General features: G+C 51.4%; 49 protein-coding genes and 1 other RNA gene (1 of these 50 running past the window's edge). 21 read left to right on the top strand and 29 right to left on the bottom strand.

Annotation, left to right across the window (positions count from 1 at the left end):
* Window positions 1-1,247, bottom strand: the 5' portion of a protein-coding gene (locus H6F91_RS27880; RefSeq protein ID WP_190775018.1) for an ATP-binding protein. It extends 952 nt beyond the left edge of the window; only the first 1,247 of its 2,199 coding nucleotides appear in the window; the start codon lies at window positions 1,245-1,247; the stop codon falls past the left edge of the window.
* Window positions 1,248-1,524: 277 nt separating this feature from the next.
* On the opposite strand from H6F91_RS27880, the gene H6F91_RS27875 reads away from it, so the two are divergent.
* Window positions 1,525-4,470 (top strand): glycoside hydrolase family protein, encoded by a 2,946-nt coding sequence (locus H6F91_RS27875; protein ID WP_242035701.1) that lies wholly within the window; start codon window positions 1,525-1,527, stop codon window positions 4,468-4,470.
* 143 nt (window positions 4,471-4,613) lie between these two features.
* Here the strand turns inward: H6F91_RS27875 and H6F91_RS09150 are convergent, their stop codons facing one another.
* The gene (locus H6F91_RS09150) at window positions 4,614-5,387 is read right to left on the bottom strand and encodes a hypothetical protein (RefSeq protein WP_190771176.1); all 774 of its coding nucleotides are present in this window, start codon (window positions 5,385-5,387) and stop codon (window positions 4,614-4,616) included.
* A 209-nt stretch (window positions 5,388-5,596) separates the two neighbouring features.
* On the opposite strand from H6F91_RS09150, the gene H6F91_RS09145 reads away from it, so the two are divergent.
* The gene (locus H6F91_RS09145) at window positions 5,597-6,307 is read left to right on the top strand and encodes an aspartate/glutamate racemase family protein (protein ID WP_190771175.1); all 711 of its coding nucleotides are present in this window, start codon (window positions 5,597-5,599) and stop codon (window positions 6,305-6,307) included.
* Here the strand turns inward: H6F91_RS09145 and H6F91_RS09140 are convergent.
* From H6F91_RS09140 to H6F91_RS09130, 3 genes are all read right to left on the bottom strand, one after another.
* Window positions 6,290-8,185: a M48 family metallopeptidase gene (locus H6F91_RS09140; RefSeq protein ID WP_190789298.1), complete on the bottom strand. Its 1,896-nt coding sequence runs from the start codon at window positions 8,183-8,185 to the stop codon at window positions 6,290-6,292. The two genes, H6F91_RS09145 and H6F91_RS09140, sit on opposite strands and share 18 nt — an antisense overlap.
* A gap of 336 nt (window positions 8,186-8,521) precedes the next feature.
* Window positions 8,522-9,901 carry a hypothetical protein gene (locus H6F91_RS09135; RefSeq protein ID WP_190771173.1) on the bottom strand — a complete coding sequence of 460 codons (1,380 nt, stop codon included), beginning with the start codon at window positions 9,899-9,901 and terminating at the stop codon, window positions 8,522-8,524.
* Window positions 9,902-10,179: 278 nt separating this feature from the next.
* Window positions 10,180-10,518 (bottom strand): cupin domain-containing protein, encoded by a 339-nt coding sequence (locus tag H6F91_RS09130; protein WP_190771172.1) that lies wholly within the window; start codon window positions 10,516-10,518, stop codon window positions 10,180-10,182.
* Between H6F91_RS09130 and H6F91_RS09125 the strand changes: the two genes are divergently transcribed.
* Window positions 10,517-10,693: a hypothetical protein gene (locus tag H6F91_RS09125; protein ID WP_190771171.1), complete on the top strand. Its 177-nt coding sequence runs from the start codon at window positions 10,517-10,519 to the stop codon at window positions 10,691-10,693. The two genes, H6F91_RS09130 and H6F91_RS09125, sit on opposite strands and share 2 nt — an antisense overlap.
* Window positions 10,694-10,818: 125 nt before the next feature.
* Entirely contained in the window at window positions 10,819-11,280 is a 462-nt protein-coding gene (locus H6F91_RS09120; protein WP_190771170.1) for a hypothetical protein, read from the top strand.
* Window positions 11,281-11,484: 204 nt separating this feature from the next.
* Here H6F91_RS09120 and H6F91_RS09115 read toward each other — a convergent pair whose 3' ends face one another.
* From H6F91_RS09115 to H6F91_RS09085, 7 genes are all read right to left on the bottom strand, one after another.
* The gene (locus H6F91_RS09115; RefSeq protein ID WP_190771169.1) at window positions 11,485-12,261 is read right to left on the bottom strand and encodes a hypothetical protein; all 777 of its coding nucleotides are present in this window, start codon (window positions 12,259-12,261) and stop codon (window positions 11,485-11,487) included.
* A 264-nt stretch (window positions 12,262-12,525) separates the two neighbouring features.
* Complete coding sequence (locus H6F91_RS09110) at window positions 12,526-13,290, bottom strand: hypothetical protein (protein ID WP_190771168.1); 765 nt, start codon at window positions 13,288-13,290, stop codon at window positions 12,526-12,528.
* Between the two features lie 514 nt (window positions 13,291-13,804).
* A complete protein-coding gene (locus H6F91_RS09105; RefSeq protein ID WP_190771167.1) occupies window positions 13,805-15,508 on the bottom strand; it encodes an aconitase/3-isopropylmalate dehydratase large subunit family protein in 1,704 nt (567 codons plus the stop codon).
* Window positions 15,509-15,855: 347 nt separating this feature from the next.
* The gene (locus H6F91_RS09100) at window positions 15,856-18,564 is read right to left on the bottom strand and encodes an amino acid adenylation domain-containing protein (RefSeq protein WP_190771166.1); all 2,709 of its coding nucleotides are present in this window, start codon (window positions 18,562-18,564) and stop codon (window positions 15,856-15,858) included.
* Window positions 18,565-19,519: 955 nt separating this feature from the next.
* Window positions 19,520-20,062, bottom strand: a complete 543-nt coding sequence (locus tag H6F91_RS09095; RefSeq protein ID WP_190789297.1) for a cupredoxin domain-containing protein — start codon at window positions 20,060-20,062, stop codon at window positions 19,520-19,522.
* A gap of 80 nt (window positions 20,063-20,142) precedes the next feature.
* A complete protein-coding gene (locus H6F91_RS09090; RefSeq protein WP_190771164.1) occupies window positions 20,143-22,395 on the bottom strand; it encodes a heavy metal translocating P-type ATPase in 2,253 nt (750 codons plus the stop codon).
* Between the two features lie 89 nt (window positions 22,396-22,484).
* Window positions 22,485-22,679, bottom strand: coding sequence for a heavy-metal-associated domain-containing protein (locus H6F91_RS09085; RefSeq protein ID WP_190771163.1), 195 nt, complete (start codon window positions 22,677-22,679; stop codon window positions 22,485-22,487).
* A 160-nt stretch (window positions 22,680-22,839) separates the two neighbouring features.
* On the opposite strand from H6F91_RS09085, the gene H6F91_RS09080 reads away from it, so the two are divergent.
* Both H6F91_RS09080 and H6F91_RS27865 read left to right on the top strand, forming a co-directional pair.
* Window positions 22,840-23,208, top strand: coding sequence for a four-helix bundle copper-binding protein (locus H6F91_RS09080; protein ID WP_190771162.1), 369 nt, complete (start codon window positions 22,840-22,842; stop codon window positions 23,206-23,208).
* 365 nt (window positions 23,209-23,573) lie between these two features.
* A complete protein-coding gene (locus tag H6F91_RS27865; RefSeq protein WP_190771161.1) occupies window positions 23,574-24,425 on the top strand; it encodes a sterol desaturase family protein in 852 nt (283 codons plus the stop codon).
* A gap of 221 nt (window positions 24,426-24,646) precedes the next feature.
* Here the strand turns inward: H6F91_RS27865 and H6F91_RS09070 are convergent, their stop codons facing one another.
* The 4 genes from H6F91_RS09070 to H6F91_RS09055 all read right to left on the bottom strand — a co-directional run bounded on the left by H6F91_RS09070 (window position 24,647) and on the right by H6F91_RS09055 (window position 28,044).
* On the bottom strand, window positions 24,647-25,462 hold the full coding sequence (locus H6F91_RS09070; protein ID WP_190771160.1) for a pentapeptide repeat-containing protein: 816 nt from the start codon (window positions 25,460-25,462) through the stop codon (window positions 24,647-24,649).
* A 7-nt stretch (window positions 25,463-25,469) separates the two neighbouring features.
* On the bottom strand, window positions 25,470-26,261 hold the full coding sequence (locus tag H6F91_RS09065; RefSeq protein ID WP_190771159.1) for a Crp/Fnr family transcriptional regulator: 792 nt from the start codon (window positions 26,259-26,261) through the stop codon (window positions 25,470-25,472).
* 399 nt (window positions 26,262-26,660) lie between these two features.
* On the bottom strand, window positions 26,661-27,758 hold the full coding sequence (locus tag H6F91_RS09060) for an ArsA family ATPase (protein WP_190771158.1): 1,098 nt from the start codon (window positions 27,756-27,758) through the stop codon (window positions 26,661-26,663).
* Between the two features lie 91 nt (window positions 27,759-27,849).
* A complete protein-coding gene (locus H6F91_RS09055; protein ID WP_190771182.1) occupies window positions 27,850-28,044 on the bottom strand; it encodes a DUF2862 domain-containing protein in 195 nt (64 codons plus the stop codon).
* Between the two features lie 158 nt (window positions 28,045-28,202).
* On the opposite strand from H6F91_RS09055, the gene hisF reads away from it, so the two are divergent.
* Together hisF and H6F91_RS27535 are read left to right on the top strand one after the other, a co-directional pair.
* Entirely contained in the window at window positions 28,203-28,970 is a 768-nt protein-coding gene (gene hisF, locus H6F91_RS09050) for an imidazole glycerol phosphate synthase subunit HisF (RefSeq protein WP_190771157.1), read from the top strand.
* A gap of 262 nt (window positions 28,971-29,232) precedes the next feature.
* Entirely contained in the window at window positions 29,233-29,556 is a 324-nt protein-coding gene (locus tag H6F91_RS27535) for a hypothetical protein (protein WP_199307719.1), read from the top strand.
* A gap of 119 nt (window positions 29,557-29,675) precedes the next feature.
* On the opposite strand, the gene H6F91_RS28540 is transcribed toward H6F91_RS27535, so the two are convergent.
* The gene (locus H6F91_RS28540) at window positions 29,676-31,247 is read right to left on the bottom strand and encodes a HAMP domain-containing sensor histidine kinase (RefSeq protein ID WP_347280019.1); all 1,572 of its coding nucleotides are present in this window, start codon (window positions 31,245-31,247) and stop codon (window positions 29,676-29,678) included.
* Between the two features lie 938 nt (window positions 31,248-32,185).
* Here H6F91_RS28540 and H6F91_RS09035 point away from each other — a divergent pair.
* Complete coding sequence (locus H6F91_RS09035) at window positions 32,186-33,169, top strand: RNA polymerase sigma factor, RpoD/SigA family (protein WP_190771156.1); 984 nt, start codon at window positions 32,186-32,188, stop codon at window positions 33,167-33,169.
* Between the two features lie 1,009 nt (window positions 33,170-34,178).
* The gene (locus tag H6F91_RS09030; RefSeq protein ID WP_190771155.1) at window positions 34,179-34,724 is read left to right on the top strand and encodes a hypothetical protein; all 546 of its coding nucleotides are present in this window, start codon (window positions 34,179-34,181) and stop codon (window positions 34,722-34,724) included.
* Window positions 34,725-35,156: 432 nt separating this feature from the next.
* On the opposite strand, the gene carA is transcribed toward H6F91_RS09030, so the two are convergent.
* Complete coding sequence (gene carA, locus H6F91_RS09025) at window positions 35,157-36,320, bottom strand: glutamine-hydrolyzing carbamoyl-phosphate synthase small subunit (protein WP_190771154.1); 1,164 nt, start codon at window positions 36,318-36,320, stop codon at window positions 35,157-35,159.
* Window positions 36,321-36,362: 42 nt separating this feature from the next.
* On the opposite strand from carA, the gene H6F91_RS09020 reads away from it, so the two are divergent.
* Window positions 36,363-37,493 (top strand): retropepsin-like aspartic protease, encoded by a 1,131-nt coding sequence (locus tag H6F91_RS09020; protein ID WP_190771153.1) that lies wholly within the window; start codon window positions 36,363-36,365, stop codon window positions 37,491-37,493.
* A 168-nt stretch (window positions 37,494-37,661) separates the two neighbouring features.
* Here the strand turns inward: H6F91_RS09020 and trpD are convergent, their stop codons facing one another.
* Complete coding sequence (gene trpD, locus H6F91_RS09015; protein ID WP_190771152.1) at window positions 37,662-38,765, bottom strand: anthranilate phosphoribosyltransferase; 1,104 nt, start codon at window positions 38,763-38,765, stop codon at window positions 37,662-37,664.
* A 313-nt stretch (window positions 38,766-39,078) separates the two neighbouring features.
* Here trpD and phoU point away from each other — a divergent pair, with 313 nt between their 5' ends.
* Complete coding sequence (phoU, locus tag H6F91_RS09010) at window positions 39,079-39,741, top strand: phosphate signaling complex protein PhoU (protein ID WP_190771180.1); 663 nt, start codon at window positions 39,079-39,081, stop codon at window positions 39,739-39,741.
* Between the two features lie 203 nt (window positions 39,742-39,944).
* Here phoU and map read toward each other — a convergent pair whose 3' ends face one another.
* Both map and H6F91_RS09000 read right to left on the bottom strand, forming a co-directional pair.
* Window positions 39,945-40,724, bottom strand: a complete 780-nt coding sequence (gene map / locus H6F91_RS09005) for a type I methionyl aminopeptidase (RefSeq protein ID WP_190771151.1) — start codon at window positions 40,722-40,724, stop codon at window positions 39,945-39,947.
* A 419-nt stretch (window positions 40,725-41,143) separates the two neighbouring features.
* On the bottom strand, window positions 41,144-42,604 hold the full coding sequence (locus H6F91_RS09000; RefSeq protein WP_190771150.1) for a glycosyltransferase family 2 protein: 1,461 nt from the start codon (window positions 42,602-42,604) through the stop codon (window positions 41,144-41,146).
* Window positions 42,605-43,025: 421 nt separating this feature from the next.
* On the opposite strand from H6F91_RS09000, the gene rph reads away from it, so the two are divergent.
* A complete protein-coding gene (gene rph, locus H6F91_RS08990) occupies window positions 43,026-43,748 on the top strand; it encodes a ribonuclease PH (RefSeq protein ID WP_190771178.1) in 723 nt (240 codons plus the stop codon).
* A 141-nt stretch (window positions 43,749-43,889) separates the two neighbouring features.
* Entirely contained in the window at window positions 43,890-45,254 is a 1,365-nt protein-coding gene (locus tag H6F91_RS08985; RefSeq protein ID WP_190771149.1) for a cytochrome P450, read from the top strand.
* 115 nt (window positions 45,255-45,369) lie between these two features.
* Here H6F91_RS08985 and trxB read toward each other — a convergent pair whose 3' ends face one another.
* Together trxB and ssrS are read right to left on the bottom strand one after the other, a co-directional pair.
* Window positions 45,370-46,752 (bottom strand): thioredoxin-disulfide reductase, encoded by a 1,383-nt coding sequence (trxB, locus tag H6F91_RS08980; protein WP_190771148.1) that lies wholly within the window; start codon window positions 46,750-46,752, stop codon window positions 45,370-45,372.
* A gap of 143 nt (window positions 46,753-46,895) precedes the next feature.
* Window positions 46,896-47,081, bottom strand: a non-coding RNA gene (gene ssrS / locus H6F91_RS08975) — 6S RNA.
* 448 nt (window positions 47,082-47,529) lie between these two features.
* Between ssrS and H6F91_RS08970 the strand changes: the two genes are divergently transcribed.
* From H6F91_RS08970 to H6F91_RS08940, 7 genes are all read left to right on the top strand, one after another.
* Window positions 47,530-48,081, top strand: a complete 552-nt coding sequence (locus tag H6F91_RS08970) for an SH3 domain-containing protein (protein ID WP_190789296.1) — start codon at window positions 47,530-47,532, stop codon at window positions 48,079-48,081.
* Between the two features lie 431 nt (window positions 48,082-48,512).
* Complete coding sequence (locus tag H6F91_RS08965; RefSeq protein WP_190771146.1) at window positions 48,513-48,734, top strand: DUF3285 domain-containing protein; 222 nt, start codon at window positions 48,513-48,515, stop codon at window positions 48,732-48,734.
* The gene (ybeY, locus tag H6F91_RS08960) at window positions 48,731-49,291 is read left to right on the top strand and encodes an rRNA maturation RNase YbeY (RefSeq protein ID WP_190771145.1); all 561 of its coding nucleotides are present in this window, start codon (window positions 48,731-48,733) and stop codon (window positions 49,289-49,291) included. The genes H6F91_RS08965 and ybeY overlap by 4 nt, the downstream gene beginning before the upstream one ends.
* Before the next feature lie 139 nt (window positions 49,292-49,430).
* Complete coding sequence (locus H6F91_RS08955) at window positions 49,431-49,880, top strand: diacylglycerol kinase family protein (RefSeq protein ID WP_190789300.1); 450 nt, start codon at window positions 49,431-49,433, stop codon at window positions 49,878-49,880.
* 56 nt (window positions 49,881-49,936) lie between these two features.
* Complete coding sequence (locus H6F91_RS08950; RefSeq protein WP_190771144.1) at window positions 49,937-50,566, top strand: aminodeoxychorismate/anthranilate synthase component II; 630 nt, start codon at window positions 49,937-49,939, stop codon at window positions 50,564-50,566.
* Between the two features lie 200 nt (window positions 50,567-50,766).
* A complete protein-coding gene (locus H6F91_RS08945) occupies window positions 50,767-51,531 on the top strand; it encodes an MBL fold metallo-hydrolase (RefSeq protein ID WP_190771143.1) in 765 nt (254 codons plus the stop codon).
* Window positions 51,532-51,744: 213 nt separating this feature from the next.
* Complete coding sequence (locus tag H6F91_RS08940) at window positions 51,745-53,055, top strand: aminopeptidase P N-terminal domain-containing protein (protein WP_190771142.1); 1,311 nt, start codon at window positions 51,745-51,747, stop codon at window positions 53,053-53,055.
* 160 nt (window positions 53,056-53,215) lie between these two features.
* Here the strand turns inward: H6F91_RS08940 and H6F91_RS08935 are convergent, their stop codons facing one another.
* The 6 genes from H6F91_RS08935 to H6F91_RS08910 form a co-directional block, all read right to left on the bottom strand.
* The gene (locus H6F91_RS08935; RefSeq protein ID WP_190771141.1) at window positions 53,216-53,944 is read right to left on the bottom strand and encodes a proteasome-type protease; all 729 of its coding nucleotides are present in this window, start codon (window positions 53,942-53,944) and stop codon (window positions 53,216-53,218) included.
* Between the two features lie 182 nt (window positions 53,945-54,126).
* On the bottom strand, window positions 54,127-55,200 hold the full coding sequence (gene hrcA, locus H6F91_RS08930; RefSeq protein WP_190771140.1) for a heat-inducible transcriptional repressor HrcA: 1,074 nt from the start codon (window positions 55,198-55,200) through the stop codon (window positions 54,127-54,129).
* Window positions 55,201-55,356: 156 nt separating this feature from the next.
* Window positions 55,357-55,704: a rhodanese-like domain-containing protein gene (locus H6F91_RS08925; protein ID WP_190771139.1), complete on the bottom strand. Its 348-nt coding sequence runs from the start codon at window positions 55,702-55,704 to the stop codon at window positions 55,357-55,359.
* Between the two features lie 24 nt (window positions 55,705-55,728).
* Window positions 55,729-55,896, bottom strand: a complete 168-nt coding sequence (locus H6F91_RS08920) for a PCP reductase family protein (protein WP_190771138.1) — start codon at window positions 55,894-55,896, stop codon at window positions 55,729-55,731.
* A 205-nt stretch (window positions 55,897-56,101) separates the two neighbouring features.
* Window positions 56,102-57,487: a photosystem II reaction center protein CP43 gene (gene psbC, locus H6F91_RS08915; RefSeq protein ID WP_190771137.1), complete on the bottom strand. Its 1,386-nt coding sequence runs from the start codon at window positions 57,485-57,487 to the stop codon at window positions 56,102-56,104.
* Window positions 57,471-57,671, bottom strand: a 201-nt coding sequence (locus H6F91_RS08910; protein WP_190771136.1) for a photosystem II protein D2, incomplete at its 5' end; no start/stop codon positions are given. The genes H6F91_RS08910 and psbC, both read right to left, overlap by 17 nt.

Genomic DNA, 57,671 nt, shown 5'->3' with positions numbered 1-57,671 from the left:
AAAGATTCGCGGAGTTGGCGAGCCATATTGTTGAAGGAGTGCGCCAGGCTGTTGAGTTCCTGAATGTTTCCCGTCCTGACCGTCTGTTCCAGATTACCCGATGCCATCGCCTCGCTTGCTCGGTTAAGCCGCAATAACGATTGCACAATCCAACGGGAGGTTAAAAGGCCGAGGATAGTCGCGATCGCCAATGCCCCAACACAGAGCACCACCGTTGTCCGAGTGTTCGCGTTGATCTGGGACATAAAAGTACTTTCGGGTACACCCATGACCAGTACCCAGTCCAAACCATTGGGTTCCTTCCAGGGCATGATCTGGACGTAGTAAGACTCTCCCTGCACATTGATACGGAGCTCTTCTTCCCCAGTAATGCCCTGAAGATTAGAGAAGTGTTGCTGAATTTGTTGAGTGGTCTCCCGGACTACAGGGTCAGAACTGGCAATACCCTTTAACCGCTGAACCTGATCATTCACCACCGTGTAAGGTGGGGCTTCTCCAGAACTCGCAATGAGCGTTCCATCCCGTTCCAAAATAAACACTTGGCCGGAGCGGCTAACCTCTAGATCCCGTAGAAACTCACTCAGCCTTGCCAGGGATACATCAATGCTAACCATCCCCAACAATTCGTTGTCGCTATTGTAAATCGGGCGGCCGGCAGACGTCGCGATATAAACCTGATTGGGGTAATTGACGGTGAAGATGGGTGACCAAATGGGTTTACCAGCTTTGATAGGTTCGGTGTACCAGGGTTGCTCAAAGTTATTCCAGCTCAGGGTTTCCAAGACCTTTGTGCGGTTTCCCTGGGCATCCAGCGCGTAGCTTTTCCAGTTGTTGGGTGGCTTTGCGCTCCAGTCATCCATCGTAATGGTCTTACCATCATAGCGAGCGGCTCCTACCCCCTCACCCGTCATCAGCCCAATGCCAATGTAGCTGACATCATAAATTTTCATTTGATGCCAGAAGTACTTGCCCACGGTTTGGCGATCGCGCACATCCAGTACACCCGTCTGAACCGCTTCCGCATTCACATTGCTCAGAGTTTGCGGAATGGTCATATACGAATCCAGGTGTTGATCCACCAGGCTGCCTGTACGATCCATCATCTGGACAGCCAATTCGTTCACGGCCCGCTGCCCATTCTTAAACGACAGGTATCCAACCAAGCTTACAGCCCCAAACACCTCTAGCACGAAGGGAATGCTGAGAATCAGCTGCAATGGAAATGTACGGGTACGAATGGACTTCATCATCTCCGGAGGCCTATGTCGAAGAAATACCCTGGGAACACAAGGGCTTCCCATAGATTGCCCGTAGAATCCCCGGTTCTACCAATTGCTTAGGTTTCGACCATGGGGATGAGATGTGGTGGAAGGGGCACGGAGAGCCCTCTTTCACCACACCTCACCCATACACCTAGACCATGACCTACCCATTCAAATATGACGACGAGATAGCAGAGTTGGCTCTGGAAAGAATCGCTATACTGTAGGCTTTCATTGGTTTGCACGTGAGGATCAGGGCATTATGGGCACCTGGATGAAGGAAACGGATAAAGCCATTTACCTGATGGAGGGGAATGGATATATTGCCTCTGTGATTAAACAGTCTTCTCAAACCAACGGGAAGGAAAAGGTGGCAGATATTACTCCCCTTAAAGCCTGGTTTGCCCGTCAGGATAGACCGGGAGGAATGACGGTTTCCGTCGGTACTAGAACCCTTGAGCCTGGGCCCGTACGCCCTGATGATGGACTAACCGTTGAACACAACAGCCAGCTTAAGGTGGTCAACGATACCTATCTCAAGCTGAGCCCCAAAAATTCCAGCGAGCTGTCCAATCAAGAAAAAGTTTTTGTTAAAGCCGACACGATTTTTAATGTCCGTTCTTATCAGGATGCCGGCAATTATCATGGGCGAATTGAACTGTCAGCACCCATCGCAGGTAGTGGAGCAACTACATCCTGGTATGTCTTTACACCGCATATTCGGTTAATGACGGACGCCGTTCTAACCGTTACTCACGATACCTACTTCAAGCTAGAACCCAAGCTTTCGTCGGCGTTGTCTACTTCTGCAAAAGCGCTAGTCAAGCAGGGTACTCCTTTTCATCTAGAATCCTTCTCTCCAGCCGCAAACGATCATACTCAAATTGAATTAGCAGATGTCACTTTAGGGCCAAACAACGGCACCCTCTGGTACGTCTACAATCTGCATTTCAAGGCTGAAGCCGATGGTAGTAGCTCTGGCGGGGCTGGTCATCGTGGCATGCAAATTCGCATCGTCAGTGATACCTATTTCACTCTCAGCCCTACTCCCCCCAATGAACTGCCAAATCAGCAGAAAGTTTTAGTCCGGCAAGGGACGGTGTTGAGCATTCAGTATTACACCGATGTGGGCAGTAAGCGTTGGCGAGTTGAACTCGTAGAGCCTACTCTAGGAGATGGTAAAACCACATCCTGGTATGTTGATACCCAAACGACCCGGCTGGTTTCCGACATCACTCTGACGGTTACCCAGGATACGAGCTTTAAGCTGGAACCCAAACAGGCATCGGACTTAGCCGATACATCCAAAATTCTGGTTCGGCAAAACACCCAGTTTCAATTGGTGACTCACTTACCTGCTGCGAACGATCACACCCAGGTTGAACTTGCCAATACCGGCCTTGGCTCACAGCAGGGAACGAGCTGGTACGTCTATAATCCACATCTTGCCATTGAGGGGCAACGGCAACTCCTGCGGGTCGTTAGTGACACGATGTTTAAGAGCAGCACGGCGAACTCCAGTGACTTGCCAGAAGATGCCAAAGTCTTTATTCCGCGCAACACCGTTTTCGAACTGAGTTCTTACCATCAACCCAAGCGAAATCACGTTAGGGTTACGCTGAAAGGCGCATCTCTTGGCTCCCAGAAGCGCAATACCTGGTATTGTTATGCCCCTGATATCTACATTGTGGGTACGGAAATTGGGAACCATCCGACGGACAGCAATAATGCCGGACGGCCTGTAAATTCGAGCGATCGCGGCATCCCTCTCCAGTTTCCCGGCTTCACGGGCACCTATTATGCCAACGATCCGATTCTGCGGGTAACCCAGTATGGGGAACCCGGGTACTTCACCTGGAGCGATGCGTTGCATGTCGATCCCACAACTGGGAATTACCGTCGTCCTGCTAGTGCCGATGTGATCTACGGTATTCAGCGGCTTGCCAAGGTGATGGAAGATATTCGCAAACGGTATGGCGATCGCCCCATCAAAATCAACTCCTGGTATCGCGATCCGGCCACTAATGCGGCGGTGGGTGGAGCGTCCCACTCTCGCCATATGATGGGCGATGCGCTGGACTTTGTGATTCCGGGAGTGCATCCCTACACGGTTTACGCGGACCTGGATACCTGGTGGGGCAGCAAAGGTGGGTTGGCGAGTGCCAGCACCTTTACTCACATCGATGTCCGAGGGTACCGCGCCCGCTGGGATTACGATTACTGGTATTTCAGCAAAACCCAGGAGAATTGGGGCACCTGGATTAAGGAAACCGACATTGCTATGTACCTGATGCGGAGCGGTGCCTGGATTTCTCGCATTATGAAATCCCCTTCCCCGGCCAATCCAGCGGAAAAGGTATTGGACGTTAACGTCATGAAGGATTGGTTTGCCATGCCCAATGCTCCCGCACGCATGACCATTTCCATTGGTACAGGTGCCCCGGAGCCGGAACAATGGATTGAACCACCCACAGGCCACACAGGGGAAATCAATGCAGCCGGTATTCAACTGATTAAGCACTTTGAAGGGCTCCGCACTACGGCTTATCAAGACTCGGTTGGAGTTTGGACGATTGGTTATGGGCATACCTCAATGGCCGGTCCTCCACGGGTTGCTCAGGGCATGACCATCACGGAGGCAGAAGCAGAAACGATTTTGAAACAGGATCTCGATGTATTTGAGCAAGGGGTTGCCAATGCTCTGACGATTACCACGAATGAGAATCAGTTTTCGGCGATGGTGTCCTTCTCGTTCAATGTCGGCTTGGGGGCTTTTCGTGGCTCAACCCTGCTGCGGAAGCACAACGCCGGAGACGTTGCCGGAGCAGCAGAGGAGTTTTTGCGGTGGGTGTATGCGGATGGTAAGATTCTGCCGGGTTTAGAGCGACGCCGTAAGGCAGAACGGGCTTTCTATCTGAACCAGGACTATCTTCAATTTATGCGAGGAGCAACAACCGCGAGTATGGGAACATCTGAGAGTACGGAAACGAACGCGAGTACGGGAACGAACGCGAGTACGGGAACGAATTATTCTCGTGTGGCGGCGGTGACGGCGGGAGTGGCGGCGATCGCAGGCTTGGCTTTCGGTGCCTACAACCTTTTCACGGCTCCTCCAAAAATCGAAGAACCTCCAGCTCAGGAAACCCCCAAAGATTTGACGGAGCCCGTTGGTTATCTGAATATGTTTGGCGATCGCCCCTGGGGTTAGGTGTTATAACAAGTAAAGTTCAATGCTTATGATAAAAAGTGGCGCGGCGCAAAGCGCCGCGCCACTTTTTATCATAAGCATTGAACGCGACATGATATTACTGCATGTAAGGATAGAATCTTCACATGCAGTAACCATTTTGATTATTCCTGAGACATAGATTTGTGTAAGCGATCGCACACTGTTTCCAATGACGATAAATCCACATCCGCACAGGATTTACCATCGTATTGGAATGGATTATCCAAATCGCGAATCAGTAATAGCAAATAGGTAAAAGACATCACCAACAAGCTTGAGACCACCAAATTTTCACTAAAGCGATCGGCCCCGATAAGTAAAAGGGCAACAACTGTCCCGACCAAAAAGATTTCTAGCAGGGCATAGGCTGGCCCTAAGAACTCGGTATCGCGAATGATGGCGATTTGGCTGACCAAAATGCGAATTTTTGCCAGCTCTGTTTGTGTTCGGCTGACAATGGGGCCATTTCCATGCTGAAGCAACCCGGCTAAATTCGCGTTCAATCGGTACAAGGCGGCTTCCACGTCATCAACGGGTTTGCCTTGTTGCAACCAATCTACCAGGCCCTTCGCAACGGCAATTAATTCGGTTGTGAGCGGTTGAGGGTTATAGTCCGGGCTCAGCTTTGCAATTAACAAACTGCTGTCCTGAATTGTTTCTAAGGAGTTGGCAATCTGTACGGGCATATTCGCGCTGTCATTAAATTCTCGCAGAGTGCCACTGAGGACAAAGGCAATCACAAAGGTTGCGGAGCCAAACAGTGCTGCCGTTAAGGAGTCAAAGGCCCAGGGTTCCCAACCGAGACGGTGCATGCCAACCTTGACCAGGCCAAACAGAAGGGTGAAGGGTAGCACCGTCAGAAATAGCCGCCATTTTGTCAGCGAGAAGGAGGACATCAACGAAATCCGGTAATTAACTCAACTCAATAGTAGTGTTCTAGACTGTGATGGGGTGTGGAGAAAGGGGCACTTCGTACCTCTTTCTCCACACCCCATCACAGTTTGGAAACATTCTCTTAAATTACCGCATTCTCAAATATTGCCGAGGCAATAGGAGAATGGTCGAAAGGTTATGAATCAGGTTTATTCAGAAGAGGGATAGCACGATGAAAACTATTGGGCTCATTGGAGGCATGAGTTGGGAATCGTCTATCGAGTACTATCGCATCATTAACGAAACCACGAAGGCTCGATTGGGAGGGCTACACTCGGCCAAAAGTGTTATGGTTTCAGTTGATTTTGCCGAAATTGAAGCCCTTCAACATCAGGGAAAATGGGAAACTGCCGCCACCCACATGATCGAAGCAGCCCAACAGCTTGAACGGGCTGGAGCTGATTGTATCGTTCTCTGCACCAACACCATGCACAAGCTGGCGGATTCCATCCAGGCCAACACGGCCCTGCCGTTTCTCCACATTGCCGATGCTACGGCTGACCGAATTCGTGACGCAAGGTTACAAACAATTGGTTTGCTGGGAACGCGATTCACCATGGAAGAGGCGTTTTATCGCGATCGCCTTATCCAACATCATGGGCTAAACGTACGAGTGCCGGAGGAGAGCGATCGCCGCACCATCCACCGCATCATCTATGACGAACTCTGTCAGGGCATCATTCGCCCGGAATCTAAAGCTCAGTATTTAGCCATTATCGATACCCTGATTGAAGCAGGAGCTGAGGGAATTATTTTGGGATGTACGGAAATTGAATTGTTGGTAACAGAGGGGGATTGTTCCATCCCCCTCTTTCCAACCTCGCGCATCCATGCCGAAGCCGCTGTAGATTGGGCATTGTCAGCTTCAGCGTTGAAAGATTAGAGATTGCTGGAGCTGTTTTACCTTTTTCTTGAGCTGACCATTATCTGGATGATCCAGGAAGATGATGGAAAGCGGAATGGATGCATGCAGGTTATTGGCCAGATCGTCCATGAGCTGCTGGGGTGCAACCTCGCTTTCAATCAGCTGTCGTTTACGAATCACCCCTAAGATAAAGAAGCGATCCTCAGGGAAATACTTCATCTCCTTCTCAAACAGGTAAGCCTCTTTAACCTGCTTAAATGTGGCAATTCGTTGCTTCAGATCATTGAGCTGGGATGCTTCCAGCATGGGGGGCTTGATTGTGTCTCGAGCAGTTACCCTTGCTCGTTCCTGCTGGGCTTTGAGTACGGTCTGATAATGTTGCTCGGCCTGATCCCGGTATTTATCGGCTTCCTGAATTTTCCCTTGGCGGTGGAGGAAGTGGTAGATCAGTTCGCAGCCATCAATCAGCCAGTCTTTTCGTTGTGCGATCGCCACTTCGATACAAGCAATGCCTGATTGATCGGCTCGACTCAGGAGAATTTGCCCCAGGGTATAGTTCCCCGCAGCATGGTTGGGATGCATCTCTAACAGATCTTGCAGCCGGGGAACTGCAGCGTCTTCTCCCTGCAATTCCAGGGTGTAAAAGGCCCGTTCCCAAGCATCTTGCTCTGTTAGGGGCTGTTCTGTAGCTTTTTGTTCTAGGGTTTTCAGCTTACTTTCAACCTCCTGAAAGTAGGCGTATCGCTGTCGCCAGGATGTGGATACCTCATCCTTCCAATCGCGACTGAACTGCGCTACGAACTGCTGTAATTCATTGCCTAAAAGCTTCTCGGCAGCCGTGGTTCTAACAGGGGGAAGTTGGGGTAACTGCTTGGATGATTGGATGGGATAGCCCAGAGATTGGAGCCGATCGGCTAAACAGGGGTGGGTATCGGCGTTATTTGTCTTTTGGGCAAGGGCTTGTTCTACCCATTGCTCGCTTGTTTCTCCCACAATAGGCTCACGCAATACCGTGAACATGGAGGAATACACGTTACTGGGCGGGTTTGCCTGGCTTCTTCCTTGCTGATGAATATTAGACCAGAAGGATGTTTCCAGAAAACGAGCCTTAATTTCAATGCTCACAAGCGCTTCGGCCAGATGATTGGCCCCTACCAGTTCAGCAGCACAGCGATCGGCATCATACTCATTGGCCCGTGCCAGGGTGAAGGAATAGGCGTTGAAGGAAGGCCAGTACCAATCAATGAACTTATCAAAGAGAACAGAAGCTCTTCCTTCGTTTTGGCGCAAGCGGTTGTAAATTTGCATCCAGGTTGCACGAATTCGATAAATCCATCCACCGAAGCGGGAATGATTGCCCGAAAGATGGCCTAACTCATGGGCTAAAACAGCCTTAAATTTTTCAACGGATAAAGACTGCATCAACGGCAATCCAAGCATCAAATAATTCTCATGCCAACCCAAAATTCCCAGGCGGGGCACTTGCGCAACCGCTGCATTAAAGCGCTGATCTAAGAGAACTTTGTGGAACCGAGGAGCTTTAAGTTTTGTGGTCAATTCATCAATCAATGCAAAGAGCTGAGGGGCTTGACGACGATTGAGCATTAAGCCCTGGGGAGGGTGGAATTTGATGAAAAGCGATTGTACAATCATCCAGGCTGGAACCAGCAGAAAAGCAATCAGCTTGACGGTGCCAGCATGAACTCGTTGACTATGAACGATAAATAAAATAATGAGCCCAACTAGGGCGAGTAGACCCGCTAAAACTAGAAATAAGTAACCATAACCCAGGGCTGCAAATAGGGCCACTCGTAAGCGGTAGCTCCCAGGATGTTTTCTTGAGAAGGTTTCGAGCTTTTTGACTAAAGCGTCAAACTGTTCCTGGGTAACGGCCATAAGTAATGTAGTAGTGGAGACCTGATGACATTCAAGATGTCAGTTTTAACTCAACCTGTACAGCATCTTCAAGGGCAGTTCTTTAAAAATTTACGTTGCATTCTGTTTCTGTAGATTTTTTGTATATAGCATTGTGAGAGAGGGAGCAGACTTTGTCTGCTCCCTCTCTCACAAATCATTTCATAAATAATCAGGACTGCTGTAGGAGCATTTTTCCCATGCAATATTGCTCAAGAAACAACGACAGCAACTCAATATCTTGCATCAACCCGAATACCCTTCATTTTGCTGTCGGTTAGCGACAGCAAAATGAAGGGTATTCGGGTTGGTTTGGCATTATTTGATGCGATCGCGATAATGCTGCCAGAAATCTTCCCACCAACCCTCAGGTTCCTCGTGGGGGCCATCATATTCTGTGGGGCGACCCCGCAAGCCATCCACCACCAGGCTGCCTACATAATCGGCATCGTCGTAAACTCGCGCGATTTGCTGACGAATTTGCTGGATGTCCTTCTCTGACACGACGCCGTTGCTGGTGGCCTTGTAGAACTGCACCGTTACGCGGATAGGAAAGCGATCGTCTCGTTCAATCGGCAAACCCGCAATCTCTGTAAATGGCCCCTCGACCGCGCCATGACCAATAACGGCCTCTTCCACATTGCTTGGCCCCCGAGCAGCAGACCCCATCGCAGCAGAGGGGGGAGATACCATCGTGATATCGGCATCTTCAAGACCAAAATTAGCAGGCTGACGCTGGCGCAGGGGCACTTGAATTAGCATCACCATGTTCAAGCCTTCCTCACCTGCGGCACTGGCCTGTGAGGGTTCACCATTTGGGTTTTCGGCCTGGTAGTCGCTCAGGCGCTGGCCTGTGAGGCTGGCGCGATCGCCATTTTTGTTAAAGAACAACCGTTGCCCCCAGGTGCGCCCGGCCTCAAATCCATCCCGCTGATTGTCGATGACGGTAACGCTCGTGCCCTGACGGGTCACAAGCAACGTCAGCACCGCTGGGTCGCCGGGGTAGGACTGGTAGTTGAACAGCACTGGGTTGAACTCAGCCATACCCTGTTGGGGAATCGGCAGAAAACAAGCCTGGGCGCTGACAAGAACATGGGTATCGCGATCGGCCAGGAGCGATCGGCCACGGCCCGCCCAGGAATCCGGCTCCGTCAGATAATCCCGCAGGTTATCCAACACCTCGCGCAGGGGAACGGGTTGCAGGTCTTCCCCTCGCTGATTACCCAGAGGCAGGAAAAACTGATCGATGTCAATATCAGCGGACTGATCCGTAAAGTTGGGATAGCGGATGACGGGCATCAGATGCAGCGCGTAGTCGTCTCGAATGGGATGACGCTGTTGCACCTGAATGGTCATATCGCTGATGTTGGGGCCAACCGCAGAATTCTGGTAGCGGCCTGTATCTTCCCAGGTGACGTTGAGGATATCGAGGCCGTAGCGGTTCGCCAATGCTTGTGCTTCCGGATCGCGGACCATGTTTACCGTCTGCTCAATAACACGATGGTATGACTCATAGTCGCGCACATCTTCGGGTGGGTAACGGCGGGAGGTGGGGCGATTGGGGCGCTGTTCGGATGGGGCTGGGGTTATTCCTGGATCTGGGGTGATGTTGTTGGCAGATGCGTTGGAGCGGCTGATCGCCCCATACACCAGCCAACCACCAGCGGCTATCACAACCAGAAGAAATAGAAATCGCATAGGGTGTTACTGTCCATCTGAGATGAATCGTTGCCTCAAAATTAGGCGATCGCAAGCGTGTGCGATCGCCCGGTTTCAGTTTTCGATACACCGGCAGAAAAAGCGGATCCGGAATTTGAAAATCATCTCAACAATTGTGGAGAGGCAGTCTCTAAAGCAACTTCCTCACAAGCATTGATCAGATCAGGACTTACACAAGCTTGTTATCTCTAGTGCATGGTGTTGTGTGGCGTGCTTCACAGATCCACAACACCATGCGTCAGTCCTCAGATAAAAGATTATGTACTCCGAATACCGAAGTAGGTGATGACTAATTCTTCTGTTCCCGTATTGGCAACTTCGTGAACTTCTCCCAAATCCACCGTGACACAGACGCCGGGACGCAGTTCGTAAGGAATATCATCAATGGTGATGGTGCCATTTCCCGACTCCACAAAAAACACCTCATACATGTCGGCATGGGCATGACCGGGAGCCACAGAACCGGAAAGCAGACGAGCCTGGGAAAAGTTTGTCAGCGCTGGCAGATCACCAGGACGCAGCATAACCTTTTTGCGAATCGCAGGATTATGGCTAACGCCTTCATCAGGCAGGGTGGGTAGAGATACGTATTTCATGGGTGAAGAATGGAAGACGCGATCGCTTTTTATTATGCGATCGCCTACCCTCCATCCTGAATTGCCAAACCGCCGACTTTACGGACTCTACATTCTGCGCGAAAACATTCGCCTCTACTCCAGCACCTTCTGGTCGGGTAGGGTAGGAGTAGGACAAAGCGCCTACCACACTTAGGATCACGAATAAATTAATCTGTAATTCTTGTTGTGAGGTTGTATCCATAGGGCAACTGCACAAAACCCCACAAAACAAGCAGCAATCCACTAGGATCACAGTAGCCGCTTTCGGGTTTACGCCCCATGAACCTGCCACTCAACGAAACACGCTCTATTGAAATTGCTCAGGAGATCCAAAGTAAGGCGAGCCAGTCGTTTGATAATGCCTATCGGGCAGCATTAGTTCTAAAGGGAGCCACCTATGTTCAGGGGTTCGTTGCCGTAGCTTATGGCCCAAGCCAACCCATTGAACATGCCTGGCTTGAAATGGATGAAAGTATCATCGACCCGACGCTACCGCACTTCAATCGGGCGACTCAAGATATTCATTACTTTCCCGCCCAACATTTGAGTATTAAGAAGCTAAAGGCCATTATTGAAGAGTCTCAAGAAGATTATCCAGAGGATGATCCTCTACCCATTTATGGCGCAGCACCTTACGAGTATTACGGTGAGGTCATGTTAGGAGGAAAAGACTACTTGAATGCGTTTCAAGCAGCTGAAGCCAAGTGTAAGGAACTTAAGAGTACCCGCGAGAGGAATTAGCCGGGGCGATCGCCTCTGCTGCCTCTAAGCATCTGTCTGAGAGGGTTGATTTTTCGTGCCTGAAGGATACGAAAAATTAACCCTCTTAATAACTTTTCAAACAGCTTCAGGGCTTACGCAAGTCCACTATATATAGAGCATTTGTGTTGTGGGTGGTGTGCCAAGCACACTACCCACAACACAAAATACGTAAGTCCTGAGCTTTTAAGAATCGCTTGAATCGATCAGTTCCATGTTTTCGGCGCGGAGGATTTCGTCGCCATTCTGCCAGACGATGAGGGTGGTGGAGCCTTCGCCATCGTCTGTTACTTCAGAGGAGAGGGTGTAGGCATAGTCGCCGTTTTCCCAGGACATATTGCAGATACCGTCGCGACAAACGGTGAAGCCATCCGTGAGCGACAGGCAATTCCCATCGGAGTCACAGCCGTAGTAGGTAAGGCCACCTGTGTTGTTGACGCCATCCCAGCTTTCGATGCGACCGACGGTGACTGTCCAGTCGCCATTACTCAACACTTGCCAGTTTTCGCCCAGCAGTACGACATCGGAAATCAGGGTTTCCTTGCGGCTGCGGCCACAGGGTTCGGCGCTTTGGCAATCCGCCACATTCTCTTCGCTATAAACGAAGCGAACATTTTGGTTAAGCAGCTCCTGCTGCTCACAAATTTCAAAGGTGGCACCAATGTCGAACTCTTGCCCCTGGCGATCGCGCACTACCGTATAACACATCAGATCTCCCGATTGCAGCGAAATGATCTGCCCAATTTCGGGATACTCTGTCGTCTCCTCGGCCTGGGCGATCGCCTCAACCTCCTCTGCCTTCTCTGCTTTCGGGTTGGTGGCTGAAGATGCTGCGGCTACAGCTACAGGTTTGGAGGACGAAGCTGACGATTCAGGGGCAGACGACGATTCTGCAACGGTTGCACCACAGCTGGAGAGGAGCAGGGCCAGGCCAAGGGCGATCGCCATCATCGGGTTCTTCATCGTGCGTCCTCACAGGAGTGTGTGCAGTTGTAAGCAAGGGTGCCCATCATAGGGGCGATCGCCTGCCATGTTGTTAGGGTTGTTACAGATTTATACAGTGGGGCGATCGGCTTCTCCATACAAGTATGCAAATAGAATACTCAGGACAGCAGCTTCCGACCCCTTCTTAGCAAAAGGATTGTGCGGCAATGCATTACAGCTGCGTTGCTTCTAGAGCATTTGGATCCGGGTTGGGATCGTTGCACACGCTCACAAGCAAGCGTTCTAGCAGCCTAAAATACGGCAGATCCATCGACGGGCTTCGTTAGCGCCTCTCAAAATATCGATGGGATCGACCCTATTACGGGACGACGATTCGTCTTCATCTTCAGGTTCTGCTTCCTGACTACCGGTCTCGGGTTGAGGCAGTGGTTCCAGAGAATCATTCGGTTGAGGTGATGGCGATGCAGATGGGGTGATGATCTGGGGTAATGACGTGGCAGAGTCTATCGGATAGAGCCGTGCTTCAAGAAACTGGAGATAACAATTTGCACGCTGCGTATGACAAGTCATTTCGACAGCAAAATTATTGGGATTTGTTGGAACTGCTGGGTCCGCTAAATCGAGAACGACGTTGGCTGTACTCCCGGCGCGCAGGTTGCGATAGGTCTGCCTGAGGTTGCCCCCTTGATAGACATCAATCGTTAAGTTCACGTTCTCGCGCGCAGCGTTGTCATCAATTCCCATCTGTAAGCCGACTAAGCTGTAGCGACTTGCATCAGCTCGACAGCTCAGGGTGACAAAATTGGCGTTATCGTAAGTTCCAATGGCAAAGAGGCGATCGAAGATCTGGCGATTAATGGAGACTAATGTGGTTTGGTCATAGATCTGGCTCTCGTTTGTAGAACCTGAAATTTGACAATCTGCTGCTTCGAAGAGACTCGGTGTGAGGTTAGTGCTTGTTTCCTGAGTTGGGGCTGGAAGTGTGGCTCCCTTAGGGACGGTAAAACCAAACGTCCCTACAAAGCAGAACCCAAACAAGAATGCCATCGCATACCAACGGCAGGAACGTTTGGATAGTCTGCGTTTTGAGACCTTGTAACCTACGGTTCCAGACTTAAAGAACATTCAACAGTATGTTGTGAGTGGAGTCGCACGTTGCTGATTTCTGCCATCGTAACCTACACATTCTAGGTGTTGCCGCCTGGAGGGATACCTGTTTTTTACGACAATGAATCCAGACTGCGTATTGCTATCACCCGATCCAAAGAGGTTGTTCGAAAAGTTGATTTTGCGTGCGCTACGCACACGCAAAATCAACTTTTCGAACAACCTCTAAAGGCTATAGCTGTTGAATGTATCCCATTTGGCCCACCCCCTACCCCCCTCTCCCGACAAAGGGGGGACCGGAGCGAAGGAGTTCATTGGTTGTTGAAAAAGGATTTCTGGCTGGATCTCCCTCCTCTCGGAAGAGGGGCTGGGGGTGTGGGTACGAGGGCGATCGCTAAAACCAACCACTTGTACACACACGGCAGTTCCTGAAAGGGGAGAAAGATTCAGAGGTTTACGTCAGGTTAGCTGTAATTTTTCCAGCGATCGCCGACAACGCAACAACTCTGGGAGAGGCCAAATAGTTTTGGCCAGTGGGATCACCGCTGCGGCCTTTGAAATTGCGATTGGTGGCATAAATACCCGCTTCCTGGGGGCCGAGAACGCCCATACCGGCATTAATACAGGCTCCGCAGCCTGATTTTAGGATGGTGGCTCCGGCTTGCTCCAGAATGTCGAGGTAGCCGAGGGTTTCAGCTTGCTGGCGCACTTCCTGGGAGGCGGGGACGACGAAGAGGCTGACGGTAGGAGCGACGCAGTGGCCTTTAAGGACATCAGCGGCCTGGGCCAGATCATGCAGCTTGCCGCCGGTACAGGAGCCGATGAAGGCGCGGGTAATGGGTACGTCGCCCAATTCGCTAATGCTGACAACGTTGTCGGGTTTAGGTGGGCGGGCAATCTGCGGTTCCAGATTGCTCAGGTCAAAGGTGTAAATGCGCTCGTACTCGGCGTCAGGGTCACTGGTGACTTCCTCGAAGGAAGTTTGGGTACGGGCTTGCACATAGGCGCGGGTGGTATCGTCGGGGGCCATAAGACCGCACATCGCGCCACCTTCCACGGCCATGTTAGCCAGGGTCATGCGTTCGTCCATGGGCATCTGGTCGATGATACTGCCGCGAAACTCCATCACTTTGGCGATCGCCCCATCACAGCCAATCTGCCCCAGAATGAACAGCATGATGTCCTTGGCGCTGATGTGGGGTGGCAGCGTTCCCTCCAGGTCAAACCGCAGGGTTGCGGGAACCCGCAACCACACATCCCCGGTGGCGAAGATATTCGCCATATCTGTTGTGCCAACTCCGGTGGAGAAGCAGCCAAACGCGCCATAGGTGCAGCTATGAGAGTCGGTGCCAGCCACCACCATACCCGGACGAATAAAGCCTTGCTCCGGCAACAGCACATGGCAAATTCCTGCTGCTTCGCCGGGGGAAATCATATCCAACAAATGACAGCCCTGCTCCTGGGCGAACTGCGCCATTTGCTGATACATCAACGGTGCTTTGGGGTCGTTGCGGATGTCGTTAATCTGGATAAAGTGATCGGCAACAAGGACGATGCGATCGCGCTCCCACACTTTCGCGTCTGCCCCAAAATGCTGATAGAAAAGTTGGCCTACAGGACCGGCGATCGCATCGTGAGACATCGCCAGATCTACCTTGGCAAACACCACCTCACCCGGACGTACATAGGTATTCCCCGAAGCTTTTGCCAGCAGCTTTTCCGCCATGGTCATGGGGCGGGGGGTCGTAAGGCTGGGAGGAACGGTGACGCTGCCCTGTCGCCGCTGTTGATTGAAGGGAAAGAGGCCGCCGGATTGGGCGATCGCCTCCACCACAGAATTTGGTTGGGACTCACCCAAAATCTCCAACGGCAGGCCAATATTGATGCTGTTGCGATAGAAAATTTCTGCGAAAGATTTGGCCCGGACAAGCCGAATACCAGCTGCTTTGATGGCGATCGGAGCAAACTCACGGCTGGAACCACATCCAAAATTATGACCGGCTTCGATGACGTCATATTCCAGCAACTTGCCTTCGCCAATCACATGCTCCAGAGCATAGCGTTTGAGGTAATCGGGGTCGGCATTGGTGCCCCGCTTGGCGGGGATGATGTCGTCGGTATTGATGTCGTCGCCCAGATAGAGAACCCGGTCAGTCATGGTTGGAGGTAGGGTAAGGATGATCGTGTGTGGGTGTTCTAAGGCATCCTACATCGGTTTGGATGGGGGCGATCGCTAACACCTGTTTTAGTTGTTGTTCCATACGCTGTGCGTGCGAAAAATCAACTTCTCAAACAGCTTCCAAAACCTAGTAGGCCACCACATAGTTTTTGACAGGCCGCTAATTTTGACAGGTGGGGTATGGCGGGCAAAGCCCGCCATACCCCACCTGTCAAAATTAGCGCGGTGAACTACTAGAAACCCGGTATTTCTAAAAACACCGGGTTTCTGGGCCTATTGCAGTCCGATGAATGAGCCTGGACCGTTTGCCTCAGGGCGTTTGCCTTTTAAGCTGAAGCCGTTCCCTGAAGAACCCGCGACGCAACTGCAGTTGGGGTAGTCAATGGCGCAAGGTAAGGCTTGAGGATAGCGGCTAACCCATCGACATGGGGAGCCTTCAGCATCGAGACGTGATAGCCAGAGCTGTGGTGTATTCTCAGGTCGCCTTTCACCAAATGTCCCCAGCCCAACGCCGGATCGATAAACCAGGCTTCATCTGGGTCGGGGAGCTGTGCTCTGACCAGCACAACATTACCCTCGTACGGCTGTGGGAGGTATCGTTGTAAAGCCTGCCGATGGGCCTGACTCACAGTGACGCTTTGAGCGCTATAGGCCGTCGTCCCTTCGGGAGCCTCAGGGATGCCAAAGAGCGCCTGGGCAGTGCTACTGGATGTCTTAGCAGCGTTGCGTCCAGAGCGCTTACGTACTTTATCTAGTAAGTACGATGGGCCGTGCTTCAGAAGCAGGCGGGCATGGTTTTGCAGCTTTTCCACGGGAGGAACTTGACGGAAGAAATTGCGCCCTACGGCATCCAGCAGAATGACCTGGGCTACATCTTCGCCCTGTTGAGTCAGTTGTTGGGCCATCTCGAAGGCAACGTTGCCGCCAAAGGAATAGCCTGCCAGATAATAGGGGCCATGGGGCTGAACGGCGCGAATTTCCTGAATATAAAAGGCTGCCATATCTTCTACCCGCTCAAAGAAGGGAGATTTCCCGTCTAACCCACGAGCTTGCAAGCCATATACAGAATAGTCAGGCCCAAGGGCACGAGCTAGCTCAACAAAATTCATCACATTGCCGAAAATGCCATGCACGCAAAACAGGTGTTTAGGGGTGTCTAACGGCTGTACAGGAATCAAACAGGGCCAGGAGATAGTTTTGCCTTCCTGGCGCAACACATCAGCCAGTTGACTAATGGTTGGGGCCGTGAGTAACGTTGCCAGGGGTAGGCGAACGCCCGAAATTTGTTCTACATGGGCTAGCATCTGTGCAGCCAGAAGGGAATGACCACCTAACTCAAAAAAGTTGTCCGTTGTGGTGATAGTGGAAACGCCTAATACCATTTTCCAGATGTCCCAAAGCTGGATTTCCAGGTCACCATTGGGCGGTTCAAGGGAGTCGACAGACTCGGGTTGGAGCAGGTCTGGGGCCGGAAGTGCCTTGCGATCGCGCTTCCCATTTGGTGTCAGAGGAATCGCTGGCAAAAACACAAACTGAGACGGCACCATGTACTGAGGGAGGCGATCGCTCACAAATTTCCGTAACGCTATCGTCAATGCCGATTGTTCAGCCGAGGTCAGAGGCTGTGAGGCAACCAAATAAGCCACCAGCCGTATTTCTTCATCATTGTTGGATGAAGTTGCTGTGGACCGAGCCGACACAACCGCCGCATTGAGTTGAGGATGAGCCTCCAGGATTGATTCAATTTCTTCAATCTCTATCCGCATGCCCCGCAGTTTCACCTGAAAATCCTTGCGGCCTACCAGTTCAAGAACGCCATCCTGAGCTTGACGCGCTAGATCTCCAGTCTTGAATAGGGTCGGCAGAGAGAGGGGTGAATTCGCCCCATCCCGTTCAGCCCAGGGATTGGGTACAAAATTTTTAGCCATCAACTTCGGGCGATTTAAGTACCCCTGCGACAGGCACCCTCCAGCTATGCACAGTTCACCAATCTCGCCTGGGGAAACCTCTTGCCCCGCTTCATTCAAGATGTAGGCCCGATTGTAAGCATATGGTTTCCCAACCGGTAGAAACCCGGTTTGGCGATCAAACGTGGCTGGAACAGCATAGCAAGTATTGCCAATGGTTTCGGTCTGACCATAAACATTAAAAATTTGAGGCTGGCACTTCAAGGTTCGTTTGAGTGCCTGAATCAAAGCACTCGGTGTTTGTTCCCCCGAAACAATAACCACCCGAAGATGCGCAGGTATCAGCGCTTTTTGCTGGGCCAAGTCAAGCGATTCTAACGCTTTCAAGCCATAACGCCAGATAGACGAGACGCCATCCGAAACAGTCACTTTGGCGTCCTGCATCAGTGCAAATAAGCGCAGGGGATCTTTCACCTGCTGCGCACTGGCAATCACAACTCGCGCACCTTTCGATAGAGGTACCAGCAGTTGGCGAATCGAGGAGGAGAAAGAAAATGATGCAACATGCAAATACACGTCATCCGCCTGTACCGGCAGAAGTTCTCCTAGCGCTTGAATATAGCGGGTGACAACAGCTCGGGGCATTTGCACCCCTTTGGGTCGTCCTGTAGAACCCGAGGTGTAGAGAATGTAAGCCAGGTGATCCGGGGTAACAGACGATAGGGGTGGTGTCATAGGTGAGGAGGCGATCGCCTCCTCACTGCCTTCAAACGTCAGTACAGGGACGCTAAGCCCTTGCCAGCGGGAAGCGAAAGTATGTTGAGTGAGCACCAGTGCGGGCTGGGTCTCCTGCACCATGAAAGACAGGCGTTCATCGGGATAATTTGGGTCGAGGGGGAGATAAGTGCCACCTGCTTCCAGGACACCCAGAATACCGAGCACCATATCGATGGAGCGATCGGCGCACAGCCCAACCACTACACCGGGTCCGACTCCTCGTTCTTGCAAATAGTGTGCAACTTGATTAGTCCGTTTGTCGAGCTGCTGGTAGGTCCATTGCCGCGTAGCATCCTCCACAGCAATGGCGTTCGGTCTTTGCTGCGCTTGCCGTTTCAAGAAATCATACATAGCAGACGGAGGTGAATGAACTAAGTTGCTAGTGCCAGATGCCAAAAGTCAGGCGGTGAAAATATCTAAAGAAAACCTGAATTTTTGATCAAGGCCTCGTTTGGTTTAACACTTCGTTGTATGAAATGGCAAATAAAGAAAAAGTTCCCATGAAATTTTGTGAGAACGACTCCACATTAATCGGTGTCCAGAAAATATTTTGGCAGTAGCCAAAGGCCGTAAGCCAGGCCATAGCCATTCCGCAAGATTCCCTTTCGTTGAGTGTGCATATTTCGTATCTGCCCAAACCCCGCATACTTTAGGCGACGTGACCAAAATCGGCTAGTTTACCAACCCGATGAGGATTTTACTGCTTCCCCGAACCATTAGCGTCTGACATGCGGGCCATGCTCCAAGCTCATACTGTTCCTGTGCAAGACTACATGAAATTCTTTGAATATCTGTAGAAAACCTGGGATTAAGGCGATGATGACCGGATTTACATTCAATTAGCTTCTAAAAATCCTCACTAGTGTTCTGACAAAGCGTTAGAAGTATTACTGGAATATTCTCAGAAGTATCAAGCTGATATACACATGTGCTTCTTGAAAAGAGCCCACCAGCGTGAATAAACTTATCACCAAATGGATAATCCGTTGCTAAACATTTGCATTAAGTTTGGATTAAGTGCTGAGGGTTGCGTAGCACTTGAAAACGCCCATTTTATGCGCATTGAGCACACACAAAACGGGCGCTTTAGCTTATTCCAAACGGAGGTTTATTAGAAAGCACCCTGGGCAACTCAAATATCCATAACCTTTGCTGCCCACTGCAAATGCTTCCTTAGGATACCCGCCCTTTAACCTTTGGCCCACAATACGCCGTCAGCAGTGGTCATGACACTCCTATGCCCAATTGATGCTTCAAGGCGATGAAAGGGCGATCGCCCCAAAAAGCGTGCAGGGCCACACCGTTTTCAGGTGCCTGCTGCCTGTACCTCGACCGATCCTCGAAACATATTCATACCGCACGTGAAGGCATAGGTGCCGGGTTTATCGGGGGTGAATTCAATCGGGGTAACTTTGTTAAGCGCCAAGTCCTGAGCAACATGAAAATCAGGAAACCGTACAGATTCCAAACAACCGCTGGGGTCTTTCCGATCAAAGTTAAGACGTACAGGCTGACCCGCTTGAACAACAATGCGGCTGGGTTCATAGCCTCCATCCACGGTAACGGTGATTTCCTGAATGCCACCTGTTGCCACTGCTTTCCGTAACTTCGTTTTAGTCCCCAGGAACCACCACAATTCCAAACCAATCAGCCCCAGTCCTCCTAGCGTTACAGCGACCTTGCTTGTAAGAGGTTGATCGATACGGCGAACGGTGGTTTCCGCAGGGGAAGCCGTGTGCGATTCGGTGTGCGGTTCACTTGCTAACGCTCCAGACAGTGAACTCGATAACACACCTAACAGAAATCCAAAGCCGGCCAATGTTGCGAAGAATGTGGCTTTGCAAAACATAATTGTGTCTCCTCAAAATTGGGAATGAAATGAGCCAGGGCAGATTTCATGGGAGTTCAATCCGCCCTGATGACAATTAGCTAACCGAGTGCCTTGGGCCTGAAGTTGCGTAGCCGCAATGCATTGGTGATCACGGAAACCGAACTGAAAGCCATCGCGGCCCCTGCGATAACGGGGCTAAGCACCCAACCAAACACGGGATAGAGAAGACCGGCGGCAATCGGAATCCCGGCCGCGTTGTAGATGAACGCGAAGAACAGATTTTGACGAATATTCCGAATGGTGGCACGACTGAGTTGAATCGCTGTGACAATACCTTGCAAATCGCCTGAAATAAGGGTGATGTCACTAGCAGCGATCGCCACATCGGTTCCCGTTCCAATCGCAATTCCCACATCTGCCTGAGCCAATGCCGGAGCATCGTTAATGCCATCTCCCACCATCGCAACCACTCGCCCTTCTGCCTGAATTGCTTCAATCGTCGCCGCTTTCTGGTCGGGGCGGACTTCCGCAAAAATCCGCTGGATGCCCACCGCATGAGCGATCGCATTGGCAGTGCGCTGGTTATCTCCCGTCAGCATGACCACCTCTAAACCCATCCGTTGCAAAGCCCGAATCGCTTTTATAGACGAGGGTTTGACAGCATCAGTAATGCCCATAATCGCTTCAATTTGCCCATCTACAGCAATCCAGATCACGGTATGGCCCAGGCATTCTAACCGTTCCCCCGATTGTTCTAAAGCACGGGTATTCATGCCCTGCTCGTTCATCCAACGATGGGTGCCGATCTGCACCCAGCGATCGCCCACATAGCCCTGAACCCCACTTCCAGCGATCGCCTCAAACTGTTCTACATGGCTCAATTCTGCCCACTGAGTTTGCGCGTAATGCACCACCGCTTCCGCCAGGGGGTGTTCTGAATGGCGCTCCAGAGAGGCCGCTAAGCCTAACAATTCAAGTTCATCATGCGTACCCTTAACCGTTACAAAATCGGTGACGGTAGGCTTACCCTGGGTAATTGTGCCCGTTTTGTCGAGAACAACGGTTTGCAGTTGGTGTGCCAGTTCCAGCCTATCGGCCCCTTTGATCAAAATACCGTTCTCGGCTCCTTTGCCAGTACCCACCATGATGGAGGTTGGGGTCGCCAGTCCCAGAGCACAGGGACAAGCAATAATCAACACCCCCACCGTACTGATCAACGCCATGGGCACGTTACCCATGATGTTGTACCAGAAGATAAAGGTGAGGATGGCGATCGCTATCACAACAGGCACAAACCACCCCGTCACCTGATCCGCCAATCGCTGAATGGGAGCTTTTGAACCCTGAGCCTGCTGCACCAGCTTGACGATTTGTGCCAGGAAGGTATCTTTACCGACGCGAGTGGCCCGGAACTTGAAGCTACCCGTTTTATTGAGTGTGGCTCCGATCACTTCATCACCGGGTTGCTTTTTGACAGGAACACTTTCCCCGGTCACCATAGCTTCATCCACGGTAGAAGAACCATCCACCACGTCGCCATCCACCGGAATCTTCTCCCCAGGCCGTACCAGAATGATGTCGCCCAAAGTCACGCTTGCCAGGGGCACATCTAACTCTCGACCATCGCGGATGACACGTGCGGTTTTGGCTTGTAACCCCATGAGCTTACGAATCGCTTCAGAGGTTTGCCCTTTGGCACGGTTTTCCAACATCCGTCCCAGTAACAGCAGGGCGATGATGACAGAAGCCGCTTCGAAGTAAACATCTGGGCTCAATCCCTGCTCGATGAACCATCCCGGGAAAACGGTAGGAAACAGGGAATAAAGGTAAGCTGTACCTGTTCCCACTGCGACCAATGTATCCATCGTTGCGGTGTGCCGCTTTAACGCTTTCCAGGCGTTAATAAAGAAAGACTGACCCGCCCATAAAAGTACCGGAGCCGTTAAGACCAGTTGCAAAACCGGATGGTGCAACACCATGGGAATAAAGGGGATAGCTACACCGGTCATAGCCGGTAAAGAACCCACTACGAGCAAAGCGCTGATGGCACCACTCAGCCAAACCCGACGCAGAAGTTGGCGTTGTTCACGCGCCCGTTCCTGCCGTTCTGCATCATTGTCAGAGGCCAGCACATCATCCCCTATGGGAAGTGCAGTATAACCAGCTGCATCGACAGCATTTTGAATTCTGGCGACATCTGTTGCATGAGCATCATAAGTAACGGTTGCTTGCTCTGCACCAAAGTTTACACTGCATGTTTCTACACCAGGTACAGAACGAATGGCGTCTTCAATCGTGTTGGCACAGGCCGCACAGCTCATACCGCGCAGTTTTAAGGTTGTATTTTCCATTGAGCTTCTCCTCAGAAGCAACGTGAAAAAGGTTAGAAACGTCTATGTTTTGTGCACTTCTGGCATGAATTAATGTTGTTAGCCTGTGCTCAAGCGACTCTATAACCGGCATTAACAATCGCCTGTTTTACTGCCGAGATCGTTGCTTGCGTGTCTACCGTGACTTGCTTCGTTTTTGGTTCGGCTTGAACTACAGCAGTAGGATCAATCGCTCGAATCGCTTCTGTAATGGTTTCACCGCAGGCTGAGCAGGACATGGTTGGAACAGTTAGTTGAAACGTCATAATTTTGTTCTCTCAGGTGAGTGTGATTTCATGGTGCAGTCTCCAGCCCACTAGAGAGTCAAGGGGGTATGTGCATTTCTTTCAATAGTTAGAGGAGATCGCCTTTCCATTTCCCTAGGCTGAGGGTGAAACGTAGAAGCACTCTCCCTGGAGAAGCACCATGCCGATTCAAGATCTGTCTCTCAATCAGCTCAACGATGAAATGTTGCAGTGCATCCAAAATTGTTTGGATTGTCACAGCATCTGCTTAAACACCATTACCTACTGTTTGCAACAGGGCGGCCACCATTCCGAGCCTAACCATATTCGTTTGATGATGGATTGTGCAGAAAGTTGCCAAACGAGCGCTAACTTTATGCTGCGCAACTCCGACCTGCACAGCCGTTTCTGTGGAGCCTGCGCCGATGTATGCGAGCGCTGCGCCCAGGATTGCGATCGCATGTCCGACGACATTCAAATGAAGGCCTGCGCTGAAATGTGCCGCCATTGTGCAGAAAGTTGTCGCCGCATGGCAATGGCTCACACGTGAGGCAACAGGCCGAATTCAAATATCACAAGAAATGTTTAAAAGGGTTGTTTATTTGGGTGCTTCGCACTTGAATCAACAACCCTTAGTTTTTTGTGATCTCAAGCCACTGAACAATGAGGAGTTTTAGAGGGTTAATTTTTGAGTCTTGTACCAAGGTGCATTACAGGAAACAAAATCTTTTGCTTACGAATGAGTTAATTTTCTAGGGACTTCTCGCATGTAAATTAACGCTCCTACAAACATCGTTGAATTAAATACGGGAAGATACTTTGTAGAATGTTTCAGCACACCCATTTGTAAGGAAATAAGATAGCTGACTCATTCAGATATCTACTTCATCGTGTTATTCCTGGAGGGTTTGATTTGTGGAAGACAGATTCATTAGAACGTTTGTCTTATTTTGTATTCTTACTATTGTCTTTGGCATTCTTGAGCGTTTCTGGCCCAGCATTCCCAACCAACCTAGATTGCGACGCGGTCTAGGAACCGATATTCTCTACTGGTTTGTCACCCCAATGGTAAGCCAGATACTAGCGATCGCCACCGCTGCCATTCTACTTCTGCCTTTCTACCTGCTGATCGGCAGACCCCTGGAACTCAACAGCATTCTGGCAGGCTACGGGCCGATCGCCAAAATTCCACTTTGGCAGCAAGGTTTAATTGTTATTTTCATTGGTGATTTCATTGGGTATTGGACTCACCGCATTAACCACCGCATGCCTGTCCTGTGGGGCTATCACGCCGTTCACCACAGTGCAGAAACTCTTGATTGGTTATCAGCCGTTCGTGTTCACCCCTTCAATGACATGTTTTCAAAAGGGCTGAAAGCTGTACCCATTATGTTGCTCGGCTTTTCACCTCTAGCGGCTGATTTATATTCACCCATCCTATCCAGCTATATCGCCTTCATTCATGCCAACGTGCCCTGGCATTATGGGCCATTTCGCCATATTCTTGCGAGTCCTGCCTTTCATCGTTGGCATCACGAGATGGATAGAAGAGCCTGGGGCAAAAACTACGCCGGTCTATTCCCCATTTTTGACGTTATCTTTGGCACCTTCTATCTTCCCCTCGACAAGCAGCCTCGCGAGTTTGGCATCGATGGTGAAACCATGACAGAAAACTTTATTGGCCAAATGCTGTATCCAATCCACTACTGGAAAACCCTCTGGCAAAACCACAAAGCGAATAAACAACTCCTGGAAAAAGAATCATAATTTCAACTCAACTAAAGAGCTGTCAAGAATATGGGCATCCAGAGGGTTGCCCACATTTCATATCCAGTCACCTAAAGTGCCCATTTTGGCGTGCGCGCCCCGTACGTCAAAATGGATGTTTTCGAGTGTCGCGCGTTGCACAACACTCGAAAACACCCTGAACCCCAACTCAGGTTTCATAAGACATCTGGTTGAGTAGCCAATTTAGGTTACAAGCTCATTTAGAAGAATTGAAGACTATCAAAATTCCCAGCCTCAAGCTTCACACCGGTAAATGTAGCATCCTTTAAATTAGCTTTGTGAAAACAGGTGCCCACAGCTAGACGGACACATCGATAAACCAGCCACCCGCCCTGTAATGTCAGAAGCAAGTACAACACAGTTGATAAAGCCATTGATAGCCCCGGCAGGAGCTCAGCAACTGCAAAAAAGGCGATCGCCCAGGCCCCCATCAAGAGCGCAAATCCATAGGCAGCGATCAGACTCATACTGAAAAACGCCGCCCACCGGACGGGGCCACGGGTCGTCAAACTGAGCAAGAGGGCTACAATTCCCCCTAAAACCGCCCCCGCGATCGCCCAACGTGAGTCATTATTCGTCCAGATACCGGCATAGCAAAAGCCAGGAAGCGCACCAAACCAAAGGCCGACCAATCCCTGCCAGAAGCGACGCAGACGAAGCCGCGATTTGGGAGGCGGAACCGTTCCCAGTCCTGCGATCGCCAAGCTGCTATACAGCACCAAGACAAAGAACCAGCCATTTTCAGCCGGGGTACGCCCCAAAGCACCAAACATGAGGCGAGTCACGGCATCAGCCAGCAAGAGGATGGGAGGTATGACCCACAGCAGCCGAAAAAGCTGCCGGGGTGTCCAGCCCAGGGTTGCTCCATTGAAGCAAGCTCCTTGTAGTGAAGCCTCGCTGAAATCACAACCCCGCAAATCTGAACCGCTGAAGTCGGCGTGATCAAGGATGCGGTTGCGGAAGGAGCGGTCGCGCAGGTCACGATTCTGAAAGTTCAACTCTGGGGGCGATCGCATAGAGGCTTTAGCGCAGGGGCCACCAGGACACCTTATCGCGAGTTGCGCTATAAACTTCCTTCAAGCCCTCAGGATCTTCCACCTGAACCAGGTCACCTGAATCTGAAGATTTCTGCTTTTTCAGCAACCCCACCTGCGTCATACCCTTCAGCACCTGCTCAACGGTACGGGCATTCAATTGACACGCATGGGCAATGATGTCGATGGGCAAATCAAAGGCAAACGTGCCATCCCCCTGGGGCTGACTACCCAGAGTCCGCTCTTGATAAACCAGTGCTCGCAGCAGAGACGCTACCGCCTGAGGCGGATAGGTGCTGCAATTGAGCAGATGGTATTGAAACTTCTCCCGTAGCTCAAACAGCACAGTATAACGCTCTCGAAAAACGGTGCTGTCTTCATAAAGCAACCGAATATTGGGGAGAGGAATTTTGACGACCGTTGTAGTTTTGTAGGCCTCTACAAGACTGGGAAAGGAGCGGCACGCCTGCCCCCAACTTAGGGGTAAGTTACGCATTCCAAAACAGCTGCCGGGATAGGTCATGGCAATCACCCGATCCAGCGGGGTACTCCGCACCAACACAGGCCCTCCCGCCAGAACCACGTAGAGATATTCCAGGGAAATATCAGGCTGAAACGCTGTGTAAATGGGGCGACTAGAATACAGCTTCTCATGACTGACATGGTCCAGTTCAATACGGCTACTGAGCCAACTGGTGTCTAGCCCCCGAAAGAGATAGTTCTCCTGGGCAAGGGTTTGAATCAGGTCAAGTTGTTCAGAGTGCTTGGCTGTTTTAGCCATGTCTTGTGCTCTTAGCTGTTCTCACTCTTATTGTAAGCGGATATACTTTCAAGGCATAAACACATAAAAATGTATCTCTTTCGTAATGAGATTGCATTAGTTTCACCGACCACCGCAAATTCTGCCACCAGCTTTGGCTGGCTTATAGCTTTTCACCCGCTCGGTTGGATAGGAGATGGGTGTGTAGAATTGCGTCCGGCATACCCATTTTCTGATTAAGTTTGGGTTAACTAAAAAACGGGTGCCGTATTTCCAGAATCTCAGGCAGAGCCCGGCTATCTGGAAAAGACCACACCCGTTTTTGAGTAAATCAGGTAGCGCTAAGGACACGTTTTAAAACTTGCTGAAAGGGTTATTTTTTGTACGCTTCGCACGAAAAAACAACTCTTAAAGCAGGCCCTAAAACGAGATGATCAGATAGCCGTCCTGAAACTTGGCCCCTGTTACTTGTTTACCTTTCAGTTCCGGAGGCAGAGCCAGGTTGTGGCGCTGATCTCCCGCTTCTACCGTTACCTCCGGGCCATATTGGGTAAGTTTGACCTGAGATTTGTCGAAGCCTGGGAGAAACAGAGCAACTTTGCGTTCAGATACGTTAACGGCGATCGCTTTCGGTACCCCTGTTCCATCTGTTAAATCGGGTAGAGCATTTGCCAGAGGCTGCCAGTCCTGGCCAGGGTAGTTGGGAAGCGCACTGACAGAGAGCGGTTCAAAGGCTGATGAGATCACACCTGCATTGTTGGATTGGTTAAGCACTACGCCCCCAACCGTTAGCCCGATTTGCTGGGCCGCCCCCCAGAGATACTTGGCTGTTGCGATCGCCGCTTCATCCTCTGTGGTTACCAGATAAGCCAGCATGCGCTTAGGGTCAGTAACGGCGGCCTTCCCCTGCTCCAAAATATTGCCCACTTGTGTCGCTTCGGCGTTGGAGAACAAATCTCCTGACCAGTTTACATTCAGCACCGCACTGGAAACGGGTTGAATGAACGGCGACAACGTTTTATAGAAGTCTGATTCTGTCAGTACAGTGCGAAACCTCCGCACGTACCAGGTGGCAATTTCCGGTGTCCCTAACATCCGGAGTGTGTTCTGGTCCCCCGCTCCGTCGTAGACCACAACGTCGTAATTACCGCTGGCATCAAACTCGCGCAGAGCGTTTAACGCCAAGGCCGAATCCATCCCCGGCAAAATGCCCAACTCCTGAGCGTAAACCCCCTTTAGAAAGGGGCTGCGCACATACCGGGCTTCCTGCTGCTTTAACTCATCCCAGGAACGCTCCAGCAAGGCGGTGGATTGCAATTGCAACGCCTTTAGATTCGGCGCAATATTCACCGGCTCTGCACCAACCGCAGTACCCAGCAACACGCCAAAGGCAGGAGACGGATCTTGAGTCGCTAGCAGAACCCGTTTACCCTGGGCTGCCAATTTATGAGCAGCGGCGATCGCCACCGTCGTCCGTCCTGTACCGCCTTTTCCCAAAAACGTCAGAATCAAACTCATGCCATGTTGTCCTGATAATGGATGCTGCTAGATGCTCAACCTGGGATGAGGGTGCAGAAGGAAACAGGGCGATCGCGCCAAATTTATGAGCCTAGCTCATAAACTCCAACTCATCCTCAAAGAACCAGCTTGAGAAGTTATCCTCAAACTTTACAATGATGCCAATGCCACTGCCATCTGTCATTTTGAAGCCTTCGATTACACCCGTCTGCCCCAAATGATTGATGACTGCCTGGCTGGCCCGATCCCGTAACCGCCTTACCCGCACTTGTTGACCGACTTGCATCTCCGTTACAACCAACGAACAAACATTAGTCAGTGTATCAGCGTATCGGCTTTCATCCATGGGTTTTTCAAGGGGCTTTCAAGAATGACTAACTCCTGACAGATGACAGAGTTGTAGTATGTAAGTTGTCAAAGACGGTAACCACGGCAAAGCAGACCATGTTAGCTAAACGAATTCTTCCCTGTCTGGATGTGAAAGCAGGGCGTGTTGTGAAAGGGGTGAATTTCGTCAATCTACGGGACGCTGGAGATCCCGTGGAGCTGGCACAGGTTTATAACGAAGCCGGAGCCGACGAGCTTGTCTTCCTCGACATTACAGCCACCCACGAAGATCGTGACATCATCTACGACGTGGTTTACCGCACCGCCGAACAGGTCTTCATTCCCCTCACGGTAGGCGGCGGCATCAGCTCCTTAGATACCATCAAAAAGTTGCTACGCGCCGGGGCCGACAAGGTCAGCATTAACTCTTCAGCTGTGCGTGATCCCGATTTCATTAATCAGGCCAGCGATCGCTTCGGCAACCAGTGCATTGTCGTCGCTATCGATGCCCGTCGCCGCGAAGACCCCGAGAACCCGGGCTGGGATGTGTACGTCCGGGGTGGCCGCGAGAACACTGGCATTGATGCTCTGAAATGGGCCAAGGAGGTCGAGCAGCGAGGTGCAGGAGAACTATTAGTGACCAGCATGGATGCGGATGGTACGCAAGCCGGGTATGACCTGGAACTGACACGGGCGATCGCCGACCAAGTCCAAATTCCCGTCATTGCCTCTGGGGGAGCCGGCACGTGCCAGCACATTTATGAGGCCCTCACGGACGGCAAAGCAGAGGCCGCCCTACTCGCGTCACTGCTGCACTACGGCCAACTGACGGTCGCTGAGATCAAGTCCTACCTGGTGGATCATCAGATCCCCATGCGGAACTAGAGTACGGTGTAGAGATCGCTGGCAAGGTTGGTTTTTCGTACACAAAGCATATGAAAAACTAGCTGTTAAAAGAAATTGATTTTTGAAAAGCCCCACAGAATGCGGCTTTTCAAAAATCAACTTGTCCTATCCAGCAAGCGAAGGTTATACAAGTTTCGTGGGTTCAGCTCCGCCTCACTAAAAAATTACCAATACAGTAGAGGACACTCTTCTAAGGAACTGTTACAATACTAAATATTAAGATAAGTAACTGATCTTTAGAATGATTTTTATCCTGCTGGTGGTCGTTGTTCTCGTGGCTTGGGCGCTGCATCTGATGCAGCAGGCCATGGATCATCGTGAATTTTCTCTAATGCTGGCAGGGTTCCTCGTGTCTGTTGCCGCTGCTGCTCTGGTCGGTGTTTACTTTTTAATGGGTCATTTCGTCGGTTACATGGATCAAATGGCTCTACGCGCGGAACTCAATGAACAGTATTACGAATACACAGGCTTTGTTTTCCCGGATGAGCTGGTCATCGAGGAGCGTTTGGGCGATCGCTCCACTCTCCTCTCTCCCCCCATCTCCATCGCAAACTCAGGCTCATAACCAACATTAAGGCTCACTTCAACTCAATTGAATATCCATAAAAAGAAGGAAGCAGCTCTTTGCACTGCTTCCTTCTTTTTATGGATATTCAATTGAAGCTCTGCTCACCTGCCGCAAATCTATTTTTCCCCCTCATCCACAGGCCGCGTTTCAAGGGGCAAGAAAATCGTTAATACCTCTCCTTGATGAGGACGTTGCCGCACAATGAGCTTACCACCTAAGGCCTGGAATAGATTTTTGGTCACCGCCAGGTTCAGGCTTAAGCTACCTGTCTCAGGCTGGAACATCAGCAGTTGCCCCAAAGATTTCAGAGGCGTCATCGGTTGATTTGCCCCAAAACGATGACTGCTGGTTGCAGCTTCCTCCTGCACGTGGGATTGAAACTGGAGTTTGAGCTGGTGCCCAGCTAATGTCACATCAACCTGAATATGGCTAGAAGGCGGCAACGTTTGCGTAATGCGATCGAGCAGTCCCGTCAACACCTGATCCAACATGGTGGGATCAGTAACAACCATCGGTAACTTCTGAGGTAACACCACGTCCAATGACAGGTTGCGCTGACTCGCCAACTGCTGCCAGCGGGGAACATGCTGCTGAAAGAGCTGGGTCAATGAAATGGGAGCCAAAGGAGTCAGGGGGCGATCGCTGCGAGTCTGTTGCAACTCCACGGCCCGGAAAATGAGATTAAACCGATCAATCTGCTCGGTACATTCCTGGTCAATGACTGACAGCCGTTTTAATACATCTGGGCTGAGGTCTTTACGCTTCAGCAGCAAGCGTGTCAGGGTACGAATCGTGGTGAGGGGCGTGCGAACCTCATGGGCGATCGCCTGCAACAACTCTGTATCAAAACTCTCAGACTGGGTTAACGCTTCCTCCAGAGAAGGTTGAGCAGTCTCTGGTTTTATACTCTTCCCGTTCTTGGCACCATGGCCATTGGAAGAGCCATTAACACCAGGGTCCTCCTTCAGGCTAGAGTCAGTCGAAGCTTCAGACAACCGGAAGCGATCGGAAATGCGGGCCGAACCCTCTTCCAGTTCCATAGGTTCTGGCAGAAGCGCCAGCATGAGTCGATTAAACTCTGCAACCCTACGATAGTCGGGTTGGGCCAGATTGGCAGATTCCATCAAGCGTTCCATCTTCTTCAAGGAAGAAGAGCCTGTTAATAACAGACGGATGCGTAGCGCTTGCCAGGAACGGGTAATCACCTCTGGGTCAAAGGAACATAGAAATGCCGGAACTTTATCTGTCGTTTCGCCCAGCACCATCACCAAGCTCAAGGCAGGGGTTATCACCAGACAAAACTGTTCGTTACTTAAAGGATCACTGGGGATTAACGGTACAGTGGCCGTCTTTGTAGAATCTAGCTTTTCTCGGTCTGCAGAGGGCAGTAACCGAAACGGCATCCAGGTGTTACTCCACAGCGGGCTGGCAGTAAACGTCCAGGTAGCGATCGCCCGCTGCAACTCCTGTTGGCCCAATACAGGAACCGGGCCTGACAGGATAATGCCCGATTCCGATAGTTTCCCAAGTTCTAAATCACGATGCAGTAGCAAATTCAGCGCGGCGATCGCCCCGGCCCACTCTCGCTCGGCGCGGACACGATGCTGTGCTGCCGACCGCTGCGGCTGAAACAGAGGTTCATCCTGGCTGACGACCTCACTTAATGTGGGCAAATACCATTGCTTCACGTCCTACCTTTCCTCGGCCACGGCTCCGAATGGATAGTGGTGGAGTACAAACCTTAAATTAATACGCGATTAATTATTGAAGGCAGTATACCCTGTACTCCACATTCCTCTCTATAACGAGCATACTCGCCACTCGATGACAGAGCCTAGCTAAACAACCGCCCCTTCAGGTTCGGTTCCCCTCGTTTTGATCTTCACATTGGACGGAGACAGGGGGTGCAAATCATCCCCTCTCTTCGTCTAGAAAGCTACACCCCTGCCTCATGACATAACACGATGAAGTCGTGATGAAAGCGAGCCCATCATTCAGTTCGGTTATCACGATGCGGTTGCCGAACCTTTATTCCTTTTAAAACGTCGATGATTATAAGGCAGCGTCAAAGCTAGCTTGCACCTGTGTCTTTAGAGCTAGAACATCCGGTGGGTTGTAGTAATCGTACTAATGGTAAGACTGTAATCCTTACCCGCGCGCATTTATTCCCCTTCGTAGTTCACCCGTCCGGATGATTCCGCCCCCCTTTACTGGAGTTTAATGTTGTATTACCATTGTAATAGACCAAAGTCATAACCACTTCGCATTTGTCTGTTCCGAGTGTAGACAGGCTCTCAAAGCTAGGCCAATATCGCATCTATTTATTACTCAGTTTTCAAAGGTCGAGATGCAAGGGTTACGGTTAGGGGTCGCGATAGGAGATAAAGCCCTAACCAAAGCCGAAGCTTGAAGGAATTTGATTGTTTGCTTGCCCGCTCTCCCCTTTGCCTGCTGTTAGTTGTTTTGTTCACCTGAATTTCGCTTCCCAGTTGAACGGTTATCTCCCCTAGTTTTTTCCGCCCACTGCATGGGTGGCTTCCTTGTCTTCTCTGGGATCAGGTTTAGGATTCCAGCCTTATTTCCTTTTTCCTTTCGTGTTCCGTTGTGATGGAGTTAAGTGGCGACCATGACAATTGCAAATACATCCCCGACAGAAACCAAGCCCCTCTTCACAGCAGATATGGTGCGGACCTATCTGCATGAGATTGGTCGCGTCCCTCTGCTCACCCACGAACAAGAAATCGTGTTGGGTAAGCAGGTTCAGCAGATGATGAAGGCTGTCGAGATTCAAGAAAAGCTGGCCAAGAAGTTGGATCAGCAACCTACACAGGCGGAATGGGCCGAAGCTGTGGGCACCTCTGAAGCCGAACTAGAACGCACCATTCGCTTAGGGCAGCGGGCGAAGAAGAAAATGATCGAAGCCAACCTGCGGTTGGTAGTCGCGATCGCGAAGAAATACCAGAAGCGCAATCTAGAGTTTCTGGATCTGATTCAAGAAGGGACTCTCGGGTTAGAGCGGGGGGTTGAAAAGTTTGACCCGACTCGGGGTTACAAATTCTCGACCTATGCGTACTGGTGGATTCGTCAGGCCATTACTCGGGCGATCGCCCAGCAGGCTCGCACCATCCGCTTGCCAATCCACATTACCGAGAAGCTCAACAAGATCAAGCGTGTGCAGCGGGAACTGGCCCAGCAACTTGGTCACAGTCCCTCTCCTGCCGACATTGCTAAAGCTCTGGAGTTAACTCCGGCAGAAATTCGTGAGTTTCTGCTGATGGCTCGGCAACCTGTCTCGCTCGATCTGAAAGTTGGCGACAATCAGGATACGGAGTTACAAGACCTCCTCGAAGACGAGGATGCCTCTCCAGAAACCTACACAGTGCAAGAGTCCCTCCGGCAGGATATTCAAAACCTACTGGCGGAACTCACCCCCCAGCAGCGCGAGGTGTTGGTGTTGCGCTTTGGACTGGAAGATGGTCACGAGCTCTCTCTGGCTAAAGTCGGTCAGCGGATGAATATCAGCCGCGAGCGCGTGCGTCAACTTGAGCGCCAAGCCCTCGACCACCTGCGGCGGCGTAAAGCCAACGTTCGCGGTTACCTGGCTAGCTAGACCTTGATTATCTCTTGAGTGAACCTTCGGGTACAGCTAAGCTGTACCCGATTTTTTTGCACCTTCTCAAATCAAACCCAGAACTCTCATTCCACAGCCGCTTTGTGGCGACAAAATGACTGTTTTGGGTTTGCTGCAAGACGTAAGCCCATTTTTCGATGACCATACTGCGGCAGCATAATCATCAAGGGTTTTGTGAATGTTATAACATCCCATCGGGTGAGCGCTGAGCTCGCCCAATTGGGTGTTTTGCGAAGATGAGCGATCGCATTACCTTACTAATAAAGGAAATGCATACAAACTATCGCTTCAAGGTTAAGGAAAACTCAAATGCATCCATCAACCAGTAGGAGTAGTTAGAATTACTTACTCTCCACGACACTTTGAACGGACAGTTTGCGAAGTGTCTCAGAAGATACCAGAAGGGCCTCATTTCATGAATTAATAACGGTAGAGAGCGGCTGGCGAGCTCAACAGGTTACAAAGTTTTGTATCCGAGTGAGCCATAATTCATTGATTCTTAATTGATATTTAAGATGCAATGGATCTCTACCTTTAGAAAGCATTCTGTGAAGGAGAAAGCTGCAAAAATAAGGCCAATGTTTCAGCGTTAATCGCTTGAAGTGATCCCTGCTGGTCCCTCCAAGCAACGTAAGCAGAAACGGCTCTTTAGCTGGTTCCCTTGACAATCGCTTTCATATCGAAATAGGTCTTAAACCGAAGACCTTTGGATGTTTCCTTTGTTGAAATTGCTCGGTGATTGCCTAATTTCAGTTAATTCAGAAACTTTTGAAACATTTTTCACAAATTTCTGGAATTGAGCAAGCAATCGCTGTAGTCAAAACCACTAGATAAGGTTGTTGCAATCCCTGAAGCCTCTACAAAGATGGCTTGAGATATATTGCATTGCCTATCTTTTGAGCCACTCATCAGCCCTTCTCAAGAGCGATGAATCTTATATCAGGCTCAAACTACTGTAAACATTAGATTTATATTAAGGAGGTCTGCGGTGCTAACGTTATCCAAACGCCCTACTCTTAACTGGCAAACTCTCCTAAATCGCGTAGAAAAACCTTTAACAGCCTTGGTACTAACTGTAGGCCTGACCCTGGTGGCTGTCGGCCAGAGTCATGCTCGTACGGTGACACCTGATCTGGGATCAACTGAGGTGGCAACGGCTAATCCCGGTCTGACGGTGAGCCAGCGTATGGCTGACGGCGTTTATCTGTTTGGCCAATCTCCTGAAGCCTTCCAGAACGGCTCTGAGTACATTGTGTTTGAAGTGAATCAAGATCAGGTAGTTGGTGCTTTTTACCTCCCCAACTCTTCTTTTGATTGCTTCACCGGAGAAGTTGGAACCCGTCAATTGAGTCTGAATATTGTGGATTCCTACGATCAAACCGTACATCCCTATGCCGTTGCCATGCGTGCCGAAGGTTCGGTAGCCTCTACAAGCGACGAAGCTGCACCGATGACTCTGGAAGGATTCCATCAAATTGCAAACCTCAGCGATCTGGATCAACACATTCTCGACACCTGCCGAGCTGATCTGTAGTTACAGCGATCGCAACCAGATATCAGGATAAAAAAAGAGAGAGGGGAAGCGTTGATTCCTCTCTCTCTTTTTATTAAGTAAAGTGAATGGCCCACAACTTTGTAGAAACTTCTAACGGAAAGGTTTGTAGAAACACTATAGAAAATGAAACATTTCATTTTCTATAGTGTTTCTACATGATTGAGGAGATAGAGAACATAGGTAACCAGCTATCAGGGTTGGTGATGAATTGGCGATCGCTCAAACTAACGCGAATTTGCAATAGACCTCCACGACTCTGTTGTTAGGGGCATGAATTGTTGTGCAGCGAATCCCCGCAGTAGTTCACACCAAAAGTTTAATGTGTGGAGAAGGTTTAATCTAAACTTCCTACCCAACTCAAAGTCAGGATACTCAAGAAAAAGGGGTTGCAATGCAACCCCTTTTTCAGTGTTAGGCGTTCACCGTTTGGTTACGATGCTCTCGCATCGAATTCACAAACTGCTCAAACAAATAGTCGGCATCGTGAGGGCCGGGGCTTGCTTCTGGGTGATATTGCACCGAGAAGAGTGGCAGAGTTCGGTGACGAATGCCGGCTACTGTGCGATCGTTCAAATTCAGGTGAGTAACCTCGACATCAGCATCGGGAAGAGAGTCAGCAGCGATCGCAAACCCGTGATTCTGGCTGGTAATCTCCACCCGTTGTTGAAGCCCTGCCGGCTGATTTAACCCACGATGGCCAAACTTAAGCTTGAAGGTTTCAGCCCCCAGGGATAGTCCCAGGATTTGGTGCCCCATACAAATACCGAAGACAGGTTTTTCAGCACCCAGAAGGGCTTTCGCTGTATTGATCCCCTCGGTTACAGCCGCAGGATCCCCAGGGCCATTTGACAGGAAAATGCCATCCGGGTTGTATCCCAAAATAGTTTCGGGAGGCGTGTCTGCTGGCACGACAATGACGCGACACCCATAACGGGCTAACCGTCGCAGAATATTCCGCTTGATCCCAAAGTCGAGAGCCACCACCGTCAAGCGTTCGCCAGACGGAGCAGGAGCGTCGGACTCGGCAAATTCCCACACCTGATCTGTGGGTTCATCCCATTCATAAATCGTCTTAGTCGTCACATCCTTGACCAGATTTAGACCGGCCATACTGGGGGCTGCCTGCACCTTCAACAACAATTCTCCGGGATCAAGAATCTCAGTAGAGATAGCCCCATTCATCGCTCCGGTAGAGCGAATCTTGCGAGTCAAGGCGCGGGTATCAATACCATAAATGCCTGGGATGTTGTGCTGCGCCAGGTAATCTGGCAAGGACTGGGTAGACCGCCAGTTACTTGGGCGCGCGCAGATGTTGCGCGCGATCGCCCCCCGAACATAGGGCCGCGCCGATTCCTCATCTTCAGGATTGACTCCGGTGTTACCCAACTCCGGATAGGTGAATGTCACAATTTGCCCACAATAGCTGGGGTCTGTTAACACTTCCTGGTAACCCGTCATGCCGGTATTAAACACGACTTCACCAATGACAGTGCCGCTGGCACCAAACGAATATCCTCGAAAAACCGTACCATCGGCCAGTACCAGAAGTGCGGGAGGGGGAGTTGCGATCGCCATGAATCTTTAACCTACGTGCTTAGTCAGTATACTGAGCCAGCCATGCTCTTAACCAGCGATATTATCGTAATGGGCCTGGGGAATTGTAGTAATACCAACGGTATTGATTCATCGTTGAGCTTGTATCCGCAACGCGAACGCTCATCAGCTCCAGCAGAACGGGTGAAGCCAGATGGAGCTGAGATCGCTAGCTCACCGTCTGATTCTTTTGCGCAATGGGTCATCAACAGATTCCCCCCTTTCACCAAAATTCCTCAAAAACGGTTCATTATGGCGCAGTGGCACAAGGTTTCGTGGGCGATCGCCAGCTTACTGGCTGGGGTTAGCGCGGGTTGTCAATCGGTTCCACCCGAATCGGCAGCCACCTCTAGCCCGGTGCCTGTTGTGACTCCCAGCCCAGCAGCTTCCACACCCGCAGCTAAACCTACGGTGAACCTCTACCAGCGGGGGTTAGATCGCGGTGGCAGTGCAGCAACCCTCACCCAGATCGCTCAATCACGAGATGATTGGCGGCTCGTTGCTACCCGTTGGCAGCAGGCCATTGACCAGCTCCAAGCGGTTCCTGCCTCCCATCCTGACCATAGCAAAGCCCAGCAAAAGATTCGCGAGTACCAGCGCAATCTAGCGATCGCTCAGGCTCGGTCGGTTCGCCCCAATCCCCCTGTCACTCCAACCAATCTGGCAGAAGCCCTTGGAAATTCTGCCCCAAACCCCCGTCGCTCAGCCCCTGCGCCCGTAGCACAGCCAGCCGCTTCGGCTCCGGTTCCTGCCCGTAACTCAGCCCCTATCCCCAGTGCTGAGGGAACGGGATTCCGAGTCCCGATCGTACGCCGAGCGGGGGGAACTCCCATTATTAATGTCACCTTCAACGGTAGCACTGCCTTTCCCATGATTTTGGATACCGGAGCTAGCGGTACTGTTATCACAAGGGAGATGGCTCAACATCTACAGGTTCGCGCTGTCGGGCAGGCCCAGGTGAGTACCGCCAGTGCTTCCAATGTTTCATTTCCTCTGGGGTATGTAAACTCGATTCAGGTTGGAGATGCCGTAGCTCAAAATGTACTGGTGGCGATCGCTGGACCCAATCTAACTTACGGACTACTTGGGCAGGATTTCTTTCAGGCCTTTGATGTCACCATTCGAGAGCAAGAGGTAGAATTTCATCCTCGATAATCCTATCCAGCGTCATACGCTCAAAACCAAAGAGTTCATGTTTGAAAAACCGCCGAGAGCGTGGCGTTTCAAACATAACGGCCCTCACTAGATTGAGCGATAGCCGAAACAGCAAAGCCTGCATTCCGGTAAAGAATGCAGGCTTTGCTGTTTAAAACACCCTGGGCATTACGCTTTCAGAAAGGTTGCCAGGGATTCTACTTTGTCCCAGGCTGCTCCGCTCTTTAGAATGTCACGGGCCAGGGTGATACCATGGGCGATCGCCGTTTCCAGATCCCCGGCTGGCACTTTCCCGCCCACTTTCAACGCCAAAGCTGCATTCAGCGCAACGGCATCCTCCTGAGCCTGGGTACCCCGTCCCTGTAAAACATTTCGGAGAATATCAACGTTGTCATCTACCTCACCCCCCTTCAGCGCCGAGGTGGGAGCCGGGGTCAAGCCCAAAGCCTCTGGATGAATATGATGGGACGTCAGAGCATGACCCGATACAACCGATAGCACCGTCGCATCTGCTAAGCCAGCTTCGTCCAATTTTTCCAGGCCATGCAGCACAACGGCTTCCTGCATCCCCAGCATTTGCAAAGCTTCGGCTACGGTCTCCACAATGGAAGGGCTGAAAACCCCGATCACCTGTCCGGTTGGGCGTAAGGGGTTAACCAACGGCCCCAGTAAGTTAAAGACTGTGCGTACTTTAAGGGTTTTGCGGAGGGGTACGACCGCTTTCATAGCCGGATGCCACCCGGGTGCAAAGAGGAAAGTAACGCCCACAGACTCCAGTGCTCCCCGCACCTGTTCAGGATGCGCAGCCAGATTAATCCCCAGACCCTCCAGCACATCTGCAGAACCGACTCGGCTGGACGCAGCCCGGTTACCGTGCTTGACGACACAAATCCCCGCTGCCGCTGCAACAAATGCAACGCACGTCGAAATATTAAAGGTAGAGGCACCATCCCCTCCGGTACCACAGGTATCGATGCGGGGCGTAGGCAAGCCATCCAGATCGAACTGCCCACCAACAGACTGCCCCTGTAACACCTGGGCCATGCCTACTAGCTCGCTAGCAGATACCCCTTTGGATTGGATGGCCGCCAGAATGGCCCCCGACAGCACTGGAGGAATGGCCTCCGCTAACCATCCCTGCATCAGGGTAGCGGCCTGTTGGGTGTCGAGCGATCGCCCGTCCAGCAATTGCCCCAGCAAACCCGACCAGTCTGCATCGACCAGGGGTAATGGCGGTATCGTTTCAGTTGGCGAAAGGGGAGAAACGCTCATGGGTTCAGACCAAATCAGGATGACAGAAACAAGGAATTAAGAGACTTTAGAATCAGGATAGAAGGTCAGAGAAATATGCCCCTGGAAACGGTTTTTTAGGGCTAAATCCTGTCTATCGAGAGAACACCCAAAGATCTCCTGAACTGTGTATATCACCAAACGTGAGCTTTGAGAATTGACTTGTATAACCGTAGGAGTAAGCCTTACCGAAGTACCAGATAAATCCAGGTATTCCAAGAGCGAGCGGCTATACTGAGTAAAACAAAAGTTCTGTCGTAAAAATTTCAGACAATCCTTTTAATAAATTGTGGAGATAGCTCAGTTGAACACTCACGAGGAGACACAGACTAGTTTTAATCGCCAACTTAGAAGTGTCCAACGGGATGTGTTACGGATGGGGGCGTTGGTGGAGCACTCCTTCTTGCTAGCGCGGCGATCGCTCTTTGAGCGAGATCTGGACGCCGCTAAGCAAATCGCCATTCAAGACAAGCAGATTGACCAGTTCTACCGCCAAATCGAACTCGATTGCGTTAACTTGATTGCGCTGCAATCGCCGATGCTCCACAACTTGCGGTTGCTCAGCGCCATTATGCAACTGGTGCGCGATCTCGAACGCATTGGAGATTATGCCAAGGATCTGGGTGAAGTTGCAGTCAAACTTTTCCCGTATCCCGTTCACCCCTGTATGGGCCGCATTCAGTTAATGTCTGATCGCTGCCGAGCTATGTTAGCGATTAGCCTCGCCTCACTCTCCGACCTGGATGCCAAATCTGGTCTCGATTTGAAGGTGCGAGACGATGACGTTGACACCGACTATGAGGAAGTCTACACGATGCTAACTCGCCAGCCCAGTGTGCAGGGTTCGATTGAACAGATTGTCCTGATGGTGCTGGCGATCCGCTATCTAGAGCGTATGGCCGACCACGCCACAAACATCGGCAAACGGGTAGCCTACGTCGTAACAGGGCAACGCTAACAGCATCGTCGCGTAGAGAGGGTGACCCCATTCGACGATGCCGCTAGTGCTTAAGTTTGAGGAGCGGCCGCTTCGTGACTACCCCTTACAGGGTTAGAACTAAGGAGATTTCCAGTAATGAAATTACCCCCAGAATGTTGGTGTTTTGCCCGCTTCGCGGGCAAAACACCAACATTCTGGGTAAATTCTTATGCAGAAACCTCCTAAGCCAGTACTCGCTCCGGTAGCAGCGTAAGGATCTCGACCCCATCCTGGGTTACGGCGAGGGTATGTTCAAACTGAGCCGACAATTTGCGGTCTTTGGTAACCGCTGTCCATTTGTCTTCCAGCACTTCTACTTCGTAGGTACCCTCGTTGATCATCGGCTCGATGGTGAAGACCATTCCGGGACGCAGCTTGCGTCCCTTGCCAGCCGTACCGTAATGAGGAACCTGAGGAGCCGTATGAAACGTGCGGCTAATGCCATGACCTACAAAATCACGCACCACTGAAAATCCAGCAGCCTCGGCATAACTTTGAATTGCAGCGCCAATGTCACCAATACGAGAGCCCGGCTTAACCGTAGCGATCCCCCGCATCAAACACTCTTCAGTCACCTCGACTAACTTACGGGCCAGAGGCGACGGCTCACCCACAAAAAAGGTTTTAGATGTGTCACCATGATACCCATCCAGGGTGGGAGTCACATCAATGTTAATGATGTCTCCCTCTTGAAGGACTTGCTTGGCATTGGGGATGCCATGACACACCACTTCGTTCACACTGGTGCAGATAGATTTGGGAAAGCCGTGGTAGCCCAGGGGCGCACTCTTAGCTCCGTGTTTGTGGGTCCACTCCTCGGCTGCATCGTTCAGTTCCAGAGTACTGACTCCAGGCTTCACCATCGGTTCTAAATAGGCCAGCAATTGGGCAGCCAGTTGCCCTGCCTGACGCATCTTCTCAATTTCTCGGCTTGATAGTAAAACGATGGTTTCGTTATCCATGAAGTCTTTAACTCAAATTCCCTTCTTTACTTTACAAGACAGACGCAAAAGTAGCTGTAGCCAAGCCCGTTTGGAAAGACTGATTTTGCTGCATCATGCGCGCGGCTCCACCTCATCTAGTCGGGCCGGACCGGGGCACTAGAGATGCTGTACCGAACTTTAGAGTGCCCATTTTTGCGTGTACTTCGACATCAGCAATAGACGGTTGCACAGGTCATGCTTTGCATTCCCTCAAAAACACTCTTCAAGCAAGCTCACGTATAGTCATAGCGATCCAATACGAAGTCCACTGTAGAGAATCCGTTACAAAGGGAGATGCCCAGGCAGTGGGCATCTCCCTTTGTAACTACAGCTATCTAAGAGGAGCGGATAGGTGCTTTGCACCTATCCGCTCCTCTTAGATAGCTGTAGTTATGCGGTTACTCTGGTTGATTCGACATATCAAGCCACATCTCCTCGCTACCGTGGTGAGCGGTCTTCACCCATTTCAACTGTTTAGGCCGAATTGCAATCCGCATTCCCATAGTGGCGATGATAGGGAACCAGTGGAGCATGTAGAGGGAGCCCTGAATCGCCTGCAGCAACGTCCGCCAACGTGCTTCTGTAGTGTCCGCCGCAAACGCTCGATTGGCCTGATACTTCTGAACACGGCGTAATCCTACGTACATTCCTATCATCGACATGCAGACGGTGAGGGTCGTGAGTGGGGAGAGCAAAGGCAGACGGTTACGGGCGATCGCCATCACCAGATCCGGCACCGCCGCCTGGGGCACGATATATTGCAGCGCCAGAGACGAGATAAAGTCGAAGGTTTTGCCCATACCCATACGGTTCCGAGCTAATAACCGCCAGTAGTCCAAAGAACGCTGATAGCCGCCCTCCGCCCAGCGGTTGCGCTGGTGCCATAACCCAACGGTATTGGTAACTCCCTCCTCAATGACTGGAGGATCCAATAAAAACTCAATATCCCAATGAGCCAGATGCAGCCGCAGGGTGAGATCCAGGTCATCAGTAATGGTTTCCTCATTCCATCCGCCGCACTGCTGAAGGGCTTCGCGGCGCACGAACTGACCGTTGCCCCGCAATTCTCCAAGGCCACCAATGGCAATGCGTTGCTGCTGGTAGTAACTATCCAGGGCCATTTCCGATACCTGGCCCCGTAGCCAGAAGTTAGAAACGCGACGCTTACCTTCGGCTTGGGCGATCGCCTTCCGCACCTGTACAGCCCCAACCTGAGCTTCATCAAACAGGGGTAACACCCGTCGTAACAAGTCTTTAGGCACTTGAGCATCGGCATCAAATACACCCAGGAATTCGCCTTTGGCGAGTTCCACCACCTGATTCAGTGCGCCAGACTTACCTCCCGTTGCATTCACACCTCGACGCAGAACCTTGAGTTGCGGATAGTGTTGGCGCAATTGGTCAAGCACTTGGGGTGTGCGATCAGAACTGTTGTCATCAACAACCCAGAGTTCGTAGCGGCTCGTTGGATAATCTAAATCACACAGGGTTTGAACGAGATTCGCAATGACGGACTCTTCGTTCTTAGCAGCCACCATCAGCGAGACAAAGGGAAGCTTTTCGGGATCTTGCTCCTGCAAGGGCATTGGCAGAGTACGTGGAGCCGAAATCCAGAGCCGCAAAAGATGCAGCCCAAACATAGTTGTCAGCGCCCACACCAACCAAGTGCCCCAGGAAAATAGATGCAGGGCAATAGTCCCACCCCAAATAGCGGTGAGCATCATTGCCGCTTTACGACGACGGCCCACCAGCCCGCGCTGAAAAATGGAAAGGTGAGAGATATAACTATCCGCTGAAAGCGAAGTAGCCCAATCGGGCCCATCAGGAGAGTCAGCAGTTGACCAGGGAGTATTCGGCATAAGCTCAATCGGTATCTACCCGAGGGAATAGGGCAGCTTGTCTCCAAACGTTGTTTAATTAAAGCCCTGCTTCCATCTAATCAACCCACCCGGTCTATGGATATAGGGAGAACCCCCATAAAGAACCGTCCAAACGCCACCGGAAGACATCAGGTGTAGGCCGTAAGCCAGATGGATCATTGAAACAGGTACCTGCTAAAGCTAGGATTTTCAGGGAACGTTAGGGAAAAACCTGCATTATCTGTGTCAGGAAATGTTTCGAGAGTCGAACTTTTATTAAAAAAAATACAATTCAGCAGTAGTCTACACTATCCCGTTGTCTAAAACATGCCCTGATCTTTAACCTGAAGATCCTGGTTCTTTGAATGCGTCCCCGGTATCCTGGGTGAGTGATTTGCATTCGCCCGATGAGGCAGTTCCCATGGCCTGGCAACGTCCTGATGGTCGCCGTCCTGATCAACTCCGTCCTGTGCGGTTTGAACGGCGCTTTACCCGGTTTTCTGCCGGATCTGTTTTGACGCATTTTGGAGACACGCAGGTACTCTGTACCGTCAGTATTCAACCTGGGGTTCCCCGTTTTTTGGAGGGCACTGGCCAGGGCTGGCTGACCGCAGAGTATCGTATGCTACCGGGGGCCACTCCCCAGCGCCATGCCCGCGAAACCATGAAACTATCGGGCCGTACCCAGGAGATCCAACGCTTAATCGGTCGGAGCCTGCGTTCTGTGCTGGATATGAAGGCCTTGGGAGAGCGTACGCTGCTCGTTGATGCGGATGTTCTTCAGGCCGATGCTGGAACCCGTACGGCATCCATTACAGGAGCCTATGTAGCTGTGGCAGACGCCGTGTCTACATTATTGGACAAAGGAGCGTTAGAGCGATCGCCCATTAAACACGCCGTTGCGGCTATCTCTGTGGGTCTCCTGGAGGCCGAACCCTTCCTAGACCTGGCCTATGAAGAGGATGTGGCAGCCGAGATTGATTGCAACGTCGTTCTTAACAGCAATCTAGAACTCATTGAAGTTCAAGGCACCGCCGAGGAGGGCAGCTTTACACGGCAGCAGTTAAATCAGATCCTCGACCTGGCTGAAAAAGGGGTGCGTGAGTTATTAGAGTTACAACAGCAAGCTTTGGTGGGGAGTTGAAAACCATTGTCGTCAACTCCTTTAGGCCCTATTACTTTTCAAGTTTGACTTGCGAAAATTAGTCCTTTAGCGCTCAGAATCAGTCACATCCATTTTTCCGGGATTCCGAGCGTCACTCAAACGACTCAGGAGGCTCAACAAATGGTTGCTCAAGCTGAACCGTGGACATACCGTCCAGATCGCTTACCTGATGGCCCGAAAGGGCCTCCCCTCTGGTTACTCAGCCAGTGGATTTTGCGCCCCTGTCAGTTAATGGAGGAAAGCGCCCGTCGCTATGGTGACGTCTTTACTGTGCGCTGGACACTGGCGCCCGCCGTTATGGTCAGCCATCCCCAGGGCGTGCAGGAGATTTTCCGTACCGATCCGGCTGAGTTTGATATTGGGCAACAAAACAGTATTTTGCAGCCCATCGTGGGAAATGACTCGCTGCTGTTGTTGGATGGCGATCGCCACCAGCGCCAGCGCCAACTCCTCATGCCTCCCTTCCACGGCGAACGGATGCGAGCTTACGGCGAGTTGATCGAGCAGATTACTCGGCAAGTCTTTGCAACCCACACCCACGATGGATTTTTCGAGGTGCGGGCTGCTATGCAGGACATCTCCCTAAAGGTCATTTTGAAAGCTGTATTTGGCCTGGTGGAGGGAGAGCGGTATGAATACCTGCAAACCCTGCTCAAGGCTTTACTGGCCCTATCCGACTCCCCTATCAAAGCCAGTCTGCTGTTTATCCGCTCTCTCCAGCAGGATTGGGGAGCCTGGAGCCCCTGGGGTCGCTTTGTGCGCCAACGGGCCGAAATCGATCAGCTGCTATATGAGGAGATTCGTAATCGCCGCGCCCATCCCAATCCCGAGGCCGAGGACATTCTCAGCCTGTTGCTAAGCGCCCACGACGAGGAGGGCAATAGCATGAGTGACCAAGAGCTCCGGGATGAACTGGTCACACTGCTGATGGCAGGCCACGAAACCACGGCCTCTGCCCTGGCCTGGGCGTTTTATTGGATCCACCAAACCCCTGGCGTTCTGGATACCTTAAAGGCTGAATTGGCGACAATAGACCCGACAGACTTCGCGAGCATCGCCCGTCTCCCCTACCTCAACGCCATCTGCCAGGAAACCTTGCGGATCTATCCAATTGCTCCCATTACCTTCCCCCGTTTCACCCGTCATCCCTTTGAGTTGATGGGCCAGCCGATTCCTCCGGGCACCTTGTTGTTTCCCTGCATCTACCTGCTGCACCGCCGCCCTGATCTCTATCCAGACCCAGAAACCTTCCGCCCAGAACGCTTTCTGGAACGACAATTTACGCCTTATGAGTTCATCTCTTTTGGGGGTGGCAACCGACGCTGTATTGGCATGGCCTTTGCGCTGTACGAAATGAAGCTGGTACTGGCAACCGCCCTCATCCATTGGTCCTTAGAGTTGGCCCCCACGAGCCCACTTCGCCCCATTCGTCGGGGTGTCACCCTGGCTCCCCCTTCCACTTTGCGCATGCGAATTCGTACATAACAAAAAGCGCAGTGCTTTGCACCGCGCTTTTTGCTTTTATTTAGACCTCTACATGAATCGTTAAGCTGCTCAGCGATTCATGCCCTTGAAAACGAATTCGTGGAGGGCTACTCCATTACTGAGCTACAGGAGCAGACAGCAAGTTGTTCTGAATCATCTCGCGATACTGGCTCTTCTGCTTAACACCCAGCATCTGTCCAACAAGCCCTTTGTCTTTAAAGAACTGAATGGTTGGCGTACCCGTGATACCGGCAGAAGCCGCAATATCTGGATCTTCAACAATATCCACTTCAACGTAGTGAATCTTGCCCTCGAACTCGTTCACCACCTTTTCCAAAATGGGCTTCAGCGTGTGACAAGGGCCACAGGTCGGGGAGGAGTACTTGACGACAATCAGGCGATCGCTATCGTGATACAACTTCCGCAGCGCATACCCGCCCACATGGTGGGTACGATTAATGTCAAACTCTACGACCTGCTCAGATTCCGTCTTAGGATCTTCTTCACAGGGCTCCTCAGCCGCCTCAGGCTGATGGAATTCTTGAATCAGTTCATGCTCGGAGAGCCAGCGCTCCGCCAGCAGGGCGGCCATACAGCCTGTCCCCGCCGCAGTAATCGCCTGACGGTACTCATGATCCTGGACGTCGCCACAGGCATAGATACCCGGTACATTCGTCTGCACGTCATGTTGGGTCACGATATAGCCCACATCATCCAGGTTTAACTGGCCCTTGAACAGGCTCGTATTGGGAGTGTGGCCAATGGCGTAGAACAGGCCTCGTACAGGCAACTCCGTAACTTCATCTGTTTGGCTATTGCGGACCTGCAGACCTGTCATCAGTTCACCATTACCCACCACATCAACCGCTTCGGTGTACCAGTGAACGGTGATTTTAGGATTAAACAACACACGGTCCTGCATCGCTTTGCTGGCCCGCATGCGATCGCTCCGTACCAACAGATGCACATGGGAACCGTACTTGGTCAGGTATAGAGCTTCTTCCGCCGCCGTGTCTCCGCCACCAATAACAGCCAGTTCCTCATTTTTGAACATGGGGATCGCACCATCACAAATGGCGCAGGCCGAAACGCCCCGGTTCCAATATTCCTTCTCGCTGGGCAAGTGCAGCCGCTTCGCCGTAGCTCCTGTAGCGATAATGACGCTGTGGGCGTGCACCTCGCGCTCCTCCGAGCGAATGACAAAGGGACGCTGGCTGAAGTCGACATGAGTGACATCTTCAGTCACCAGTTCTGCGCCCCAGCGCACCGCCTGGGCTTTCATATTTTGCATCAGTTCCGGCCCCGTGATGCCATTGGGAAAACCGGGAAAATTTTCCACCTCAGTGGTCGTCATCAGCTGCCCACCGGGTAGCCCGCCTGCCTGAAACCCCTCAAACATAAATGGTTTCAAGTTCGCCCGTGCTGCATAAATGGCCGCTGTATAACCCGCTGGCCCAGAGCCGATGATGACAACGTTCTCAATCGTTGGGGATGACATCTTCAGACAAACTCATAACGACTACGCTTAAATCAGTATAACCGGAGGGAGAGAAATTGTGAACGAGTGATTTGGGTCAGAAAGAGAGGATTACGTCAAACAAAAATTCCCTTGCCCAATTGGACAAGGGAATTTGGAATCAGGAGTTCACCACAGCGCCGTCTTACCTCAGTTTTTGACCTGGAATAATTCCAGGTGGGATTCTTGGCCTTGATTTAAAGTTTCCGAGTACATGCTCGGTATACTGCCATCAAGACATCTCGAGTCCCTTGTGCGTTGAGTTGTAGATCATAAAACGCTATTGGCAGTCACCAACGCCGGAGCAGAACTCTCAACTATTGTAGCGAGTTGGTGGGCGATCGCCAGTAAGTAAATCTGTAGAGATGCTGACCTGATTGGATGGTTTTTCATTCCTCCAAGCGGGGGATGCGATCGCCGTCAGGCTCTACACAAGGCTTTCGGGCCATTGCTTTAGGTGCAATCCTGCCGTATCACTCATGCAAGTCTCTGTCAGTTCACCTGTTCTAAAAAGGGCAAGATAGACTTGGAAAGTTGCTAGCTCTGGGCGACTGAAACTACGCCTGGAACCAGTTTGTCTATGGACAATGGAACCAGTTTGTCTATGGACAATGTGTCCTGGTAAAAGCTGGAGATAAAGGCGGTTTTGCCAGGCTGGGTTCTTGGGCGCGCCCCCAAAACTCAGCATGACAAATACCCCTAGAAAAATCTGGCATGGAACGAGCAGTACGCTCCTGACGATCGTATTTCAGCAAAAACATGATTTCAAAACTCTCTCGATTGAGTCTAATGGTGGCTCTCCTATTGGGCTGCCTGGGCCAGGTGCCCACAGTGGCAGCTCCGGCAACGGTGCAAACGCGAGATGCCAGGGCCTGGGTTAACGTTCGGACCAACCCCAGTACATCTGCGTCTGTTGCTTATATGGGGCGTGGGGGCGATCGCATCGAAACCCTACGGGAAACCCGTGGCAATGATGGCTTTACCTGGCATTATGTTCGATTTGAATCTGGGGCTGAGGGTTGGCTCCGGGGCGACCTGATTCGTCATTTAGCCAGCAATCCCGGCAGTACCATTCAGTCGGGCATCTACTGGGTTGGCCCTCAAGGTATGGGCTTACGGGTTGAAGGTTCGCGTTACCAGTCTTACGACGAGGAAGGAGCACAGCCGTGGCGACCCATATCTGAGCTACGGGCCGTACGTGAGGGAGTTGTCTTCGATGGCTCCCAATACTGGTGCCTCTCGACCTTACCGATGCCGCGTAGTGGACTTGCTACGTGTACAGCCAGCGGTTGGGTACAGGCAGGGCGATAGGATTTCTGTCTGATAAGCAGTTCTAGTACAGCAAAACGAAAGTTTTGTAAGGGGTGAAGGGGTAAAACCCCTTCTTGGGGGCTTCGCCTCCAAACCCCCATGTTGCAAAATTTGGTGTTTGCAACACTAGTTCTGTTTTCAGGGTTGTCTTTCGTACACGAAGCGCACGAAAGACAACCCTTCTAAACTATTTAGGATTGTGGATTCAACACCCTATCATTTTTTGTGGGAGTAGGGGCTAAACGCCCACTCCCGCAAAAAGTTGTTTGATTTGTGTTCCTTAGAACTGGCAATTACTAAGCCTCATCGTGGAATAAGGATAGGCTGGGCGATCGCCCAGACCGATTAACAGTTTGTTACGTGCGCCCTAGAATAAGGGCAGATGGATCGGGTTTCCCTTCCATCCATGCATGACTTCAATCGCCACACCTATGTCTGAATCACAGCCCATATCTGAATCACAGGCTATTCCTGTGCCTACCACCTCCGAGGCCGAAGCTACTCCACATACTGCCCCAGAGCCGCCTCCCAGTTATGTCAAATTAGCCATGCGTAACATGGTTCGCAAAGGTGGAAAGTCCCTGTTCCACTTTGCCCTGACGGCCAGTGGATTGCTATTGCTTTTGGTGGGTCTAGCCTACCTGACGCGATGAGTGAAGTTCATACCCCCCTTCAGGTTGAGTTGAATTTCCAGGCTCCCTTTTTTGGAGACGACGAGGCCGTAAATGACTCCGATAGTGCCGCAGGCCCCATTGAGGAGGAAACCTGGCAACAGTGGTTCGAAGCCTGGCTATCGCATTTACAGATCGATCAATCCCCTATTAATGCCTACGAGCTCAGCCTGCGGCTGACTGATGATGCCGAGATTCAAGAATTGAACGCTAGTTACCGCCAAAAAGACCAGCCTACCGATGTGCTGGCTTTTGCGGCTCTGGAAGTGGATTATCCTCAACCCGAGGAGATGCTGGAGGAGATGCCTTTATACCTGGGCGATGTCGTTATATCCGTGGAAACGGCTCAGCGACAAGCAGAGGAACGAGGACATTCACTGGAACATGAGCTAGTCTGGTTGAGCACTCACGGCCTGCTGCATCTATTGGGATGGGATCATCCGGATGAAGCGAGTTTTCAGAGCATGGTAAAAGAACAAGAAGCCTTGTTACAGACTGTGGGCCTCAAAATTCAGTATGATGACCCCCATGATGAGTGATAGTCTGAACCAAGGATTTCCCTCCAGCTCATTGCCTGCTCAGTGTCCACCCTAAGATGCCATGGATGAGTACGAGGTTTCAGAAAGCACGGGTTCCCGCGGAATTGTCCCAGACGCAACAGAACGTATCGGTGCCCCTATGACACAACAACTCTCGAAAGAGACTCACCCCAATGCTGCTAAATTTGCGAAGCCCAATCGTGACCTGGCCTGGCAAATTGCCCCGAGTCTATTCTTGAGTTTCAAATACGCCTGGTCTGGCATTACTTACGCTTTCTTCACCCAGCGCAATTTTCGAATTCATCTATTAGTGGGAACTCTGGCGATCGCCCTCAGCATCTACCTCGCCCTTAGCCCCATCGAAATTGCCGTCATCGGCCTCACTATCGGTGCCGTCCTCACCATGGAACTGCTCAACACCGCCCTGGAATCGGTGGTGGATTTGACGGTGAAGCAGACTTACCACGAACTGGCTAAAACAGCCAAGGATTGTGCTGCAGGAGCAGTGCTCATCTCAGCTCTGGCCGCTGTGCTAGTTGCAGGTTCGCTGTTATTCCCCCCTCTGCTCCATCGGCTAGACCTGCTTTAATCGAATTCGGGCTTTCGTCAACACTATTTGCCCTTTCTCTGCTGATCTCCTCCACCATGATTCTCGTTATCGACAATTACGACAGCTTTACCTACAATCTGGTGCAATACCTGGGAGAGCTGGGTGCTGAGTTGCCCGTCGCCCAGGATATTCGCGTCTATCGCAACGACCAAATCTCATTGGATGAAATTCGTAGTCTGAAGCCAGATGCGATCGTCATTTCACCAGGGCCGGGTCGCCCAGAAGATGCTGGCATCTCTCCCACAGTCATTCGAGAGTTGGGGCCGACAACCCCTGTTCTGGGCGTTTGCCTGGGGCATCAGGGCATTGGTCTGGTATTTGGCGGAACCATTACCTCAGCCGGTGAACTGATGCATGGTAAAACTTCTCCGATTCATCACACTGGGGTGGGCGTCTTTGCTGGGGTCGAGAACCCGATGCAAGCAACTCGCTACCATAGTCTGGTCATTGAGCGCGAAACCTGCCCGGACGTGCTGGAAATCACAGCCTGGGTAGAAGATGGCACGATTATGGGTGTCCGTCACCGGGAGTTCCCTCACATCCAGGGCGTACAGTTCCACCCAGAGAGCATCTTGACTGAAGCTGGAAAGGAGCTGCTGAGAAACTTCCTTTCTGCAATTCCCAAGGCTCCAGCGCTGGCTGGTATAGGAAGCCGCGAAGTTTAACTCCTTCTTCGTGCTGTTTAGTTCCGCTGGGTGTGTGGTGTGTTTTGCACACCACACACCCAGCGGAACCAAAGTATATGTGACGCGGCTATATTCTGGCACAAGGGGAGGGGCGATCGCCCCTCCCCTGTAGGCTAATAGTTGTTTTGTCCCCTGGCAGACGTTTTGCGCGCTCTGTTCAGGTTCCTGTTGAGGTAGGTATGAAGCGACGCAAGTTTATCCCCTATGCCAGTGCAGGGCTATTTTCCGCCCTGGGTTCTAGTCTGCTGGCTCAAAGAGCTCAGGCTCAGGCTTCCGGTGTGACAATCCAATCTTTAGGGCACACCTGTTTTCTGTTCACAGGGGGCGGCCGTCGCATTCTGGTTAATCCTTTCCGGCCTATTGGTTGTACGGCAGGTTACCGGGCTCCGCGTGTATCTGCTGATCTGGTGATGATTAGCAGCCGCCTATTTGATGAAGGATCACTAGATGGACTACCCGGCAACCCCCGACTTCTAGCTGAAGCCGGTGCTTATGAAATCAATGGGTTGCGAATCCAAGGCATTGGTATTGACCACGATCGCCAGGGTGGCCAGCGTTTTGGCACCAACATCATCTGGCGCTGGGATATGGGCGGGCTCAACATTACGCACCTGGGAGGCGCGGCTGCCCCCATTGAAGTAGAACAACAGATTCTCATTGGCCGTCCGGATGTGTTACTGGTTCCCGTTGGCGGTGGCCCCAAAGCCTATAACGCTGAAGAAGCCCGTCAGGCTATCCAAACTCTCAACCCCCGTATCATCATTCCAACCCAATACCGTACCCAGGCAGCCGATGCTAACGCCTGCGAGATTGCAGGTTTAGATGAATTTCTCAGCGTGATGAGTGGCACACCCGTACAGCGCCGAGGCGATTCTCTATCCGTCTCGTCGGGTAGCTTACCCTCTCAAGGAAGCCGCATTGAGGTATTAAGTTACCCGTTCTAAGGGCTACGGCTTCAACAGTTCGGGTTGTTCTCCTGTTGGTTTGAAAAAAGGAGAGGTGGTGCGATGCACCACCTCTCCTTTTTTCAAACCAACGTTAACCGTCCATAGCGCTGCGGAGAATCAGCTATCCCAACTTGTCTATTTATGGGGGGACTCGCTAGGATTGGGAATCAAGGCCTGGTCTTTATCCTAATCCTGTAGGTTCTACATCTCATGCATCACTCGGAATTTGCTCAGCGACGCGAACAGTTGATGACTCGTATCGGCAAAGGCGTAGCAGTGTTTCGCAGTGCGCCTCTGGCCGTGATGCACAATGATGTGGAATACAACTTTCGGCAAGACAGCGACTTCTTCTATTTAACGGGTTTTGATGAGCCACAAGCCGTCGCTGTGTTAGCTCCTCACCATGAGGAACACAAATTTGTTTTATTTGTACAACCCAAAGACCCCGACAAGGAAACCTGGACTGGTTATCGGGTTGGCGTAGAAGCAGCCAAAGAACGCTTCGGGGCCGATGCTGCCTTTTCCATCGAAGAGTTGGACGAAAAACTATCCGAGTATGTGAAAGGGGCCGATCGCATCTATTATCGATTGGGTCGAGATTCCTCCTTTAACGATAAGCTGCTACGTCTCTGGCAACGGCTTATGGCCACCTATCCCAAGCGCGGCACTGGCCCGATCGCCATTGAAGACCCCGGCCCCATCTTGCATGGAATGCGCCTGTTAAAAAGCCAAGCTGAGCTGGATCTGATGCGTCGCGCCGCGCAAATTGCAGAAGAAGCGCATAATCGAGCGATCGCCTACGCCAAACCGGGCGCTTTCGAATATCAGGTGCAAGCCGAGATTGAACATACTTTCCGGCTTAACGGGGCATCGGGACCGGCCTATCCCTCCATCGTGGCCTCTGGAGCCAATGCCTGCATCCTCCATTACACCGAGAACACGCGTCAGATGCAGGACGGAGAGTTGCTGCTGATTGATGCTGGATGCGCTTACGGCTACTACAACTCGGATATTACTCGCACCTTCCCCGTCAGCGGGCACTTTACTGAGGAACAGCGCATTCTATACAGCATTGTGCTGGAGGCTCAAAAGCAGGCGATCGCTCAGGTGCATCCTGGCAACCCCTACAGCCAAATTCATGACACCGCCGTTAGCGTTATCGTGGATGGCTTACTGGATTTGGGGCTACTCCAAGGAGACAAAGAGGAAATTATCAAAGAGGAGAAGTACAAGCCTTTCTACATGCATCGCACAGGTCACTGGTTGGGGCTGGATGTGCATGATGTTGGCGTCTATCAACATGGTGAAACGCCGCACACTCTGGAATCCGGCCAGGTAACTACGGTGGAGCCCGGTATCTACATCAAGCCCGACATCAAACCTGCCGAAGGACAACCGGACGTACCCGAGCGCTGGCTGGGTATTGGCATCCGCATTGAAGATGATGTGCTGGTTACAGCCGAGGGGTATGATGTGCTGACTGCAGGCGTTCCTAAGGAAATTGAGGATTTAGAGTCCTAAAACCCCTAACCAGTAGGCTATGGGGATTGTGATTATGACGCAGTCCTCATAACCAGTTGAAACTTTTATACCAGCCTTAGAAGTGACGCATTTTGTTATGTGTGGTGGGCTTTGCACACCACACATAACAAAATCCTCTATCGCTCAGCGGTGTATTGAGCTAATACCAGAGGACGTCGGGAGTTTGTTCAAAAGCGGTGCGGATCGAATGCTCCCATTGCTTACGGATGTCTTCGAGGTAGCGATCGCCCGGCTGCAAGGTCAGTTGATGCTTCACGACCAGACTATCCGCTCGATACATCACCAGATTAATCGGCGGCCCAACGGAAATATTGGACTTCATCGTTGAATCAATGGACAGGAGGGCACACTTAGCAGCATCTTCTACCGATGTCTCGTAGGTCAGGATGCGATCCATGATGGGCTTGCCATACTTGGTTTCACCGATCTGGAGAAATGGGGTTTCGCGAGCCGCCTGAATACAATTGCCCTGGCTGTAAATCATATACAGCTCGGTCTGTTCTCCCTGAATTTGCCCGCCCAGCAAAAGAGTACAGGTGTAATCAATACGATCCCGTTCCAACCAGGGCCGCTCAGTCTCCTGGATCTCGCGGATTTTTTTGCCGATGTAGCAGGCAATCTCATACATCGTTAGCAGCGAGTGAACGTTTTCGTTTTCGCCAATTTTTAAGTCCTGATGGAGGGCATGGATAACGGCCTGGGTAATCGAGAGATTGCCTGATGTGCAGATTAAAATAACCCGCTGCCCTGGCACCGATAAGTCAAATAACTTGCGGTAGGTAGAAATATAATCCACCCCAGCATTGGTTCGCGAATCAGCGCCCATGACGAGACCACTGCGGGTCACAATTCCAAGGCAATAGGTCATACGTCTTCACTCAACACCTGTACCAATTCAATATGAAAATGCACCTAATGTTCTACGTCCTGCTTAGGCAGCACCCAGAATATTAGGCACATCTTCATAAGTTATTCTGCATGCGCGATGCACACACAAAATAATTGAAATTGGATGGGAAACCAGAGGTTTTTCATCCAGTAGGAGCCAACCTAGCTAAGGCTTTCAGTCAGATAGCCAGCCGTAGCCTCTACAAGAGCGATCGCATCCTCATACACCATTCGAGTCGGCCCTAGCATTCCAACACTGCCTGCTGAGGTTTCGCCACAGTGATAGATTGCCGAAATTAGCGTGCAACCCTTCATGGGCTCCAGGGGATTTTCAGAACCGATGCGGATCGTGACCCGGCGATCGCTCTGAAGATGAATCGGATCAAAAATCAACTCGCACAGTTGCTCCTGTTCCGACTCCAGTAGATGGACAATGGGCTGAACCTGCTGCACTTCAGCAAATTCAGGCTGACGTCGCAGTACCTCAGCAACCCCCGTTACAAACATCTGTGAGGCAACAGAATCCATTGAGCGCCGATGCATTTCTGAGAGAGCATGACGCATCAGCTCAGCATACTGATCAAATTCACGGCCCAATTCACGCCAATTGAGGGTAGCCGTATCTGTGGGCGAACGGCCTCGTAAATGTTGATTGAGGAAATTGGAAAGCACCTGCAACTCTCGATCCAGCAAGTCAGGATCGGGGGGATTATCCGAAGCTGGCAGATCAATCACAATGGACTGGGTTTCGTAAGAATCCAACACGCCAATCATCATGAGCCGGCCCGGATCTACCTGCACCAGTTGCAGATGGCGCAGGCGAGCCGCTAGAACTCGTGGCATGGTCACCAGGGAAATATAACCACTCAACGTCGAGAGGATTTGAGCGGCCCCTCGCAAGATAGCTTCCAGGCTGTAACCATCTGGTAGCAGCTTGCTAGAAAGAACGCCATCAATTTGACGGGCTACCTGCTCCGATGGCGTTACCAGATGATCCACATACATACGATAACCATTGTCTGAAGGCACCCGCCCCGCCGAGGTGTGGGGCTGAAATAGTAACCCAGACTTTTCCAGGAAGCCCATTACATTACGAATCGTAGCTGGGCTAACGCGGGGCTGAAACTCTTCAACCAGGGCCTCTGAGCCAACAGGCCGCGCCGTTGCAATGTAATGGCGTACTGTTGCTCCTAAGACTCGCTGTTGCCGTTTATTGAGCTGAACCGGAGCATCCATTCGGAAAATCTTAAATAGTTTTTAAGGTCGTGAGCTGATCGTAATTTAGCGCTTCAGGGTTTGTCCATGGGTATCTATGAATACCCTCGTTCTCGATAGAGCCATGAAATTGGTTGGCGTTTCCCTCCAATCTCATGGCTCTATCCAGCAAACCCATCAGTACTGAGGCACAGAGCGATCGACGTAAACAGAGTAGGCATGGATACCCCCCGCAATATTCTTCACATTGCTAAAACCTTGGGACACTAACCACTGGCACATCTGTGCAGAACGCACACCATGGTGGCAGAGCACCAGGGTTTCTTTTTCTGGGCTCAAGCGCTGATTAACGTTTGTAGACCATTCCCCATATTGACTGAGGGGGAGGTTGATGAAGGTGGGGAGTTGGGCGATCGCCAACTCCTCTGGTTCCCGCACATCAATCAGTTGAAGGTCAACTGGGTCTTCTGCTAACCGTTGTGCCAGCTCTTCAACACTGACTTGTCCAAATTCCTGACCTGTCATGACGTTTTCCCCTGGTTTAAATGTCTACTGCCCAAATTCCTGGCGGGCCCTTTCTACCAATTCGGCAGTGACAGTTTCTAATTCTTCATCCCGAGCAATTTGCTCAATTCGAATACGTGCCTGGGCACGAACAAAAAAGGGAATGTTATTGAGCTTTGCCTTAGCGTCAGGCGTCCAAACCGGGTAACTCATATCAAAGTTTTTAATCACAAGCCATTCATGTATTTCCCATCTTAAGGCAAAGCACTACCCCCAGGGGTTGTACACATTTGCCTCCACGCAAGGAACATAACGCGAATGAGGTGTTTTGCTAGATGTGTTTCACACACCTAACAAAATACCGGTATAGAAAAGAGGCCCCCCGAAGGGGACCTCTAAAATGAACCAGAACTAAGGATTAATCCAAATCTGGCATTGCCAATACGGGTTCGGTCTCACGATCGATACCTTTCTCGAAACCAGCGGCAGCAGCCCGAGCACGACCCGCGTGCCACAGGTGACCGACCAGGAAGAAGAAGCCCAGTACGAAGTGAGAGGTCGCCAACCAGGCGCGAGGAGATACATAGTTAACCGAGTTAATTTCGGTTGCTACACCACCCACAGAGTTCAGAGAACCCAGAGGAGCGTGAGTCATGTACTCAGCCGCACGGCGAGCTTGCCAGGGTTGAATATCGTTCTTGATCTTGTCCAGATCCAGACCGTTGGGACCACGGAGGGGCTCCAGCCAGGGACCCTGGAAGTCCCAGAAGCGCATGGTTTCACCACCGAAGATGATTTCACCAGTAGGAGAGCGCATCAGGTACTTACCCAGACCCGTAGGACCTTGAGCAGAACCAACGTTAGCACCCAGACGCTGGTCACGAACCAGGAAGGTCAGAGCTTGCGCTTGAGACGCTTCAGGGCCAGTAGGACCATAGAATTCGCTGGGATAAGCGGTGTTGTTGTACCACACCATACAAGCAGCTACGAAGCCCATCAGGGACAACGCGCCCAAGCTGTAGGAGAGGTAAGCTTCACCAGACCAAACAAAGGCGCGACGCACCCAGCCGAAGGGCTTGGTCAGAACGTGCCATACACCACCAGCGATACAGATGAAGCCCACCCAGATGTGACCACCAATGATGTCTTCCATGCTGTTAACGCTGACAATCCAACCTTCACCACCGAAAGGAGACTTCAGCAGGTAGCCGAAGATGGTCACGGGGTTCAGAGTGGGGTTGGTGATAACGCGAACGTCACCGCCGCCGGGAGCCCAGGTGTCATAAACACCACCAAAGAACATGGCCTTGAACACCAGCAGGAAAGCACCTACACCCAGCAGGATCAGGTGATAACCGATGATGTTGGTCATCTGGTTCTTGTCTTTCCAGTCGTAGCCAAAGAAGCTGGAGTACTCTTCCAAAGTTTCGGGACCACGAACGGCGTGATAGATACCGCCGAGACCGAGAACCGCAGAGGAGATGAGGTGAAGTACACCCACTACGAAGTAAGGGAAAGTATTGATAACTTCACCGCCAGGACCGACACCCCAACCCAGAGTTGCCAGGTGAGGCAGAAGGATGAAGCCCTGCTCATACATGGGCTTTTCGGGGATGAAGTGAGCCACTTCAAACAGGGTCATCGCGCCGGCCCAGAATACGATCAGGCCAGAGTGGGCGACGTGTGCACCCAGTAGTTTGCCAGACAGGTTGATCAGACGAGCATTCCCTGCCCACCAGGCAAACCCGGACGACTCCTGGTCGCGATTTCCTGCGACAACGGCATTACTAGAGAGCGTTACCACGGGGAAGTACCTCTTCGGGGAATACAAAGCTTTCATGGGGCTGATCTTGAGGAGCCATCCAAGCACGGATGCCCTCATTCAGCAGAATGTTCTTGGTGTAGAACGTCTCAAACTCGGGGTCTTCCGCTGCTCGGATTTCCTGCGACACGAAGTCGTAAGCCCGTAAGTTCAGCGCCAGACCAAC

Source organism: Leptolyngbya sp. FACHB-8, assembly GCF_014695575.1.
GTDB lineage: Bacteria > Cyanobacteriota > Cyanobacteriia > Elainellales > Elainellaceae > Vacuolonema.
The sequence above is the reverse complement of the archived record's forward strand: the minus strand, read 5'-3'. Positions and strand labels throughout refer to the sequence as shown.

What these genes read in the sequence shown, in the direction of transcription:
- H6F91_RS27875 (WP_242035701.1), top strand. Translation starts at nt 1,525, where the DNA reads ATGGGCACCTGGATGAAGGAAACGGATAAAGCCATTTACCTGATGGAG.
- H6F91_RS09150 (WP_190771176.1), bottom strand. Translation starts at nt 5,387, where the DNA reads ATGTCCTCCTTCTCGCTGACAAAATGGCGGCTATTTCTGACGGTGCTA.
- H6F91_RS09145 (WP_190771175.1), top strand. Translation starts at nt 5,597, where the DNA reads ATGAAAACTATTGGGCTCATTGGAGGCATGAGTTGGGAATCGTCTATC.
- H6F91_RS09140 (WP_190789298.1), bottom strand. Translation starts at nt 8,185, where the DNA reads ATGGCCGTTACCCAGGAACAGTTTGACGCTTTAGTCAAAAAGCTCGAA.
- H6F91_RS09135 (WP_190771173.1), bottom strand. Translation starts at nt 9,901, where the DNA reads ATGCGATTTCTATTTCTTCTGGTTGTGATAGCCGCTGGTGGTTGGCTG.
- H6F91_RS09125 (WP_190771171.1), top strand. Translation starts at nt 10,517, where the DNA reads ATGGGTGAAGAATGGAAGACGCGATCGCTTTTTATTATGCGATCGCCT.
- H6F91_RS09130 (WP_190771172.1), bottom strand. Translation starts at nt 10,518, where the DNA reads ATGAAATACGTATCTCTACCCACCCTGCCTGATGAAGGCGTTAGCCAT.
- H6F91_RS09120 (WP_190771170.1), top strand. Translation starts at nt 10,819, where the DNA reads ATGAACCTGCCACTCAACGAAACACGCTCTATTGAAATTGCTCAGGAG.
- H6F91_RS09115 (WP_190771169.1), bottom strand. Translation starts at nt 12,261, where the DNA reads ATGAAGAACCCGATGATGGCGATCGCCCTTGGCCTGGCCCTGCTCCTC.
- H6F91_RS09110 (WP_190771168.1), bottom strand. Translation starts at nt 13,290, where the DNA reads ATGGCATTCTTGTTTGGGTTCTGCTTTGTAGGGACGTTTGGTTTTACC.
- H6F91_RS09105 (WP_190771167.1), bottom strand. Translation starts at nt 15,508, where the DNA reads ATGACTGACCGGGTTCTCTATCTGGGCGACGACATCAATACCGACGAC.
- H6F91_RS09100 (WP_190771166.1), bottom strand. Translation starts at nt 18,564, where the DNA reads ATGTATGATTTCTTGAAACGGCAAGCGCAGCAAAGACCGAACGCCATT.
- H6F91_RS09095 (WP_190789297.1), bottom strand. Translation starts at nt 20,062, where the DNA reads ATGTTTTGCAAAGCCACATTCTTCGCAACATTGGCCGGCTTTGGATTT.
- H6F91_RS09090 (WP_190771164.1), bottom strand. Translation starts at nt 22,395, where the DNA reads ATGGAAAATACAACCTTAAAACTGCGCGGTATGAGCTGTGCGGCCTGT.
- H6F91_RS09085 (WP_190771163.1), bottom strand. Translation starts at nt 22,679, where the DNA reads ATGACGTTTCAACTAACTGTTCCAACCATGTCCTGCTCAGCCTGCGGT.
- H6F91_RS09080 (WP_190771162.1), top strand. Translation starts at nt 22,840, where the DNA reads ATGCCGATTCAAGATCTGTCTCTCAATCAGCTCAACGATGAAATGTTG.
- H6F91_RS09070 (WP_190771160.1), bottom strand. Translation starts at nt 25,462, where the DNA reads ATGCGATCGCCCCCAGAGTTGAACTTTCAGAATCGTGACCTGCGCGAC.
- H6F91_RS09065 (WP_190771159.1), bottom strand. Translation starts at nt 26,261, where the DNA reads ATGGCTAAAACAGCCAAGCACTCTGAACAACTTGACCTGATTCAAACC.
- H6F91_RS09060 (WP_190771158.1), bottom strand. Translation starts at nt 27,758, where the DNA reads ATGAGTTTGATTCTGACGTTTTTGGGAAAAGGCGGTACAGGACGGACG.
- H6F91_RS09055 (WP_190771182.1), bottom strand. Translation starts at nt 28,044, where the DNA reads ATGCAAGTCGGTCAACAAGTGCGGGTAAGGCGGTTACGGGATCGGGCC.
- hisF (WP_190771157.1), top strand. Translation starts at nt 28,203, where the DNA reads ATGTTAGCTAAACGAATTCTTCCCTGTCTGGATGTGAAAGCAGGGCGT.
- H6F91_RS27535 (WP_199307719.1), top strand. Translation starts at nt 29,233, where the DNA reads ATGATTTTTATCCTGCTGGTGGTCGTTGTTCTCGTGGCTTGGGCGCTG.
- H6F91_RS09035 (WP_190771156.1), top strand. Translation starts at nt 32,186, where the DNA reads ATGACAATTGCAAATACATCCCCGACAGAAACCAAGCCCCTCTTCACA.
- carA (WP_190771154.1), bottom strand. Translation starts at nt 36,320, where the DNA reads ATGGCGATCGCAACTCCCCCTCCCGCACTTCTGGTACTGGCCGATGGT.
- H6F91_RS09020 (WP_190771153.1), top strand. Translation starts at nt 36,363, where the DNA reads ATGCTCTTAACCAGCGATATTATCGTAATGGGCCTGGGGAATTGTAGT.
- trpD (WP_190771152.1), bottom strand. Translation starts at nt 38,765, where the DNA reads ATGAGCGTTTCTCCCCTTTCGCCAACTGAAACGATACCGCCATTACCC.
- map (WP_190771151.1), bottom strand. Translation starts at nt 40,724, where the DNA reads ATGGATAACGAAACCATCGTTTTACTATCAAGCCGAGAAATTGAGAAG.
- H6F91_RS09000 (WP_190771150.1), bottom strand. Translation starts at nt 42,604, where the DNA reads ATGCCGAATACTCCCTGGTCAACTGCTGACTCTCCTGATGGGCCCGAT.
- rph (WP_190771178.1), top strand. Translation starts at nt 43,026, where the DNA reads ATGGCCTGGCAACGTCCTGATGGTCGCCGTCCTGATCAACTCCGTCCT.
- H6F91_RS08985 (WP_190771149.1), top strand. Translation starts at nt 43,890, where the DNA reads ATGGTTGCTCAAGCTGAACCGTGGACATACCGTCCAGATCGCTTACCT.
- trxB (WP_190771148.1), bottom strand. Translation starts at nt 46,752, where the DNA reads ATGTCATCCCCAACGATTGAGAACGTTGTCATCATCGGCTCTGGGCCA.
- H6F91_RS08970 (WP_190789296.1), top strand. Translation starts at nt 47,530, where the DNA reads ATGATTTCAAAACTCTCTCGATTGAGTCTAATGGTGGCTCTCCTATTG.
- H6F91_RS08965 (WP_190771146.1), top strand. Translation starts at nt 48,513, where the DNA reads ATGTCTGAATCACAGCCCATATCTGAATCACAGGCTATTCCTGTGCCT.
- ybeY (WP_190771145.1), top strand. Translation starts at nt 48,731, where the DNA reads ATGAGTGAAGTTCATACCCCCCTTCAGGTTGAGTTGAATTTCCAGGCT.
- H6F91_RS08955 (WP_190789300.1), top strand. Translation starts at nt 49,431, where the DNA reads ATGACACAACAACTCTCGAAAGAGACTCACCCCAATGCTGCTAAATTT.
- H6F91_RS08950 (WP_190771144.1), top strand. Translation starts at nt 49,937, where the DNA reads ATGATTCTCGTTATCGACAATTACGACAGCTTTACCTACAATCTGGTG.
- H6F91_RS08945 (WP_190771143.1), top strand. Translation starts at nt 50,767, where the DNA reads ATGAAGCGACGCAAGTTTATCCCCTATGCCAGTGCAGGGCTATTTTCC.
- H6F91_RS08940 (WP_190771142.1), top strand. Translation starts at nt 51,745, where the DNA reads ATGCATCACTCGGAATTTGCTCAGCGACGCGAACAGTTGATGACTCGT.
- H6F91_RS08935 (WP_190771141.1), bottom strand. Translation starts at nt 53,944, where the DNA reads ATGACCTATTGCCTTGGAATTGTGACCCGCAGTGGTCTCGTCATGGGC.
- hrcA (WP_190771140.1), bottom strand. Translation starts at nt 55,200, where the DNA reads ATGGATGCTCCGGTTCAGCTCAATAAACGGCAACAGCGAGTCTTAGGA.
- H6F91_RS08925 (WP_190771139.1), bottom strand. Translation starts at nt 55,704, where the DNA reads ATGACAGGTCAGGAATTTGGACAAGTCAGTGTTGAAGAGCTGGCACAA.
- H6F91_RS08920 (WP_190771138.1), bottom strand. Translation starts at nt 55,896, where the DNA reads ATGAGTTACCCGGTTTGGACGCCTGACGCTAAGGCAAAGCTCAATAAC.